At 63.5% G+C, this 54,386-nt stretch carries 57 protein-coding genes and 2 tRNA genes; 40 read left to right on the top strand and 19 right to left on the bottom strand.

Features of this window, described 5'->3' with window-relative positions:
- Positions 1–253 precede the first annotated feature (253 nt).
- From glyA to AB7F49_RS15000, 12 genes are all read left to right on the top strand, one after another.
- Entirely contained in the window at positions 254–1,561 is a 1,308-nt protein-coding gene (gene glyA / locus AB7F49_RS15055) for a serine hydroxymethyltransferase (RefSeq protein WP_428523680.1), read from the top strand.
- An 11-nt stretch (positions 1,562–1,572) separates the two neighbouring features.
- Positions 1,573–2,055 carry a transcriptional regulator NrdR gene (gene nrdR / locus AB7F49_RS15050; protein WP_428523678.1) on the top strand — a complete coding sequence of 161 codons (483 nt, stop codon included), beginning with the start codon at positions 1,573–1,575 and terminating at the stop codon, positions 2,053–2,055.
- 62 nt (positions 2,056–2,117) lie between these two features.
- On the top strand, positions 2,118–2,414 hold the full coding sequence (locus tag AB7F49_RS15045; RefSeq protein WP_428523676.1) for a nucleotidyltransferase family protein: 297 nt from the start codon (positions 2,118–2,120) through the stop codon (positions 2,412–2,414).
- Positions 2,414–2,755: a HepT-like ribonuclease domain-containing protein gene (locus tag AB7F49_RS15040; RefSeq protein WP_428523674.1), complete on the top strand. Its 342-nt coding sequence runs from the start codon at positions 2,414–2,416 to the stop codon at positions 2,753–2,755. Before AB7F49_RS15045 ends, AB7F49_RS15040 begins: the two co-directional genes overlap by 1 nt.
- The gene (gene ribD, locus AB7F49_RS15035) at positions 2,752–3,855 is read left to right on the top strand and encodes a bifunctional diaminohydroxyphosphoribosylaminopyrimidine deaminase/5-amino-6-(5-phosphoribosylamino)uracil reductase RibD (RefSeq protein ID WP_428523673.1); all 1,104 of its coding nucleotides are present in this window, start codon (positions 2,752–2,754) and stop codon (positions 3,853–3,855) included. Before AB7F49_RS15040 ends, ribD begins: the two co-directional genes overlap by 4 nt.
- A gap of 162 nt (positions 3,856–4,017) precedes the next feature.
- Positions 4,018–4,623, top strand: a complete 606-nt coding sequence (locus AB7F49_RS15030) for a riboflavin synthase (RefSeq protein WP_428523671.1) — start codon at positions 4,018–4,020, stop codon at positions 4,621–4,623.
- A 70-nt stretch (positions 4,624–4,693) separates the two neighbouring features.
- On the top strand, positions 4,694–5,209 hold the full coding sequence (gene ribH / locus AB7F49_RS15025) for a 6,7-dimethyl-8-ribityllumazine synthase (RefSeq protein ID WP_428523669.1): 516 nt from the start codon (positions 4,694–4,696) through the stop codon (positions 5,207–5,209).
- Complete coding sequence (nusB, locus tag AB7F49_RS15020) at positions 5,206–5,703, top strand: transcription antitermination factor NusB (protein WP_428523667.1); 498 nt, start codon at positions 5,206–5,208, stop codon at positions 5,701–5,703. Before ribH ends, nusB begins: the two co-directional genes overlap by 4 nt.
- A gap of 95 nt (positions 5,704–5,798) precedes the next feature.
- Positions 5,799–6,788 carry a thiamine-phosphate kinase gene (gene thiL / locus AB7F49_RS15015; protein ID WP_428523665.1) on the top strand — a complete coding sequence of 330 codons (990 nt, stop codon included), beginning with the start codon at positions 5,799–5,801 and terminating at the stop codon, positions 6,786–6,788.
- Positions 6,789–6,820: 32 nt separating this feature from the next.
- Positions 6,821–8,056 carry an alpha-hydroxy acid oxidase gene (locus AB7F49_RS15010; protein WP_428523663.1) on the top strand — a complete coding sequence of 412 codons (1,236 nt, stop codon included), beginning with the start codon at positions 6,821–6,823 and terminating at the stop codon, positions 8,054–8,056.
- Between the two features lie 70 nt (positions 8,057–8,126).
- Positions 8,127–9,344: an MFS transporter gene (locus AB7F49_RS15005; protein WP_428523661.1), complete on the top strand. Its 1,218-nt coding sequence runs from the start codon at positions 8,127–8,129 to the stop codon at positions 9,342–9,344.
- A 510-nt stretch (positions 9,345–9,854) separates the two neighbouring features.
- The gene (locus AB7F49_RS15000) at positions 9,855–11,981 is read left to right on the top strand and encodes a sodium-translocating pyrophosphatase (RefSeq protein WP_428523659.1); all 2,127 of its coding nucleotides are present in this window, start codon (positions 9,855–9,857) and stop codon (positions 11,979–11,981) included.
- 153 nt (positions 11,982–12,134) lie between these two features.
- Here AB7F49_RS15000 and AB7F49_RS14995 read toward each other — a convergent pair whose 3' ends face one another.
- Positions 12,135–12,608, bottom strand: a complete 474-nt coding sequence (locus AB7F49_RS14995) for an outer membrane protein assembly factor BamE (RefSeq protein WP_428523657.1) — start codon at positions 12,606–12,608, stop codon at positions 12,135–12,137.
- A 103-nt stretch (positions 12,609–12,711) separates the two neighbouring features.
- Here AB7F49_RS14995 and AB7F49_RS14990 point away from each other — a divergent pair, with 103 nt between their 5' ends.
- The 6 genes from AB7F49_RS14990 to AB7F49_RS14965 all read left to right on the top strand — a co-directional run bounded on the left by AB7F49_RS14990 (position 12,712) and on the right by AB7F49_RS14965 (position 16,981).
- Complete coding sequence (locus AB7F49_RS14990; protein WP_428523655.1) at positions 12,712–13,236, top strand: ubiquinol-cytochrome C chaperone family protein; 525 nt, start codon at positions 12,712–12,714, stop codon at positions 13,234–13,236.
- Between the two features lie 8 nt (positions 13,237–13,244).
- Positions 13,245–13,799: a YceD family protein gene (locus tag AB7F49_RS14985; RefSeq protein WP_428523653.1), complete on the top strand. Its 555-nt coding sequence runs from the start codon at positions 13,245–13,247 to the stop codon at positions 13,797–13,799.
- A gap of 92 nt (positions 13,800–13,891) precedes the next feature.
- Positions 13,892–14,950, top strand: coding sequence for a phosphate acyltransferase PlsX (gene plsX, locus AB7F49_RS14980; protein ID WP_428523651.1), 1,059 nt, complete (start codon positions 13,892–13,894; stop codon positions 14,948–14,950).
- The gene (locus tag AB7F49_RS14975) at positions 14,944–15,921 is read left to right on the top strand and encodes a beta-ketoacyl-ACP synthase III (protein WP_428523704.1); all 978 of its coding nucleotides are present in this window, start codon (positions 14,944–14,946) and stop codon (positions 15,919–15,921) included. The genes plsX and AB7F49_RS14975 overlap by 7 nt, the downstream gene beginning before the upstream one ends.
- 162 nt (positions 15,922–16,083) lie before the next feature.
- Positions 16,084–16,413 (top strand): integration host factor subunit alpha, encoded by a 330-nt coding sequence (locus tag AB7F49_RS14970; RefSeq protein WP_428523649.1) that lies wholly within the window; start codon positions 16,084–16,086, stop codon positions 16,411–16,413.
- Positions 16,414–16,483: 70 nt separating this feature from the next.
- A complete protein-coding gene (locus AB7F49_RS14965; RefSeq protein WP_428523647.1) occupies positions 16,484–16,981 on the top strand; it encodes a MerR family transcriptional regulator in 498 nt (165 codons plus the stop codon).
- Positions 16,982–17,151: 170 nt separating this feature from the next.
- On the opposite strand, the gene AB7F49_RS14960 is transcribed toward AB7F49_RS14965, so the two are convergent.
- Both AB7F49_RS14960 and AB7F49_RS14955 read right to left on the bottom strand, forming a co-directional pair.
- The gene (locus tag AB7F49_RS14960; protein WP_428523645.1) at positions 17,152–18,105 is read right to left on the bottom strand and encodes a cupin-like domain-containing protein; all 954 of its coding nucleotides are present in this window, start codon (positions 18,103–18,105) and stop codon (positions 17,152–17,154) included.
- Positions 18,102–19,163 (bottom strand): GNAT family N-acetyltransferase, encoded by a 1,062-nt coding sequence (locus AB7F49_RS14955; protein WP_428523643.1) that lies wholly within the window; start codon positions 19,161–19,163, stop codon positions 18,102–18,104. Before AB7F49_RS14955 ends, AB7F49_RS14960 begins: the two co-directional genes overlap by 4 nt.
- A 462-nt stretch (positions 19,164–19,625) precedes the next feature.
- Here AB7F49_RS14955 and AB7F49_RS14950 point away from each other — a divergent pair, with 462 nt between their 5' ends.
- A complete protein-coding gene (locus AB7F49_RS14950; protein ID WP_428523641.1) occupies positions 19,626–19,820 on the top strand; it encodes a hypothetical protein in 195 nt (64 codons plus the stop codon).
- Between the two features lie 23 nt (positions 19,821–19,843).
- Here the strand turns inward: AB7F49_RS14950 and AB7F49_RS14945 are convergent, their stop codons facing one another.
- Positions 19,844–20,377 (bottom strand): VOC family protein, encoded by a 534-nt coding sequence (locus tag AB7F49_RS14945; RefSeq protein ID WP_428523639.1) that lies wholly within the window; start codon positions 20,375–20,377, stop codon positions 19,844–19,846.
- A gap of 221 nt (positions 20,378–20,598) precedes the next feature.
- Between AB7F49_RS14945 and AB7F49_RS14940 the strand changes: the two genes are divergently transcribed.
- Positions 20,599–21,006 (top strand): hypothetical protein, encoded by a 408-nt coding sequence (locus AB7F49_RS14940; protein WP_428523637.1) that lies wholly within the window; start codon positions 20,599–20,601, stop codon positions 21,004–21,006.
- A 7-nt stretch (positions 21,007–21,013) separates the two neighbouring features.
- Here the strand turns inward: AB7F49_RS14940 and AB7F49_RS14935 are convergent, their stop codons facing one another.
- Positions 21,014–21,802 carry a DUF2189 domain-containing protein gene (locus tag AB7F49_RS14935; RefSeq protein ID WP_428523635.1) on the bottom strand — a complete coding sequence of 263 codons (789 nt, stop codon included), beginning with the start codon at positions 21,800–21,802 and terminating at the stop codon, positions 21,014–21,016.
- A 106-nt stretch (positions 21,803–21,908) separates the two neighbouring features.
- On the opposite strand from AB7F49_RS14935, the gene AB7F49_RS14930 reads away from it, so the two are divergent.
- Positions 21,909–22,223, top strand: a complete 315-nt coding sequence (locus AB7F49_RS14930; protein ID WP_428523633.1) for a c-type cytochrome — start codon at positions 21,909–21,911, stop codon at positions 22,221–22,223.
- 68 nt (positions 22,224–22,291) lie between these two features.
- Here AB7F49_RS14930 and AB7F49_RS14925 read toward each other — a convergent pair.
- The 3 genes from AB7F49_RS14925 to AB7F49_RS14915 form a co-directional block, all read right to left on the bottom strand.
- Positions 22,292–22,369, bottom strand: a tRNA-Pro gene (locus tag AB7F49_RS14925).
- Between the two features lie 79 nt (positions 22,370–22,448).
- Positions 22,449–22,727 (bottom strand): hypothetical protein, encoded by a 279-nt coding sequence (locus AB7F49_RS14920; RefSeq protein WP_428523631.1) that lies wholly within the window; start codon positions 22,725–22,727, stop codon positions 22,449–22,451.
- 118 nt (positions 22,728–22,845) lie between these two features.
- A complete protein-coding gene (locus AB7F49_RS14915) occupies positions 22,846–24,207 on the bottom strand; it encodes a hypothetical protein (protein WP_428523629.1) in 1,362 nt (453 codons plus the stop codon).
- Between the two features lie 140 nt (positions 24,208–24,347).
- Between AB7F49_RS14915 and AB7F49_RS14910 the strand changes: the two genes are divergently transcribed.
- Positions 24,348–25,133: a methyltransferase domain-containing protein gene (locus tag AB7F49_RS14910; protein ID WP_428523627.1), complete on the top strand. Its 786-nt coding sequence runs from the start codon at positions 24,348–24,350 to the stop codon at positions 25,131–25,133.
- 42 nt (positions 25,134–25,175) lie between these two features.
- Here AB7F49_RS14910 and AB7F49_RS14905 read toward each other — a convergent pair whose 3' ends face one another.
- The 3 genes from AB7F49_RS14905 to AB7F49_RS14895 all read right to left on the bottom strand — a co-directional run bounded on the left by AB7F49_RS14905 (position 25,176) and on the right by AB7F49_RS14895 (position 29,214).
- Positions 25,176–26,453 carry an O-antigen ligase family protein gene (locus AB7F49_RS14905; RefSeq protein ID WP_428523625.1) on the bottom strand — a complete coding sequence of 426 codons (1,278 nt, stop codon included), beginning with the start codon at positions 26,451–26,453 and terminating at the stop codon, positions 25,176–25,178.
- Positions 26,450–27,997 carry an undecaprenyl-phosphate glucose phosphotransferase gene (locus tag AB7F49_RS14900; RefSeq protein WP_428523623.1) on the bottom strand — a complete coding sequence of 516 codons (1,548 nt, stop codon included), beginning with the start codon at positions 27,995–27,997 and terminating at the stop codon, positions 26,450–26,452. The genes AB7F49_RS14905 and AB7F49_RS14900 overlap by 4 nt, the downstream gene beginning before the upstream one ends.
- Positions 27,998–28,098: 101 nt before the next feature.
- Positions 28,099–29,214 carry a glycosyltransferase family 4 protein gene (locus tag AB7F49_RS14895; RefSeq protein ID WP_428523621.1) on the bottom strand — a complete coding sequence of 372 codons (1,116 nt, stop codon included), beginning with the start codon at positions 29,212–29,214 and terminating at the stop codon, positions 28,099–28,101.
- 157 nt (positions 29,215–29,371) lie between these two features.
- Here AB7F49_RS14895 and AB7F49_RS14890 point away from each other — a divergent pair, with 157 nt between their 5' ends.
- The gene (locus tag AB7F49_RS14890; RefSeq protein ID WP_428523619.1) at positions 29,372–31,657 is read left to right on the top strand and encodes a GumC family protein; all 2,286 of its coding nucleotides are present in this window, start codon (positions 29,372–29,374) and stop codon (positions 31,655–31,657) included.
- A gap of 17 nt (positions 31,658–31,674) precedes the next feature.
- On the opposite strand, the gene AB7F49_RS14885 is transcribed toward AB7F49_RS14890, so the two are convergent.
- Positions 31,675–32,892 carry a GNAT family N-acetyltransferase gene (locus tag AB7F49_RS14885; protein WP_428523617.1) on the bottom strand — a complete coding sequence of 406 codons (1,218 nt, stop codon included), beginning with the start codon at positions 32,890–32,892 and terminating at the stop codon, positions 31,675–31,677.
- Between the two features lie 93 nt (positions 32,893–32,985).
- Between AB7F49_RS14885 and AB7F49_RS14880 the strand changes: the two genes are divergently transcribed.
- A complete protein-coding gene (locus tag AB7F49_RS14880; protein ID WP_428523615.1) occupies positions 32,986–34,047 on the top strand; it encodes a polysaccharide deacetylase family protein in 1,062 nt (353 codons plus the stop codon).
- A gap of 118 nt (positions 34,048–34,165) precedes the next feature.
- Positions 34,166–34,411, top strand: a complete 246-nt coding sequence (locus AB7F49_RS14875; RefSeq protein ID WP_428523613.1) for a hypothetical protein — start codon at positions 34,166–34,168, stop codon at positions 34,409–34,411.
- A gap of 89 nt (positions 34,412–34,500) precedes the next feature.
- On the opposite strand, the gene AB7F49_RS14870 is transcribed toward AB7F49_RS14875, so the two are convergent.
- Positions 34,501–34,713 carry a DUF2842 domain-containing protein gene (locus tag AB7F49_RS14870; RefSeq protein WP_428523611.1) on the bottom strand — a complete coding sequence of 71 codons (213 nt, stop codon included), beginning with the start codon at positions 34,711–34,713 and terminating at the stop codon, positions 34,501–34,503.
- Between the two features lie 70 nt (positions 34,714–34,783).
- On the opposite strand from AB7F49_RS14870, the gene AB7F49_RS14865 reads away from it, so the two are divergent.
- Positions 34,784–35,863, top strand: a complete 1,080-nt coding sequence (locus AB7F49_RS14865) for a COX15/CtaA family protein (RefSeq protein WP_428523702.1) — start codon at positions 34,784–34,786, stop codon at positions 35,861–35,863.
- A gap of 9 nt (positions 35,864–35,872) precedes the next feature.
- On the opposite strand, the gene AB7F49_RS14860 is transcribed toward AB7F49_RS14865, so the two are convergent.
- The 4 genes from AB7F49_RS14860 to AB7F49_RS14845 form a co-directional block, all read right to left on the bottom strand.
- The gene (locus AB7F49_RS14860; protein ID WP_428523609.1) at positions 35,873–37,153 is read right to left on the bottom strand and encodes an O-acetylhomoserine aminocarboxypropyltransferase; all 1,281 of its coding nucleotides are present in this window, start codon (positions 37,151–37,153) and stop codon (positions 35,873–35,875) included.
- Positions 37,154–37,299: 146 nt separating this feature from the next.
- The gene (locus AB7F49_RS14855; protein ID WP_428523607.1) at positions 37,300–37,881 is read right to left on the bottom strand and encodes a CoA-binding protein; all 582 of its coding nucleotides are present in this window, start codon (positions 37,879–37,881) and stop codon (positions 37,300–37,302) included.
- Positions 37,882–37,898: 17 nt separating this feature from the next.
- Complete coding sequence (locus AB7F49_RS14850) at positions 37,899–38,120, bottom strand: hypothetical protein (protein WP_428523605.1); 222 nt, start codon at positions 38,118–38,120, stop codon at positions 37,899–37,901.
- Positions 38,120–38,935 carry an enoyl-CoA hydratase gene (locus AB7F49_RS14845; protein ID WP_428523603.1) on the bottom strand — a complete coding sequence of 272 codons (816 nt, stop codon included), beginning with the start codon at positions 38,933–38,935 and terminating at the stop codon, positions 38,120–38,122. Before AB7F49_RS14845 ends, AB7F49_RS14850 begins: the two co-directional genes overlap by 1 nt.
- Before the next feature lie 69 nt (positions 38,936–39,004).
- Here AB7F49_RS14845 and AB7F49_RS14840 point away from each other — a divergent pair, with 69 nt between their 5' ends.
- The 9 genes from AB7F49_RS14840 (at position 39,005) to AB7F49_RS14800 (ending at position 47,114) form a co-directional block, all read left to right on the top strand.
- Positions 39,005–39,442: a PaaI family thioesterase gene (locus AB7F49_RS14840; RefSeq protein WP_428523601.1), complete on the top strand. Its 438-nt coding sequence runs from the start codon at positions 39,005–39,007 to the stop codon at positions 39,440–39,442.
- A 128-nt stretch (positions 39,443–39,570) separates the two neighbouring features.
- Positions 39,571–40,032 carry a 50S ribosomal protein L13 gene (gene rplM / locus AB7F49_RS14835; protein WP_428523599.1) on the top strand — a complete coding sequence of 154 codons (462 nt, stop codon included), beginning with the start codon at positions 39,571–39,573 and terminating at the stop codon, positions 40,030–40,032.
- A gap of 2 nt (positions 40,033–40,034) precedes the next feature.
- The gene (gene rpsI, locus AB7F49_RS14830; protein ID WP_428523597.1) at positions 40,035–40,517 is read left to right on the top strand and encodes a 30S ribosomal protein S9; all 483 of its coding nucleotides are present in this window, start codon (positions 40,035–40,037) and stop codon (positions 40,515–40,517) included.
- A gap of 263 nt (positions 40,518–40,780) precedes the next feature.
- Positions 40,781–42,028, top strand: a complete 1,248-nt coding sequence (locus AB7F49_RS14825; protein WP_428523595.1) for a diguanylate cyclase — start codon at positions 40,781–40,783, stop codon at positions 42,026–42,028.
- Positions 42,029–42,445: 417 nt separating this feature from the next.
- Complete coding sequence (locus AB7F49_RS14820) at positions 42,446–43,750, top strand: SLC13 family permease (protein ID WP_428523592.1); 1,305 nt, start codon at positions 42,446–42,448, stop codon at positions 43,748–43,750.
- A gap of 126 nt (positions 43,751–43,876) precedes the next feature.
- Positions 43,877–44,074: a glycerate kinase gene (locus AB7F49_RS14815; protein WP_428523590.1), complete on the top strand. Its 198-nt coding sequence runs from the start codon at positions 43,877–43,879 to the stop codon at positions 44,072–44,074.
- Between the two features lie 26 nt (positions 44,075–44,100).
- On the top strand, positions 44,101–45,099 hold the full coding sequence (locus AB7F49_RS14810; RefSeq protein ID WP_428523588.1) for a glycerate kinase family protein: 999 nt from the start codon (positions 44,101–44,103) through the stop codon (positions 45,097–45,099).
- A gap of 36 nt (positions 45,100–45,135) precedes the next feature.
- Positions 45,136–46,116: a Bug family tripartite tricarboxylate transporter substrate binding protein gene (locus AB7F49_RS14805; RefSeq protein ID WP_428523586.1), complete on the top strand. Its 981-nt coding sequence runs from the start codon at positions 45,136–45,138 to the stop codon at positions 46,114–46,116.
- A gap of 23 nt (positions 46,117–46,139) precedes the next feature.
- Positions 46,140–47,114, top strand: a complete 975-nt coding sequence (locus AB7F49_RS14800) for a Bug family tripartite tricarboxylate transporter substrate binding protein (RefSeq protein WP_428523584.1) — start codon at positions 46,140–46,142, stop codon at positions 47,112–47,114.
- A gap of 97 nt (positions 47,115–47,211) precedes the next feature.
- On the opposite strand, the gene glnA is transcribed toward AB7F49_RS14800, so the two are convergent.
- Positions 47,212–48,621, bottom strand: a complete 1,410-nt coding sequence (gene glnA, locus AB7F49_RS14795; protein WP_428523582.1) for a type I glutamate--ammonia ligase — start codon at positions 48,619–48,621, stop codon at positions 47,212–47,214.
- Positions 48,622–48,666: 45 nt separating this feature from the next.
- On the bottom strand, positions 48,667–49,005 hold the full coding sequence (locus AB7F49_RS14790) for a P-II family nitrogen regulator (RefSeq protein WP_428523580.1): 339 nt from the start codon (positions 49,003–49,005) through the stop codon (positions 48,667–48,669).
- Positions 49,006–49,254: 249 nt separating this feature from the next.
- Here AB7F49_RS14790 and AB7F49_RS14785 point away from each other — a divergent pair, with 249 nt between their 5' ends.
- The 5 genes from AB7F49_RS14785 to clpX all read left to right on the top strand — a co-directional run.
- A complete protein-coding gene (locus AB7F49_RS14785) occupies positions 49,255–50,751 on the top strand; it encodes an NAD(P)H-hydrate dehydratase (RefSeq protein WP_428523578.1) in 1,497 nt (498 codons plus the stop codon).
- 130 nt (positions 50,752–50,881) lie between these two features.
- Positions 50,882–50,966, top strand: a tRNA-Leu gene (locus tag AB7F49_RS14780).
- A gap of 69 nt (positions 50,967–51,035) precedes the next feature.
- Positions 51,036–52,394 carry a trigger factor gene (gene tig / locus AB7F49_RS14775; RefSeq protein ID WP_428523576.1) on the top strand — a complete coding sequence of 453 codons (1,359 nt, stop codon included), beginning with the start codon at positions 51,036–51,038 and terminating at the stop codon, positions 52,392–52,394.
- Between the two features lie 102 nt (positions 52,395–52,496).
- The gene (gene clpP / locus AB7F49_RS14770; protein WP_428523574.1) at positions 52,497–53,132 is read left to right on the top strand and encodes an ATP-dependent Clp endopeptidase proteolytic subunit ClpP; all 636 of its coding nucleotides are present in this window, start codon (positions 52,497–52,499) and stop codon (positions 53,130–53,132) included.
- 367 nt (positions 53,133–53,499) lie between these two features.
- The coding region (gene clpX / locus AB7F49_RS14765) for an ATP-dependent Clp protease ATP-binding subunit ClpX (RefSeq protein ID WP_428523572.1) at positions 53,500–54,386 on the top strand (887 nt) is incomplete at its 3' end.

The following is a 54,386-nucleotide window of genomic DNA, read 5'->3' as shown; positions in this document are numbered from 1 at the left end:
ACGACCGGCGCAACCAGCTGCGAATTTACAAAACTGAAAGGTGTTTTGGAGGACATCTGCAACCAGATCACGTCAGTGCCATGGTGACTGCCCGCTAGCGGACGCTGATCGCCGGAAATCAAACCCTTTTTTGCCGCAGTCGCGCCGCTGCGAGCCTAGATATTGCGGCTTATCGGCCGAGGAAATCTATCGCTTGGCGCTCCGGGACCGGACATGCTAGTCCGCCGGTTCCGGGGCTTCCAGGAGACACGCCATGTCGGCAACCGACCGATCCGCGGCCGGCGCTGCGCGCAGCGATATGTTCGCCGCAACCCTGAGCGAGAGCGACCCTGAAATCGCCGCGGCTATCGCGAACGAACTCGGCCGCCAGCGTGACGAGATCGAACTGATCGCGTCCGAGAATATCGTCAGCCGCGCCGTGCTCGAGGCGCAGGGTTCGGTGCTGACCAACAAATATGCCGAAGGTTATCCGGGCCGACGCTATTACGGCGGCTGCCAGTTCGTCGATATCGCCGAGCAACTCGCGATCGACCGCATCACCAGGCTGTTCGGCTGCGCGTTTGCCAATGTACAGCCGCATTCCGGCGCTTCGGCCAATGCGGCGGTGTTCTTTGCGCTGATGAATCCCGGCGACACCTTCCTCGGGTTGAACCTCGCCGCGGGCGGGCATCTCACGCACGGCATGAAAATCAATTATTCCGGCAAGTGGTTCAACGCGGTCGCCTACAATGTGCGGCCCGACGATCATCGCATCGACATGGACGAATTGCGCAAGCTGGCGCAGGAGCACAAGCCGAAGGTGATCATCGCGGGCGGCTCGGCCTATCCGCGGATCATCGACTTCAAGGCCTTCCGCGCGATCGCCGACGAGGTTGGCGCCTATCTGTTCGTCGACATGGCGCATTTTGCCGGGCTGGTTGCGGGCGGGGTGCATCCGTCGCCGTTCCCGCATGCCCATGTGGTGACCACCACGACCCACAAGACACTGCGCGGTCCGCGCGGCGGTGTGGTCCTGACCAACGACGAGGAAATCGCCAGGAAGATCAATTCGGCGGTATTCCCGGGCCTGCAGGGCGGTCCCTTGATGCATGTGATTGCGGCCAAAGCGGTTGCGTTCGGAGAGGCTTTGCGGCCATCCTTCAAGGTCTACGCGAAGAACATCGTGGAAAACGCGAAGGCGCTCGCGGAGACGTTGAAGTCAGCCGGTTTCGACATCACCTCGGGCGGTACCGATACCCATCTGATGCTGGTCGACCTGCGGCCCAAGCGCCTGACCGGGAAGGTGTCGGAAGCGGCGCTCGGGCGCGCCCATATCACCTGCAACAAGAACGGCATCCCGTTCGATCCGGAAAAGCCGACGATCACGTCGGGCATCCGGCTGGGTACGCCGGCCGGCACCACACGCGGCTTCGGCGTCTCCGAATTCCAGCAAGTCGGTGCGATGATCGCGGAGGTGCTGGACGTGCTGTCGCAGAAAAAGGCGGACGAGGATTCGCTGGTCGAGGCCGCGGTCCGTGAGAAGGTAAAGGCGCTGGTGCAGCGGTTTCCGATTTACCAATAGGCGAATGCGTCATGCGTTGTCCGAGTTGCGGCAGTCTCGATACCCAGGTGAAGGACTCGCGTCCGACTGAGGATTCGAATGCGATCCGCCGCCGCCGTGTATGCCTGACCTGCCAGTTCCGCTTCACCACGTTCGAGCGCGTGCAGTTGCGCGAGCTTGTGGTGATCAAGCGCAACGGCCGCCGCGTCCCGTTCGACCGCGACAAGCTGATGCGCTCGCTGCAGATCGCGCTGCGCAAGCGCAATGTCGATCCCGAGCGGCTCGAGCAGATGGTGTCGAAAATCGTGCGCGAATTGGAGAGCCTCGGCGAGAACGAGATCACCACCGACACCATCGGCGAGGCGGTGATGGCGCATCTGCGCGAACTGGACGATGTCGCCTATGTGCGCTTCGCCTCGGTCTATCGCAATTTCCGCGAGCCGAAGGATTTCGAGGACGCGCTCGCCGAACTTGCGGGGGAGGATGACGGCAAGGCCGGCGGCGCGAGAAAATAGAGAAAATGTCAGGCTCGCCCAGCCGATTGATGGACGCGCCCAGGCGGTGCTATGAAGCGCGAATGATCCGCAGCGAGGCCATTGCGAGACTGAAAGGGAACGCTGCCGCGCTTCGCGCGCGTGGCGCGACTGCGCTCTGCTTGTTTGGCTCGACTGCCCGCGACGAGACGAATGGTAGCAGCGATATCGATATCTTCATCGACTACGATCGAACGAAGAAGTTCTCGCTTGTCGACCTCGCCGGTCTCAAGAATTTCCTGGAAGACCAACTCACGACAAAGGTGGACGTGATGACGCGGGATAGTCTCCATCCCCGCCATCGCGACAGAATTGAGAAGTCCGCGATTCGCGTGTTCTGATGGAGCGTGCAGCCGGGCCTGCAATTGACGACATTCTCGATGCAATCGCGGGTATCGAGCAGGCGACTGCAGGCAAGACGTTGGAACAATTTGGATCGGATTGGCTGCTCCGCCGCGGCGGGGAGCGCGGCATCGAGATCATTTCGGAGGCCAGCCGGCGCATTCCGGCCGAGCTGAAAAGCACCGGACCGGAAATTCCGTGGCGTGACATTGAGACGATCGGAAACATCCTGCGTCACGAATATCACTCCGTCTCAAGTCCAATCATATGGGATGTCGTCCAGGCCGACCTTCCGTCATTGAGAACTGCAATCGAAGCGATGTCCAAGGATCGTTCGTGAGCGTCGAAGGCGACGACCTGCGCTTCCTGCGGCTTGCGCTCACGCTCGGGCGGCGCGGGCTCGGCAATACCTGGCCCAATCCGGCGGTCGGCGCGGTGGTGGTGAAGGACGGTATCGTGCTCGGTCGCGGCTGGACCCAACCCGGCGGTCGGCCGCATGCGGAGACCGAAGCGCTCCGGCGCGCGGGCCAAGAGGCGCGCGGCGCTACCCTCTATGTCACGCTGGAGCCCTGTTCGCATCATGGCAAGACTCCGCCTTGCACCGACGCGATCGTTGCGGCCGGCATTGCGCGGGTGGTCTCCGCGCTGATCGATCCCAATCCCAGGGTGGCGGGCGAGGGCTATGCAAGGCTGGAGGCGGCCGGGATTGCTGTCACGGAAGGGCTGTGTGCGGACGCTGCCCGGCGCGACCATGCCGGCCACATTCACCGTATTCTCGACGGCCGCCCGCATGTGATGCTGAAGCTCGCGATATCGGCCGACGGCAAGGCCGCGCCTGCAGATGGCAAGCCGGTGTCGATCACGGGCGAGGAGACGCGCGCGCAGGTGCATCGGATGCGCGCGATGAGTGATGCGATCCTGGTCGGAATCGGCACCGTGCTGGCCGACGATCCCGCGCTGACATGCCGGCTGCCCGGAATGCTGCGAGTGTCGCCGGTCCGGGTGGTACTTGATCCGGCGCTGCGATTGCCGGTGCAGTCCCGGCTTGTGTCGGGCGCGCGGGACATTCCGGTCTGGGTCTTCAGTGCAGAGGATGCATCGGAAGACAGGGAGCGGTTGCTGGGCGAGAAGGGCGTGATCGTCACGCGTGTCACGGCGGGCGAGCGCGGGCTCGACCTCAACGCGATATTGCGCGCACTGGCGGAGCGCGGGATCACCCGGCTGATGGTGGAGGGTGGGCCGAAAGTCGCCTCGTCGTTTCTGCGGGCCGATCTGGTGGATGAAGCGGTGTTGCTGCACGGACCGGTCCCGATCGGGCCGGGCGGCGTGGAGGCGCTTGACTGGCATGCGCGCGAGGCACTAACGGCATCCCGGGGCTTGCCGTTGATTGACACCGAAATCATCGGTGCCGACAGGCTCGACCGATACGAGCGGCGCTAGTGTGGTGGTTCGGAAATCCGCTTTCATTCTTGCAGCACGCTCTTCAAGCGGAATTCCGAACCAAACCACACTAGAATCAAAGGTTTGCTGGTGTCCTTCGAATCCGAAGTCCGCTCACGAGCAAGCCGCAGCATGAAGCGGAGTTCGGATTCGGGACACTAGATGTTTACCGGCATTGTCACCGATATCGGCGAAATCAGCCGCGTGGAGGAGCGGGCGGATGGCCTGCGCCGCATCGTCATTGCCTGCAGCTACGACCGTGCCTCGATCGATATCGGGGCCTCGATCGCCTGTGCCGGCATTTGCCTCACCGCGGTTGAAACCGGAATGGCGGGCGGCCGCAGCTGGTTCGCGGTCGATGCCGCCGCCGAAACGGTCGGGCTTACCAATGTGCGCCACTGGACGGCAGGCACACGGATCAATCTCGAGCGCTCGCTGAAGATCGGCGACGAACTGGGCGGGCATATCGTGACCGGCCATGTCGACGGGATTGCCCGGGTGATTTCGCGCGAGGACCTGACCGATCAGGTGCGGTTCCGGCTTCGCGCGACGCGACCATTGTCGCGCTTTATCGCCAGGAAGGGTTCGGTCGCGCTCGACGGCGTTTCGCTCACCGTCAATGAGGTCGATGGCGAGGATTTCTCCGTCCTGGTCATCCCGCATACGCTGCAGGTCACGACCCTGAACGAGTGGCAGCCCGAGGCGGCGGTCCATCTCGAAATCGACCTGATGGCACGCTATGCCGCGCGCCTCGCCGAGACCGCCTGACACGAGACCGCCTGACACTTGCGGATGCGGTCTTCCTGTAGTTAGTGGCGCGGCAACGGAGAATGCGAAAATGGCCGGGCCCCGGCAGAACAAGCCCGAGGAGGCGGCAGCGAGCTTGGCGGGCGCGAGTCTCAAGGGCGCGCGCATCCTGGTCGTCGAGGCTCGCTATTATGAGGAGATCGCCGATGCGCTTCTGTCCGGCGTGATCAGCGCACTCCATGATGAAGGCGCCACGCACGATCGCATCACCGTGCCCGGTGCGCTCGAAATCCCGACCGCGCTTGCCATCGCGCTCGATGCCGCGACGGCGAAGCAGCAGCCTTTCGACGGCGCCGTCGCATTGGGCTGCGTGATCCGCGGCGAAACGCTGCATTTCGAGATCGTGTCCGAGCAGTCCGCCCGCGGCGTGATGGACGTCTCGATCGCGCGCAACATGCCGATCGGCAACGGTATCCTCACCGTCGATAACGAGGCACAGGCCTTCGCGCGCGCGCGGGTCACCGAAGGCGACAAGGGCGGCGAGGCGGCGCGTGCGGCGCTGGCTCTGATCCGGATCAAGCGCGCCGCATCGAAACCATCGCGATGACCGGCGCGTCAAAGTCCGAGCGCGTCGACCGCAAGGCGAACCGGCGCGGTGCGGCCAGACTTGCGGCCGTGCAGGCGCTGTACCAGATGGATATCGCCGGCACCGACCTCAACGAGATACTGGCCGAGTTCGAGAGCCATTGGCTCGGCGGCGAGGTGGAAGGCAACAAGTATCTGCCGGCGGATGCCGCGCTGTTCCGCGACATCGTACGCGGCGTGGTCGCCGCTCAGCGCGCGCTCGACCCCGCAATCGATGCCGCGCTTGCCGAAGGCTGGCCGCTGAAGCGGATCGAGGCGCTGCTGCGCGCGGTGCTGCGCGCCGGCTGCTTCGAATTGCAAAGCCGCAAGGACATTCCGGCACGCGTGATCGTGTCGGAATATGTCGACGTGGCGAACGCCTTCGTCGACCGCGACGAGACCGGTATGGTCAACGCGGTGCTCGACATGCTGGCGCGCGGCGCACGCGCGGATGAGTTCGGGCACAAGGAGATGTAACCGCGTCGCACATTCCCAAGACAGCGCGAATCCAGTGTTCCTGGCTCTGGGTCCGCACGTTGCGAGGTCGAACGGAAAACGGAAAACCGGTACGCATGCCATCCGGCGAAGACGATCTGATCGCACGCTATTTCAGGCCGCTTGCCACGGCGCCGGGCGCACTCGCGCTCACGGACGACGCCGCCTTCTACACGCCGCCCGAGGGATGCGATCTCGTGCTGACCACTGATGCGGTGGTGTCGGGTGTCCATTTCCTGCCCGATGATCCGCCGGAGACGGTCGCGCGCAAGGCGCTGCGGGTCAATCTTTCCGATCTTGCCGCCAAGGGTGCACGTCCCGCCGGCTGCCTTCTGACCCTCGCGCTGCCGGACGGGTATGGTGCGGCGTGGCTGTCGGCCTTTGCCTCCGGGCTGCAATCGGATTGCGACCTGTTCGACTGCCCGCTTCACGGCGGCGATACCGTGCGGACGACCGGACCGCTTTGGCTTGGGGTTACCGCGTTCGGCACGTTGCCGCGGGGCACGATGGTGAAGCGCGCCGGCGCGAAGCCCGGCGACCGCATTGTCGTGACCGGGACGATCGGCGACGCCGCGCTCGGGCTTCGGCTCCTGCAGAACCCGGCTCTGGTTGCGCAATGGTCGCTGGGCGAGGATGAAGCGGCGCATCTTATCGGACGCTATCGTGTGCCCCAGCCGCGCATGGCTGTGGCGGACGCGATGCGCGCATTCGCGTCCGCCGCCATGGATGTATCGGATGGATTGTCCGGCGATCTGGCGAAGCTCTGCGCCGTCTCCGGCGTGTCGGCGCGCATCGAGGCCGCCCATGTCCCGCTGTCCGAGGCGGCGGCGACGGCGCTGGATGCGGTGCCGGGACTGATCGAAACCATCGCCACCGGCGGCGATGATTATGAAATCCTCGCCGCGGTTCCATCGGACAAGGTGGCAGCGCTGAAGGAGCATGCCGAAGCGGTCGCCATCGCGGTCACCGAAATCGGTGAGATTGTGGAAGGCCAATCGCCGCCACGGGTGATGAGTCCCAACGGTGCATTGCTGACATTCGCACGCGGTTCGTTCAGCCATTTCTGAATGCGCGCATACTGCGCTTGGGAGACATACCGATGCATGACCGCACCGCAGCCAAGGCTGCGCCCACCGGCTGGGGCGTGTCCGGCCATTCGCGGGAGGCGCAGTTGCGCCGCCGCTTTCCGACCGTCGAGGATTTGCGCAAAGCCGCCGCTCGGCGCGTCCCCTCGCTCGGCTACGAGACCGTCGCGGGCGGGGCGGGAGAGAATCTCGGCGTGGGGCGCAACGCCGGTGCGCTTGACGCGATCGAGATGGTGCCCCGCACCGGAGCCGACAAAGGTCCGGTCGCAACCGATGTGACGCTGTTCGGCCGGCATTATTCCGCGCCACTCGGCATTGCGCCGATGGGTCTGCAGAGCGTGTTCTGGCCGGGCGCCGAGCGGCATCTGGCGCGTGCCGCGCAACGCGCCCGCATTCCATACACGGCCGGCACCGTCAGCGGCATCGCATTGGAGGAGGCCGCGGAACTCGCACCCGATGTGATCTGGTTCCAGCTCTACCGGCTCGCAAAGGACGATCACAGGGTTGGATTCGATCTGGTGCGCCGCGCGCAGGCTGCCGGCGCGCATGTGCTGGTTGTCACCGTCGATACGCCGGGACGGGCGAAGCGGCCTGGCGAATTGCGCAACGGACTGACGCTGCCGTTCCGTCCGACATTGCGCACGATCCTGGAGGCCGCAATCTCGCCGGGCTGGGTGTCGGCGCTGTTGCGCAACGGACAGCCGAGCTTTCCGTGCCTGTCTCCCTATTGCGGCGACAATCCGAGCAAGGCCGACATTGCCTGGTTCGCGCAGCGCGAGGTTGGCGGCGCCTTCACCTTCGAGGAACTCAAGCGCTACCGCGATGCCTGGAAGGGCCCGATGGTGATCAAGGGCGTGATGCATCCCGCCGATGCCGAGAAGGCGGTGTCGATCGGGCTCGACGGGGTGCAGGTTTCAAACCACGGTGGACGGCAACTCGAGGGCGCACCGGCCGCGATCGATATGCTTCCTGCCATCGTCGCTGCGGTCGGCAGCAAGGCAACCGTGTTGTTTGACAGCGGGGTTCGGTCGGGCCTCGATGTGGTCCGCGCGGTGGCGCTTGGCGCCCAGGCGGCGCTCGCGGGCAGGGCGTTCCTCTATGGTGTCGGCGCCATCGGCGCAGACGGGGCGGATTATGTCACCACGATGCTGATCGAGGAGGTCTCGGTTGCGATGCGGCAGCTCGGCGCGCCGGACATGGCGGCGCTGCGCGCCTTGTCGATCCGCCACGCGAGCGCATGGCAGTTCTGACCTGCCCATTTGGCGCTGGTTAATATTCAGACGGCCCGATATGTAGGCGCGCGTTCCGGGGAATTTTGCGATGTCGGTTGCCGCCGAGGGCCACCATCTGATCGACGACGCGCTGGCGCGCCGCAACGCGATCGTGCTCGCGATCGGTCAGGCACTGGCGGGCGCCAACAACACCGTGCTGATTGCGACCGGTTCAATCGCGGGCGCCATGCTTGCGCCGGTCAAGACGCTGGCGACGCTGCCGATCTCGATCTATGTGATCGGCCTGTGGCTCGGCACGCTGCCGGTCGGCGCGCTCGCCCGCCGCTACGGCCGCCGCACCGCGTTTCAGATCGGCACGGTCTTCGGAGTTGCGACCGGGCTGACCTGCTGCGTCGCGGTTCTGTATGGTTCGTTCCCGCTGTTCAATCTCGGCGCCTTCTTCTGCGGGCTCTATGCGGCGGCACATCAGGCCTATCGCTTTGCCGCCGCCGATACGGCAAGCGATGCGTTCCGGCCGAAGGCCATTTCTTGGGTGCTGATCGGCGGCATTTTCGCAGCCATCATCGGGCCGCAGGTGGTGATTGCGACCAAGGACCTCCTGCCGCCCTATCTGTTTGCGGCAACGTATCTCGCACAGGCGGCGATTGCGGTGGTGGCCGGCCTGATGCTGGCATTGCTCAGAATCCCGATGCCGCCGGCGGTCACGAAGGCGAATGCAGGGCGTCCGCTTTCGGAGATCGCGCGGCAACCGAAATTCATCGTCGCCGTGGTCTGCGGCATCGCCAGCTATTCCATGATGAACATGGTGATGACCGCAGCCCCGCTCGCCATGATCGAGTGCAATCACAGCGTCGCCGATGCCGCGCTCGGCCTGCAATGGCATGTGCTGGGCATGTATGTGCCGAGCTTTTTCACCGGCTCGCTGATTGCCCGCTTCGGACCGGCGCGCGTGATCGCCGCAGGCTTCGTCATGCTGCTCGCGAGCGCGGGGGTCAGCATCGCCGGGATCACGCTCTGGCATTTCTGGGTCGGGCTGACGCTGCTCGGGGTCGGGTGGAATTTCGCCTTCATCGGAGCGACCACGCTGGTAACCGAGACGCATCGGCCGCAGGAGCGCAACCGCGTGCAGAGCTTCAACGATTTTCTGGTGTTCGGGTCGATGGCGATCGGCTCGTTCGGATCCGGCAAGGTGCTGGCGACCTATGGCTGGGCCGCGGTGAACGAGATCGTGTTTCCGGTCGTGCTGTCGGCGGCGATCCTGCTCGGCTGGCTGTCGCTGCAACAGCGCCGCAATCCGGCCGCCTGACAACGCTGCAATTTCCGCGGATTTGCGGGAGGCTTGGTCCGGGGGGCATGGTTCTTCCCCGCTGCCGGGTCAATGTCACAAAGACATGCCCATGCGCCGGTTCGCCCGCACCATCACCGTTCTTACCTCACCGCCCTGGGCGGCCAGTCGTTCGCCTGCAACCCGCGGCCGCATCTGACCGATCCAAGGTTGACCACCGGGACCACAAAGCAAATCCGGCTCACTCACCCTGATCCGGGCGGTGTAAACGGTATCCGGCCGGCCCCGCCACGGCAGACGCCGAACAGCCGGGGTGGCGGCTTCGGGCCCGGCCGTCGCGGCAAACGACCGAAAGGACCCCGGAAAACCCTCAAAAATCGTGGCGGGCCCTGCTGTTTGACCGGTTGCTTTGCAGATTCGTTTTTGGCAATGTCCGCGCGATTTTGAGGCCGGGCGGAGGCGATTCCGCGCGCCCGTTCTCAAGCAGCGAGCCGGCCTCGCCCGGCTCCTTCCACATCATCGGGGACTTCAATGACAGCTTTGTGGGTGATCATCGCCTGCGGTTTGCTTGCCGTGGTTTACGGCGCCTGGGCCACCATGTCGGTCATGAAAGCCGACGCCGGCTCGGCCAAGATGCAGGAGATCGCCGCCGCGGTCCGTGAGGGCGCGCAGGCCTATCTGAAACGCCAATACACCACCATCGGCATCGTCGGTGTCGTCATCTTCGTGATCGTCGGACTGTTGCTGGGCTGGCTGGTCGCCATCGGCTTTGCGGTCGGCGCGATCCTGTCGGGCGCCGCCGGCTTCATCGGCATGAACGTTTCGGTACGCGCCAACGTGCGCACTGCGCAGGCGGCGGTGAAGTCGCTCGCGGGCGGGCTCGAAATCGCATTCAAGGCCGGCGCCATTACCGGCATGCTGGTGGCGGGCCTCGCGCTTCTTGGCGTCGCGGTCTACTACATGATCCTGACCGTGCATCTCGGCCTTGCCCCGAACAGCCGCACCGTGGTGGACGCGCTGGTGGCGCTCGGCTTCGGTGCGTCTCTGATATCGATCTTCGCCCGACTCGGAGGCGGCATCTTCACCAAGGGCGCGGATGTCGGCGGCGACCTGGTCGGCAAGGTCGAGGCCGGAATCCCGGAGGACGATCCGCGCAATCCGGCGACCATTGCGGACAATGTGGGCGACAATGTCGGCGACTGCGCCGGCATGGCGGCCGACCTGTTCGAGACCTACGCGGTGACCGCGGTCGCGACCATGGTGCTTGCCGCGATCTTCTTTGCCGGCCAGCCGGCCCTGTCCAGCCTGATGATCTATCCGCTCGCGATCGGCGCGGTCTGCATCATCACCTCGATCGCCGGCACCTTCTTCGTGAAGCTCGGCGCCAACCAGTCGATCATGGGCGCGCTTTACAAGGGCCTGATCGCAACCGGCGTGCTGTCGCTCGTGGGCATCGCGATCGTCACGCACCTGATGATCGGGTTCAACGTCGTTTACAAGACGGGCGGGGGCGTGACTTTCACCGGCATGACGCTGTTCATGTGCGGCATCGTCGGTCTTGCGGTCACCGGCCTGATCATCTGGATCACCGAATACTACACCGGCACCAACTTCCGTCCGGTGAAGTCGATCGCCGAAGCCTCGGTGACCGGCCACGGCACCAACGTGATCCAGGGTCTTGCCATCTCGATGGAAGCGACCGCGCTTCCCGCGATCGTCATCATCGCCGGCATCCTGATCACCTATGGGCTTGCAGGCCTGTTCGGGATCGCGATCGCGACCACCACCATGCTGGCTCTTGCCGGCATGATCGTCGCGCTCGATGCCTTCGGGCCGGTCACCGACAATGCCGGCGGCATTGCGGAAATGGCCGGCCTGCCGAAGGAGGTCCGCAAGTCGACCGACGCGCTCGACGCGGTCGGCAACACCACCAAGGCGGTCACCAAGGGTTACGCGATCGGCTCGGCCGGTCTCGGCGCCCTGGTGCTGTTCGCGGCCTATAACGAGGACCTGAAATACTTCATTGCCTCGAAGACTCCGTATTTCGTCGGGGTCAATCCGGACTTCTCGCTGAACAATCCGTATGTCGTGGTCGGCCTGCTGTTCGGGGGGCTGCTGCCGTATCTGTTCGGCGCGATGGGCATGACCGCGGTCGGCCGCGCGGCCTCTTCCATCGTGGAAGAGGTGCGCCGGCAGTTCCGCGAGAACCCGGGTATCATGAAGGGCACCAGCAAGCCCGATTACGGCCGTGCCGTCGACCTGCTGACGAAGGCTGCGATCAAGGAGATGATCATCCCGTCGCTGCTGCCGGTGCTGTCGCCGATCTTCGTCTATTTCGCGATCTACTTCATCGCGGGCGGCGGAGCCGCCGGCAAGTCGGCCGGCTTCTCGGCGGTCGGCGCCATGCTGCTCGGCGTGATCGTGACCGGACTGTTCGTCGCGATCTCGATGACCTCTGGCGGCGGTGCCTGGGACAACGCCAAGAAGTACATCGAGGACGGTCATTTCGGCGGCAAGGGTTCGGAAGCCCACAAGGCCGCGGTGACCGGCGACACGGTCGGCGATCCGTACAAGGATACGGCCGGCCCGGCGGTCAACCCGATGATCAAGATCACGAACATCGTGGCGCTGCTGCTGCTCGCAATCCTTGCGCATTGAAGCTGAAGTCAGAGCCAGGACCGACGGGAGCCCCGCCATCGCGCGGGGCTCTCTCTTTTTGTGAACGCATTTTTGTCCGGGAACGCGGTTCGCCTCCGACGCGGCGGCCGTCTGAGTATCCGGATCGCTTGATGTGCGCGCGCTGGCTGCGCCTCAGTTTTCCATGCCGACGATCTTGAAGATGTAGGTCAGGTACGACATCTCGTTGCCGCCGGTCGGCGTGGTGCGGCTGACGAAATCGAACACCTTGCCGTCCTTGATGCCGTAATCGGCAAGCCGTGCCACACGGCGTTCCTTGTCGAAATAGACCGCGATCACGCGCTGATCGACCACCTTCTGCGGCATGAACGCCGCGGCCTTCTCGGCGCGCTGCGAAATATAATAGAAGACCTCGCCGCTGACGGTGGCGACGGTCGAGGGCGTGCCGAGCACGATCAGCACCTGCTCCTGGCTCGACCCCAGCGGAATCTGCTCCAGCGCTCCATCCGGCACCACATAGCCGCGCTGGAACGTCTGTTCGGTCACCACACAGCCGGACACCGCAAGCGCGCAGGCCAGCGCAAAGGCGACCGCGCCGCCACGCCGGCGAGCGGGAGAAGAGCCCAAAATGCGGCTTTCGGACGTCATGCCGGTCGATCAGCCCCCGATTGCCTTGCCATTGCAACCCATTGCACCATGGGCGCTCTGGCGATACCTGCCGGCCGGCCCTAAAACAGGACCGATGCTAAACATGTTCCGCCGGACTCCCCAAGCCTCCACCATCGAGGCCCTCTATGGCGCCATCGTGGCGCAGGCGCGCGCGCCTGTCTTCTACCGCGATTACGGGGTCGCGGATACGGTTAACGGCCGGCTGGATCTCCTGATGCTGCATCTGGCGCTGGTCTTCGAGCGGCTTGCGCGCGCCGACGAGCCCTCCCGGGCCGCGGGGCAGGCAGCCTTCGATCGATTCTGCCGCGACGTGGACGACCATCTGCGGGAGCAGGGGGTCAGCGATCTCAAGGTTCCCAAGGACATGCGGCGCCTTGGCGAAGCTTTTTTTGGACGGTACCGAGCCTATATTTCCGCCCTGAAGGCCTCGGACCGCGAGGCGTTGCGGGGAGCGCTCCGCCGCAATGTATTCGCGGATCAGGACCGGGAGGCGATCGATTCGCTCGCGGATTATGTCGAGGCGGCAGCGCAGGCACTGGAGCGCCAGCCCGCCACGGCGGTTGCAGGCGGCCGGCTTGACTGGCCGGATCCTGCCGGACTGCGTTGAGGAAGACGATGACCGATCGCGATCAGTCCTGGAGCCGGCGCATCGCGCTTGCAGAGGTGCCTGAACAGGGACTTCACGTCGTCATCGAGGCCGATGCGGGAGTGCGCGCTGCGCTGATGCGGACCGCGAATCTGCGCGATCTGCCGCGGCTGGAAGCAAGCTTCGATTTGCGCCGTCGCGGAGTGAACGGGCTTCAGGTAACCGGCGAAGTTGTTGCGACTGTCGGTCAGAATTGCGTAGTAACCCTCGAACCGGTCGAGCAGAATCTGCATGAGGCGATCGATGTGACATTCGCTCCGGGGCCAGCCGAAACGCTCGGGAACGAAGAAGGGGCGGCCTCGTTCGGGATGACCGATGCCGAACCGCCTGAACCCCTGCCCGACGGCATTGTGGACCTTGGAGCAATTGCCACCGAATATTTCCTGCTCGGCATCGACCCCTATCCGCGCAAGGCGGGCGCTGTCTTCGAGTCCGGCGCACCTCACGAGCCTGCGGACAGCCCTTTCTCCGCGCTTGAGGCGCTGCGAGACCCGGCAAAAAAGCCCCCGTCCGGAAGGAAATAGGCCGGGTGGTTGTATCCGCCGCGCCAATGGCTATGGTCCGCGCCTGTTCTTGCCGCCTTCCTGTGTTCCCGGGGCTCCGCTAAGGTCGGCTCATGCCAGCAAAGGTCCGCATCGCGCTCGATGCCATGGGGGGCGACCATGGCCCCGCTGTGGTTATTCCCGGCGCCGCGCTCGCGCAGGGGCGTCATCCCGATACTGAGTTCCTGTTTTTCGGCATGGCGAACGAGATCGAGGCGGTGCTGTCGGCACATCCGCGCCTGAAGGCAGTATCGCGCGTGATCCATACCGATGTTGCGGTGAAGATGGAGGACAAGCCCAGCCAGGCCCTGCGGCAGGGCCGCTGGAAGTCATCGATGTGGCTTGCCATCGACGCGGTCAAGAAGGGCGAGGCCGATGTCGCGGTGTCGGCCGGCAATACCGGCGCGCTGATGGCGATGGCGAAAATCCATCTGCGGACCATGGCCGGAATCGAACGCCCGGCGATCGCCGCGATCTGGCCCACGCTCCGCGGCGAATCGGTGGTGCTCGATCTCGGGGCCAATATCGGTGCGGACACCCAGCAGCTGATCGACATGGCGGTGATGGGCAGCGCGATGGCTCGCATTCTGCTCGATATCGACCGGCCGACCGTCGGTCTCTTGAATATCGGCGTCGAGGAAGTGAAGGGACTGGATGAAGTGCGCGAAGCCGGGCAGCTCTTGCGGGAGCGAAACCTCCCACACATCAACTATTCCGGATTCGTCGAGGGCGACGATATCGGCAAGGGCACCGTCGACGTGGTGGTGACCGAAGGCTTTGCAGGTAATATCGCACTCAAGGCGGCGGAGGGAACGGCGCGACAGATCGCCGGTTATCTGAAGGCCGCAATGAAGGAGACGCTCTGGACGAGGATCGGCTACCTGTTCGCGCGCGGCGCGTTCCGCAAGCTGGCTGCCAAGATCGATCCGGCCAGGGCCAATGGCGGCGTGTTCGTGGGATTGAACGGGATCGTAATCAAGAGCCATGGCGGCGCCGATGCGGGCGGGTTTTCCGCGGCGGTCGATATCGGCTACGAGATGGTGCGCAACGACCTGAAGGCGAAGATTGAGCAGGCGCTGGTTCCGGAAGCGCGGGTGGCGGCTGAAGCGCCGGTGGCCGGAGCCGCATCGTGACATTGCGCTCCGTGATCGTGGGGGCCGGCAGCTATCTGCCGGAACGCACCCTCACCAATGCCGAACTCGCCACCATGGTCGACACCACCGACGACTGGATCGTCCAGCGGACCGGCATCCGCGAAAGGCATATCGCGGCGGATGGCGAACTCACGTCCGACCTCGGCATCAAGGCGGCGCGGGCCGCGCTCGCGGACGCGGGCCTGGCGCCGCACGACATCGACCTGATCGTCTGCGCGACCTCGACCCCGGACAACACGTTCCCCGCCACCGCCGTTTCCATTCAGTCCGGACTTGGCATCACCGCGGGCTTTGCCTTCGACCTGCAGGCGGTATGCTCCGGCTTCGTCTACGGTCTCGGCACCGTCGATGGCCTGCTGCGAACCGGGCTGGCGAAGCGTGCGCTGCTGATCGGCGCCGAGACTTTCTCCCGCATCCTGGACTGGACCGATCGCACCACCTGCGTGCTGTTCGGCGACGGGGCGGGGGCCGTGGTGATCGAGGCGCAGGAACAGCCCGGCGCAATGACGGACCGCGGCATTCTCACCACGCATCTGCGGTCGGATGGCCGCCACAAGATGAAGCTCTATGTCGATGGCGGCCCGTCCTCGACGCAGACGGTCGGACATCTGCGAATGGAGGGCAAGGAGGTGTTCAAGCACGCGGTCTCTATGATCACCGATGTGATCAAGGATGCGTTCAGGGCCACCGGCTATACCGCGCGGGACCTCGACTGGTTCGTCCCGCATCAGGCCAATCGACGCATTATCGACGGTTCGGTCATCAAGCTCGGGCTCGACCCGGCCAAGGTCATCATCACCGTCGACAAGCATGGCAACACCTCGGCGGCCTCGATTCCTCTCGCATTGTGCGCGGGCATCGCCGACGGCCGGATCAAAAAGGGCGACCTGGTGATGTTCGAGGCGATGGGCGGCGGCTTTACCTGGGGCGCATCTCTGGTGCGGATGTAATTTCGTACCGGCCGGAGGCACTGCGCCACAACACCGGTTTCCGCAAGTGGCTGCCGGGTCACTTAATGACGCAGTTGAACGGCTTTCTTCGGTTGACCATGGAAAAGTAAGTCCATATCGTCTTGTAAAATAACAAGGATCGCCGGGTAGGGGCTACGGGCGATGGCGGCGAAAACGGTAACACGCGCGGACCTGTGCGAGGCGGTCTACCAGAAGGTAGGACTGTCGCGGACGGAGTCTGCCACGCTGGTCGAGCAGGTGCTCAAGGAGATTACCGATTGCCTGGAGCGCGGCGAGACCGTGAAGCTGTCGTCCTTCGGTTCTTTCGTCGTGCGAAAGAAGGGCCAGCGGGTCGGCCGCAATCCGAAGACCGGGAAGGAAGTGCCGATTTCGCCGCGTCGCGTGATGGTCTTCAAGCCATCGGCCATCCTCAAGCAGAAGATCAACGGTGACGCCGGTCCGGACGTCGCCGACGACACCGACATGCATTGATCGGGTCACTCCGAAAGGGCGGACCGGTTCCGAACATTTTTTCGCATCGCACAGCAATCGGGGGAATTCGTTGGACAAGGCGCCCGACGCATTTCGAACCATCAGTGAAGTTGCCGACGATCTGAGCGTGCCGCAGCATGTGCTGCGCTTTTGGGAGACGCGCTTCAGCCAGATCAAGCCGATGAAGCGCGCAGGCGGCCGCCGCTACTACCGGCCGGATGATGTCGACCTGCTGCGCGGCATTCATCATCTGCTGTATGGCGAGGGCTATACGATCCGCGGCGTGCAGCGAATCCTGCGCGACCAGGGACTGAAATTCGTTCAGGGTGTCTGGCAACCGGGCGCCGAGCAGCCCTCGCATGGTCCGGTCGAGGACGAGGACGGCGTCCATCCCGAGGAGATGATCGAGGAAATGCCGGCGGCAGCCGAACCTCGTCCGCAGGCTACGCCGGCGGCGATTCGCGCTCAGATGTCGCGCGAGGATCTGCGCCGGCTTCAGGCCGCCTTGTTCGAACTGAGTGAGTGCCGCCGCCTGCTCGATTACGCGATGCAGGGGCGGGTCGAGTAGCCCCTCGCGAGATGCAAGGCGCGGCCAGTCCGCACGGCACCATCGTTGGAATGCCCTACGGCGGACAGGCCCGGAGCTTGACCGCGCCTGACCATCAGTCGCACCGGACCGCGATCCGGTTCACGTATTGGTGACACGTTTTTCACTGCGGGACGCGAACGGAGACAGCGTTACGACGCCTTCGCGTCTCTCGGCTTTTGCGGCTCGCGGTAATAATAATTCGCGTCGCGTCCCTTCACGAGGCGACGGATGGCCCGCCGCATTCCCTCGTTGCGGCGAAGCGGCTCAACCGCGGCGGATGCCGCGCGGAACACCGCAACCTTCGCGGTGTCCAGCGCGGGATTCATGCCCGGCGGGTTTTGCGGCATGCCGACGCTGCGCAGCATCGAATTGACCGCGAAGATGTCGTTGCGGCGCCGGACCTCGTCGGATTTCCAGGTCAGCGACAGCGATATCGAATAGCGGTCGGCGGTGCGCACCCAGTGCGGCCATTGATAGGGCACGAATACCCCGTCGCCGGGCTGCAGCCTGTAGGTGGTGCATTTGGCGTCGAATTTCGCCTCATAGGGCAGATTGCGATGCCGGATCGCGCTCGATTCGAGGGCCTCTTCGGAGGCGATCGAACGGTCGCGATTGTCATAGACGTGGAAGAACTTGTCGCCGTGAACCTGAAAGAAGAAGTTTTCATCGGCATCGGCATGGAACGGCGTCGTCGAGTTGGCCGACGAGACGAAGATGAAGCCCCGGATATCCTCGAATCCGGCCGCCTTGAGGCTGTGATGGCCGCGCATGCGCGCCACTTCCATCAAGGCGTCCTCGATCAGCACCCGATAGGCCTCGTCCTGCTCGACCGATTTCAGCACCATCCAGGCGCCTGCGGACTCGATGTTGTGTACGATGGCCTCAGGCTCAAGGTCGAGAGTCGGCGTGGTCTCGGGGCGCTGGCTGATGGCAGCCTTGCCGGAATTGTATTCGATCCGGTCGCGCGGCAATTCGCGCACCAGTTCGGCGAGCTTGGGCAGCGTCAGCAGCGGGTTGCCGGCAAAGCGGTGCCGCAGCCCAAACGGCATGTGCGGAAACGCGTGCGTGAGCGCGGCGGTGTCGGTCGGCTCGAAAAACTTCATGGCAGTCTCTCCCTGATACGCCGGAGGGTCTTTACGAAATTGATGGCGCGATAACGGGCGGACAGCAGCGCCTGGATCACCGTGGCGGCCGGATCGCGCGGCGACAATGCGATCAAGACATCGGCGATCGTGATGCGTTCGCGCCAGACATGGTCGATCATCGGGTGTTCGCCGTCGGCCGACGAATCCGCGAATGCGACCGCCGGATCGGCACACAGATGCCTGGTGAGATCGAGGGTGAGTTGCACGCCCGGCGAGGTACGCGCTTCGTTTTCATCCATTGCGATCTTGAAGAAAAATGCGCGTCCGCGGTCGCGCAGGATCAGGCCTGCTGCGAGGGTTTCGCCGTTGCGGCACAGACTGACCACCTCGAATTGTCCGCGGGCGGCCAGTGCCGGTGCTGCCTGCCGGATGAAAGCGGCATCGCCCGGGTGCTGGATGAGCGCGGTTCCGCAATGGCCTTTCCAGCCCCGGGCTTCGAGCGCCAGGAAGGCCTCGAGCGCAGGACCGATCCGGTCGGGCGCAGACGCAGTCTCGAACATGACCGCACCGTTATCCTCCAGCCGGTTGCGCTGGCGGCGCAATTCCTTCAGCTTCTTGATACTGAGGGCCGCACGGAGCGTGGCTTCCGCGTCCGCTTGAGCATCAAGCCCGGCGCGGCGATAGCTGCGCATGACCCGTCCGCTCAGTCCGCGCTGCGCGAGTGCGGCCGCAATGGCGGCATAGGCGGGTCCGGACGTCGCGACCGATTGCAGAAGCAGGGCGCGCGCGCCGGCGGCTCTTGCGGCGTCGATCAGGGCACCCGCGGCATGTTCCGCATTGTCGCGATCGAGCAGCGGCACCGAGAATGGTGCGTAGGCGTTCCAGGAGACGAGCAGGGGGACGGGAAGGGACAAAGCCTGCCTCGCCCAGCGAACCGGCATCAATCCCGTCAGGCGCTCGGGCGTGCTGCGATCGCGCGCGATCAACGCAAGCGCTCCGCCGCGCCCCCGCGCATGCTCTGCGACCGCGAGCGCCCAGAGTGGCAGGTAGCAGGCATTCGGCTCGACAGCCTGCATTGCCAGCCTCTCCCAGGCCGGAACCGGCACCGAACCGAGTGGGGTCAGAACGCGGGTCGCAGATGCCGCGGGAGCCGATGCGGCAAGGCGAGGCCGCGCGTTCGCCCGTGCCGCCAGCGGAGGCGCGGATGTGGTGACCTGATCCACAGAGGCCGGAGCACGCATGAAACGCAACGCCATGGCTGAACGCGATGCCCCGGAGATAGGCCGGAAGCGTGACCGATGGCTTTATCCAGACGCGTGCCGGCGGGCTTTAGTGGGGCACGGTTAACGAAGCCGTGCCGCACTCTTCGAAAGTGCGCCCGCGGGTGTGGCCTTCCGGCCGCAAACCTTTTGCTAACGCCAATTACGGCCGAAATTCCTCGCATTCACCGCAAATTTGCCCGGACCCGGCGGGAATGAACCGCCCGTCGCCTCCGCGCGACCAAAGGCCAACGGGCTTTTGGAAAGGGAAATGCCGCCATGCCGCTCACCACGTTCCAGGTTTCGCAACTGAAGAAGCTCATGACCGGCGAACTGCCGCTCAAGGTCTTCTGCGATACCATCGAGGGCGAGAAGCTGTGCTGGAGCGGGCTGGTCGGCATTCGCGCCGATGCGCTGCGTTCGACCGTGGCCCTGACCGAACGCGGCCGGGCCGTGATCGCCAACCTCGACTGACCCGCCGGGACGGGCTGAACCGCTCAGGCGAATTCCTGCTGATGAACCCAGGCCGCCTGTCGTGGCGGCTGCTTGGTGCGATCCCATTCATCGAGCATCGCAGGCGCGATCTTTTTCAGTTCGTCGAGCTGGCCCGGCTTCGCGGTCATGTAGGTGACCTCGACCCGGTTGCCGCTCGGATCGAAGAAATAGATCGACTGGAAGACGGCGTGGTCGGTCGGGCCGACGACCGTGCATCCGAGCGCCTCGGCATTTGCCTTGGCTTCCAGCATGGACTCGCGATCCTTCACTCGGAACGCGATGTGCTGCACCCAGTCCGGCGTATTCGGATCGCGGCCCATCGGCGGTGATTTCGGCAGTTCGAAAAAGGCGAGGACGTTGCCGTTCCCGGCATCCAGAAACACATGCATGTAGGGGTCGGGCGCCTTGGTCGAGGGCGCGCGGTCTTCGGCCATCGCCATCAGGAAATCCATGCCGAGCACCGTCTGGTAGAAGGCGACGGTCTCCTTGGCATTCCTGCAGCGATAGGCGACGTGATGAATCTGTTCGACCTTCATGGCGGACTCCTCGGCGTGTGAACGCATTCGAGCGTCGCTTGCGCGCGAGGGCGTTGATCCAGGTCAAAAGGCGGAAGCTGGTAAGATCATGCGCCGGTGCGATCAGAGACCATCACCTGACCGCAGTTTTGACCTCGATCCCTCACGACCGGACCACACTTCGATGGTTCCTCTGGGGCGAAGTTCCCCAGACCGTCAATCCTCAGGAAGAGGAGTCCGGAATGAAACGCCTGCTGATCCTGACTGCGACAATCCTCGTTTGCGCGAGCCTTTTTGCATCGGCGTCGATCGCTCGGACGATTCAATGCGCAGCCGAAGTGCCCGCCGCACCGAAGGGGCATTGGTATTATCGCCTCATCGAGGGGCGCAAATGCTGGTATCAAGGCAAGCCCATGATGCCGAAATCCGCGTTGCAATGGCCGAAGTCAAATGTTGCCGAAGCGGAAGCGACACAACCGGTCGATGAAGTGGAGGCCAAGCAGGCCACCACAGACGGCCGGGGCGGCGGCGGACAGCCCGCACCGGAGCCTGCTGCCGCGCATACACGCAAGCCGGAGGTCTGGCCGACCCCGGTCGTGGATGACGGCTCTTTCGAATCCCGATGGCGTGGCTTGCAGTCGGGGAGCTGATTTCCGCTCAGCCGGCGCAGGACGATGCAGGCACGATGATGCGGCGGTAGAGATGCCAGCTCGCATGGCCGAGCACCGGCAGCACCACGATCAGCCCCAGGAAGAGCGGCAGCGCAGACACCACGAGCAGCACCACGATCAGCCCCGCCCAAGCGATCAGCGGCCAGGGGCTTCGCACCACCGCCCGCACGCTTGTGATCATCGCGGTGACGCAATCGACGTCGCGGTCGAGCAGCAGCGGGAACGAGACCACCGTCAGCGAGAACAGCACCAGCGCAAGGATTGCGCCGACCGCGTTGCCGACCAGGAGGAAAATCAGGCCCTCGTTGGTGCCGAGCACCACGGCGACGAACTGCGAGAGCGATGTGAAGGACGCGTTCAGGCCGAAAAACAGCGCCATCAGGAACCGCGCCTGGTACATCCACATGATGAAGACGAACAGCGTTACGAACGCCATCCAGCCGATTTCGCTGCGACTGGTCATTGCATGCCAGATGTCGCCAAACGAGGCCGCTTCGCCGGTCTCGCGCTTGCGGCTGATTTCGTAGAATCCGGTTGCGACAAACGGCCCAATCAGCGCGAAGCCGGCGGCGAGCGGATAGGCGAGGTAGCTCATGCCGAGCGTCGTGACGCTGAGCACGATCGCAACGCCTGCCACGCAATAGATCGCGCCGAGCGCGATCCCGTATAGGGGCTCTGCCTGAAAATCCCGCAGCCCAGCGATCAGGGCTTCGGCGACATCGCCAAAGGACACCGGCCGTACCACCGGGTCGGTCTTGCCGGAGATGGTCGTCATTCATCTTCCCCGTATTGACCGTAAGATGGCCGGGGCGCTGAATCGTTGATCCGTATCAAGGCAACGCGGCCTTGCATGCGGTCATCTGTTTGCGGAGGATTCAGCGATGCGGCGGGCCATGGTTCTCGCACTGGCTATGCTGGCGGCCGTTACGGCCGCGGCGCAACCCGTCGGCGATCCGGCGGCGGGGCGACGGCTCGCAGAGGCATGGTGCGCCGAGTGCCACGCTACCGGAATCAAGACGGTTCAGGGCATGAAGCGCGCGCCGGACTTCGTCGAGATTGCAGGGCGGCCGTCGACCACCGCGCTTTCGCTCAACGTGTTCCTGCGCTCCAGCCACGACAACATGCCGAACTTTATCCTGAAGCGCGGCGAGGCCGATGACATCGTGGCTTATATCCTGACGCTGAAGGAGCGGTGAGTACCAGCGCAGGCCGCAGGCGGGAGGCTTTTTCGCCGGGCTTCGTGAAGGATCGCTGGACGGAAAAATGGTCGGAGCGGCGGGATTCGAACCCACGACCCCTAGTCCCCCAGACTAGTGCGCTAACCGGGCTGCGCCACGCTCCGACGCGGTTTGTCTAGGGATTCCCGGCTTTTCGCGCAAGGCTCAAATTGCCGAACGGGAAGCCGCGCCTCCAGCGCCACCCTAGGCCGGAAGCTCCAGGATCGTGTTGGCGCTTGCCTGGGTATCATAAATCGCGACCTGGACCTGGGCGAACTTCTTCTTGATGATCAGGCCCTGGGCCTGGGCCGCCTCGAACGTGGCATGGGTCGACTTGGTCTGCCGGTCGACCTGAAGGCGATATCGGCCGGCTTCCGGGCGTCGCTTTTGCGATTGCGGCTCGAACACCACGTCGGCCTGGTCAGCCTCCGCTGTGGCAGCGGCGGGTTCCTTGGATTTCAGTGAAAGCGGACTTTTGGCCATTCGGGCTCCCTTGATTGAACCGATGTGGAGATGGGGCAGCGTGTTGCCGATGGGCTTGATCCGTGTCCGCCTCAGGCCAGAGCGGTGCGGCCGGTATGGATGATGAAACGGACGCGGATCAGGTCTTCTTGCGCAGCGGGCCGCGCAGGGCGAGCGTCAGATAGCACAGCGCGCTTGCAACATAAACTGCGGTGAAGGCCTTGATGAACCCGGTCAGGTCGGCACCGGCGACGATGGCGATGCCCGCCACAAGCGTCGCGGCGAGGCTGACCAGCACGCTGACGCGCGCTATCACCCGGAAATATCCGGTATGGATCAGCAGGAAATTGGACACGGTCTGGATCAGGTTCGCGATCAGCAGGATGATCATCAGGTTCGAGATGGCCTGCGGCATCACCGCGGATTCGCCGAGCAGCAGGCGGAACATCGGCTCCGAGAAGAAGGCGAGGGCAATGCAGATGCCGATCCCGGGAAGGCTCGCGAGCGCGGCCGCCATCCCGGTAGAAAGCAGCAGGCTCTTGCGGTCGCCTTCGCTATAGGCGCGGGTCTGGCGCGGCAGCGCCACGTCGCTTGCGGCGGAATAGAGCACGGTCGCGCCGCGCACCACCTTGAACAGCGTGTCGAGAATGATGGTCGGCGCGCCGAGGCCATAGGCCATCGGCACGATCGCATAGGCGAAATTGTAGAGATAGAATTCGTTCACCGCGTAGGTGCCACCCGACACCACTTCCTTCCTGTTGTGGCGGAAGAACGATCGCAGATGCCCGGGAAAGCCTGCCACGGTCGCCTGCAGCGCGCCGTTGCGGGACAGCCGCGCGATCATGACCGCGAACAGTGCGGCCCAGATCAGGTTGGCGATGACAAGAAACGCCATCAGCGACAGGCCGGCGAGGGTCGCGAGCATGAAGCCGACATGCAGCGTGCGGCGCGTCACCTCCATCGACTCGAAGAAGATGAAATCGTCGACCGCGAGGCTGATGTTGCGCAGGGTGAACCATACCAGCGTGATCGCCGTGAACAGGAAGAACAGTGCCAGTTCGAGGCTCGCATAGGCGCCGGCGCCGAACATCAGCGCGCCCGCGAAGCAGCCGATCGTGCCCGCGATGCCGAGCAGGAAATACAGGATCACGATGGCGGTAGCATGCTGCACGATGGCGGCACCGGCCTCGGCACCCGCCAGCAGCCAGGTGCGCAGGCGCACGAAGATGATCTTGACCAGCCCGATGTCGCACAGCCACAGCGCGATGCCGAGCGTGCCGACCAGAATGAAGACCGAGAAGCGCTCGGGATCGAGGATCCGCGCGAACACGAAGGTCTGCACCAGACCGCCGATCAGTCCGCCGCCGGCCGTGGTGGCGCGCAGCAGCAGATAGGGGATCGACAGGAAACGGTTCCCGGCTTCGCTGCCGGCGCGGGAACCCGCCGGCGGCGACGGATCGGGCCGGCCGTTGATCACGGTATCGGACGTGGCAGCTGACATTTTCGATGGCCGATCCGGGGAGCGGCCATGCCGGAATTCGGATGACGCGCGTAAGACATCCTAAACGCCTCAGGTTTAAGGAACCCTCAAGCGTGGACGGTCACCCGGCCGCGATCAGTGCCCGCGCAAGGAGAGGCACCATGCTCGACAAGACCGCGGGCGATATCCTGAACGATCTCGGCGGCGACACGCTGGCCGAAGCGTTCCGCGAACTCGGCATCGGCAACGATCGCGACTGGGCCTGGGACAATTATGAGAATGTGGTGCGCGGCCTCGCCCGCATCCTTCATGCGCACCGGCTCCTCGAAATCGGTGGCGGGCGAGATCCGCTGTTCAAGGCCGATGAACTGAGCTCACTCGGCATCGAGATGACGATCAACGACATATCGCAGACCGAACTGGACGTTCTGCCGTCCGGCTATCACACGGCCTGCTTCGACGTGGCCGGCGATATCTCGGCGGTCGCTCATCTGCGTGGCCATTTCGATCTCGCCTTTTCGCGCATGGTGTTCGAGCATGTCGCGGACGGGCGGCGAGCATGGGCCAATCTGTATGAGATGCTGGCGCCGGGAGGCGTGGCGCTTGCTTTCATTCCGACGCTCTATGCGCTGCCTTTCGTGATCAACCGGCTGCTGCCGGATGACGTGGCGGCCCGGATCGTCAAGCTGATCTATCCGAACCGTACCGACGATGCCGATCCGGTATTTCCCGCGCGCTATAGCTGGACATACGCAAGCGAACGCAAGATGAAGCCGATGCTCGAAGGGATCGGCTTCCGCGAATCCGTGATTCTGCCATTTTACGGCCACGGCTATTTCGACCGGTTCCCGGTGGTGCGCGACGTTCACGCGCGCTTCACGGCGCTGGCGCGCCGGCATGACTGGCGTGCGGTCGCAAGCTACGCCTATATCGCTGCGCGGAAATGACCGTTCATGCGCGGCCTTGACCGCGCATCCGTCCGAAAAAATTCATCCTGGAACAGGCGCCGCCTTCGCGCGCCGCCTGTGATTCATCGTTGCGATCGAAAAGCCCCAGACCAGCCCAAGCAGCAGATAATAGTGCCGCCAGTGGTCGGTATCGATCACCAGCCCCTCGAGCGAGACACCGGTATAGGTCGCCATCACCGCGATGAAGTAAGGCTGCCAGGGCGTCGTCACGAACACCGTGCGAAAGCCGATCGCGAGCGTGATGATGACGAGGGCGAGATAGGACACGCCGCCAAGCCAGCCATACGACGCAAAGGCGTTGAGATAGACCTGGTGCGGATCGTTGGTATATCGCTCGCGGAATTGCAAGGGCCCGAAGCCGTTGGGACGCTCCAGCAGTTCGCCCACGCTTTTGCGCTGATTGCCGAAGCGCCCGCTTTCGCCGGTGTCGTAATATTGATTGAGCGAGGCGCGCTCCTTGAACACCGTTCCGACATTGCCGACGGCGAGAAGGCCGATCAGCAGGCCTGCTACCGCGAGGCTGGTCATCACCGAGAATGCGACGAGGCGCGCGCGAAACCAGCCGCTCGGGGTGGTCACGAACAGCAACGCCATCATCATCGCCGCCGAGAACACGAAATGCGCCCAGGCCGCGCGCGAGAAACTGAGGAAAAGTCCCGCCGCCATGATCAAGAAAGCGGCCAGCGCAAGGATGCGGATGCCGCGGGAAAGGAAGGATTGCAGCAGGAACAGCATCGGCAGGATCAGGAAGGGCCCGTAGACATTCGGGTCCTTGAAGGTACCGCGGGCGCGCCCATAGAGCGTCAGAATGTCGATGGCCTGGAAATAGCCGACGATGCCGGCCAGCGCCGCGCAGACCCCGGCCAGAATATAGGCGCGCCGCATGATTTCAGCCCGCCGCGCGCTGTCGCTCGAAAATATCATTGCGAAGATGATGGCGGTGAATGCCATGTAGAACGAGATCAGGATGAAGCGCCGTGACGGCTCGTCGCCGATCACCGGAATGAGCGAAAAGGCGCCGCCGAGATTGTACATCAGCAGAAGGAATATGAGCGGCAGCAACTTGCGGTCGAGCGTGACCCCTGCAAGCAGGCAGGTGAAGGCCAGCAGCGCGGTCAGCACCTCGTAGGGCGAAGGCTCGATGAAGACCAGGAAGCTGCCGAAAATCGTCAGAAACAGCACGCCGTGCAGCAGCGTGATGGCGATCGCCGGCACGCGGCGTGATGCCCGAGGCGATGCGGCACGCGCGGCGTGCGTGCGTGGGGCTGCTGCAGTGCCGGCCTGGTCGAGCGTGATCAATACGCGTTCTCGGTCTTCAGCAGCGCGATCGGCGTCATCGCCACGATGTAGAGGTCGAACAGCACCGACCAGTTCTCGATATAGTAGAGGTCGTATTCGACGCGCTTCTGGATCTTTTCCTGGGTATCGGTCTCACCGCGCCAGCCGTTGATCTGCGCCCAGCCGGTAACGCCCGGCTTGACGCGATGGCGCGCGAAATAGCCGTCAACCGCCTCGTCATAGAGGCGGGCCTCGGCCTTGGCGTTGACCGCATGAGGGCGGGGGCCGACCAGCGAGAGGTTGCCCCTGAACACCACGTTGAACAATTGCGGCAGTTCGTCGAGGCTCGCCTTGCGGATGAAGCGCCCGACGCGGGTGACGCGGGGGTCGTTGCGGGTCACGAGCTTGCTGGCCGTGGCATCGCATTGTTCGACATGCATCGAACGGAACTTGTAGACCTCGATCAGGTCGTTGTTGAAGCCGTAGCGCTTCTGCTTGAACAGCACCGGACCGCGGCTGTCGAGCTTGATGGCAATCGCGATCAGCGCCATCAGCGGCAGTGTCGCGAGCAGGATCAGGCCGCCGACGATCTTGTCGAACAGCCATTTCATTACGACGTCCCAGTCGGCGATCGGACGATCGAAGACATCGAGGACCGGCACGGCGCCGATATAGGAATACGAGCGCGGTCGGAATCGCAGCTTGTTGGAATGCGCCGAGAGGCGGATGTCGACCGGCAATACCCAGAGCTTCTTGAGCATCGCCAGGATGCGATTTTCCGCGCTGATCGGCAGCGAGAAGATCACGAGATCGACGCGGGTTCGGCGGGCGAATTCGACGAAATCGTCGACCGTACCGAGCTTGGTGAAACCCGCGCAATGGGCAGGAGAGCGTTCGTCGTTGCGGTCGTCGAAAACGCCGACGACCCGGACATCGCTGTCTTCCTGACCTTTGAGAGCCTGGACCAGCGCTTCGCCCGGCGACCCGCCGCCGACGATGATGGTGCGGCGCGTAAGGCGGCCATCGCGCATCCAGCGGCGCACCAGCACGTACAGCATCGCGCGCGAGCCGAGCAGGGCCAGCAGGCCGGCTGCCCAAAAACCGACGAGCCAGACCCGTGAGAAGGCGAGGTCAAGCTTGAAGAAGAACGAGACCGCGATCGCGAGCAGGAACACCAGCGACCATGCCGACATCATGCGCGCAATCTGACTGCGCGGACGGCGGAACGCGTGGACGTGGTAGATGTCGACGGCCTGAAACGCCACCACGGACAGCACCGAGATGCCGGCGATGGCGAAGATGTAGGGCCAGCGGAAACCTTCCGTCGGAAACACATAGGCGTAGTAGACGAGGGTTCCGACAAAAGCGATGAGCGCACTTTCGACGGCGCGCACGAAACCGGCCACCACGATCGGCGAATAGGCCGATCGGGTGGCGACCGCGGCCGCGGCGAGCGCTGCCGGTGACAATTGGCGCCGCGTGCGCGCCATGCGCTCCGCTCCACTGGTCACAGTGGAGGCAGCCACAGACGCGCCCAGCATCTTGCGAGCGTCGAGATCGAACATAACGCCGTCCCTCGGTCCGTCGCGCTTCAGCGCCGCGCGCGGACCTTGTTTTGATGGGACAGGTCTTATCGGAAAAGATTCAACAAAAGCTTATGCGCATTTTAGCTTTTGCGTGCCGCGAGCGCGACACGATAGGCCTCCAATCCGCCCTCGACCATGTCGTCGAGGGAGAAGGTGGTCCGGATGCGCTCGCGCAGCAAGCCGGCGGTCGCCGCTATCCTTTCCGGATCGTTAACGGCGTGGTGCAGCGCGCGTTCGAATGCATCGCAGTCATCGGGGCGGACCAGACGGTCGGCGAGCGGGCCGAACATGTCGGGAATGCCCCCGACCCTCGTTGCGATCAGCGGTTTGCCGGCGGCGGCAGCCTCCATCACGATATAGGGAAAGGATTCGGCGCGCGACGGCACGGCCATGATGCGGCCGAGCGCGAACGCCTGGCGGGCCGGCATCGGAGGCAGGAAGCGGACGGCGCCGGCCAGGCCCGCTTGCTCGGCCTGCCGTCCCAGATCGTCGCGCGCGGTGCCGGCTCCGACGATGGTTGCGGTGAGCGAAAGTCCGCGTTCCCGCAATTTGGTCATCGCTCCGAGCAGGATGTCGACACCCTTGAGCGTGCGCAATTCGCCGATATAGAGCAGGTCGGTTGCATCCGGATACGGCGCGACCGCTGCGAATTCTTCGGCGCCGACTCCATTTGGAACGATTCGCGCGGTTGCCGAGGGTTCGCCGACCTTGGCACGGTAAAGCCGCTCGATAAATGCGCTCTCGAACAGGAAAAGATCGGTTCGGCGGTTCAGCAGTTTTTCCAGCGTCAGATAGAAGCGCCCCATCGCGGTGCCGGGTTCAAACAGCAGGCTGCCGCCATGAGGGGTGAAAACGCGAAGCGGTCCGCCCGCTGCAACCGCAAGCCTGGTATAGGCGGCACCCTTGGCGCCGTGGCCGTGCACGATATCGGGAGCGGCCTGCGCCACAGCGCGTGCGACATGCCGTGTTGCGGCGAGATCACCGATTCCGATATGGCGGGCCATGGGGATTCGCGACAGGCCGAGCGGCAAGTGCTCCGAAAGCCCGTCCAGTACCTTTTCCGCATGCTCGCCGCCGGTCAGGCTGTCGCATACCAGCCCCACGTCGTGACCGCGTGCGGATTGTCCGCGCACCACGTCAGCGACATGACGAAACAGCCCGCCGACAGGCGAGCGCAGCACGTGAACAATGCGCAATGGTCTTGCTGGTCCGCTCATCGCCTGAACACGCCACAGATTTGTTAAGACGCATTAACCTCCGCTAGAGCAAGATTCTTCGCTCACGCCAACAAGCTTGCGCTTATTCGCCGCATCGTTGCGAGGATTAACGTGACAATAACCATAATGAGCGGAAATGGCTCTGTTCGTTGTGGCGGAGTCGGTGATGCAAGCGGTCGAGACGCATGATGCTGGTGTTTCCAGCCCGGAGACGGAAAACGAACTCGATCTGCGAGCGCTTGGCGTCGCGCTGTGGCGCAAGAAGTGGCTGATCCTGATCCCCACGCTCCTCGTGGCGGTTGCCACCCTGATGGCGGTCAACGCGATTACGCCGAAATACAGATCCGAAGCCAAACTGATTGTCGAGGGGCGCGAGAATGTGTTTCTGCGCCCGGAGGCGGAGAAATCGATCGACCGCGCCGCAGCCGATCAGGAGGCGATCGCTACGCAGGTGCAGGTGATCCAGTCGCGCGACATCGCGCGCCAGGTAATCCGTGAATTGAAGCTGGGCGAACGTCCCGAATTCGATCCGGCGCTCAGCGGCGGATCGCGGCTTGGTGCCTTCCTGTCGGCGATCGGATTCGGCCGCGATCAACTGAAGATGACCCAGGAAGAGCGGGTCATGGAAGTGTATTTCGAGCGGTTGACCGTATCGGCGGTCGAACGCTCGCGTGTCATCACGGTCGAATTCCTGAGCGAAGATCCCGAGCTTGCCGCCAAGGTCGTCAACGCCATCGTCGACGCCTATATGAAGACGCAGCAGCAGGCCAAGGTCGATCAGACGCGCAGCGCCAGCGCCTACCTCGCCAACGAGATCAATCTCTTGCGAAAGACCGTGCGCGAGGCCGATGCCAAGGTCGAGGATTTCCGCGCCAAGTCCAATCTCTATCTCGGCACCAACGATCGCAGTCTCAACACGCAGGAACTCGGTGAGCTGACCACGCAGCTCGCCAACGCACGTTCGCAGAGGGCCGATCTCGACGCGCGGTCGAAGGCGATCCGCGATATGCTGAAGAGCGGCAAGCAGGTTGAATCCGCCGACATCGTCAACTCCGATCTGCTGAAGCGGCTGGTGGAGCAACGCGTGCTCCTGCGTGCACAACTCGCGGAACAGGCATCGACGCTGCTCGAACGCCATCCGCGCATCCAGGAGCTGAACGCGCAGATCAACGCACTTGACGCGCAGATGCGCGGCGAGTTGGAACGGCTTGTCACTTCGATCGAAAACGATGCGCGAATTGCGTCTGGCCGCATCGAGCAGACCAATGATGCGATCGACCGGATCAAGAAGCAGATCAGCGGCTCCTCGCCGCAGGACGTGCAGTTGCGCGCGCTCGAGCGCGAGGCAAAGTCGCAGCGGGACCTGCTGGAATCCTATCTGGGCCGTTATCGCGAGGCCGCGGCCCGCGAGAATATCGATGCGGCACCGGCGGAAGTGCGGGTGATTTCCCGCGCTACCGTCTCCAACGTGCCGGCCTATCCGAAAAAGTTGCCGATCCTGCTGGTGACCACGCTTGCGACCCTGTTTCTGGCCGCCGCCTTCGTGCTCTCGGCTGAGATCATGCGCCAGGGCGTACCCACCCGGTTGCGACCGGCGCCGGCGGCTCCGGCCGAACCGGTGTCACCCGAAAATCCGGTGCCGGCGCCGTCGAAGACGAGGCGCTCGCTGTTCGCAATGTTCAGGGGCAAGAGGGGGCAGGAGGCTCCGGCTGCGCCTTCCGAGCCGAGCTTCGAATCCGCGGCCGAGCCCGCAATCACGGCAGAAGCCATTGCCGCAGACAGGGATGGATCGGAAAGTCCCGAGCCGGCAATGGCGGCCGATCCGGTCGCGAATCCCATCGAGACACTGGCCGAAACGCTGGCGTCGATTGGCGAATCCGGACGGCGGATCGCGGTGATCGGTGCCGCGCGCAATTCCGGAACGACCTATACGGCGCTGGCGCTGGCGCGCGACCTTGCCGCGCGAGGCAGAAAGGTGGTGCTGGCGGATCTCGCGCTGAATGCGCCCAATCTGTCGATCATGGCGGTCGACCCGACCGCTCCGGGCTTTGCCGAACTCGCGCGCGGTACCGCGTCCTTTGCCGATATCGTCACGCGCGACAAATTCTCCCGCGTTCACATCGTTCCGGCCGGGCGAGTCCGGGGCGACGCGCAGGCCATTCTGGCATCGCCGCGCCTGGCGGTGACACTGGAAGCGCTGGCGCGCGCCTATGACCACCTTGTCATCGACGCCGGTGCGATGACCGAGTGCCCGATGACGCTGTTCGCGCGGATCGCGCCGCGCGCGGTTCTGGTGGCTGCGGATCCGGCCGCGCCGTCGACCGAAACCGTCCGCCGGCTGCTGGTGACCGCGGGATTCGTCGATGTGATGGCGGTGCGAGGCGGCGCGGAGCCGGATGCCGCTGCCTCGGTTGCGGCATAGCCACGACGCGCGGGCCGTCAGGGCTTCGCCGATCGACGGTTCGAGAACAGTCGCTTGCGTGCGCTGCTGTAGGCGTCCCACAATTTCGGATTGCTTTTGACCGCTCCCTTGAGCGACTGCACCGCCCGGCTGGCGAGCGAAAGCACCCGTCCGCGCATGGTCAGTCCGATGAAGCTGTCGAACGGCCGCTCGGCAATGTCGCACAGCGTGGATTTGTATTCGGCGGCACCGATGCCGAGATTGAGCGTCTCAAAACCGCGCCGCGCACAGTCGTCGATCAGCTTCAGAAGCAGCGTGATCCCGGGACTCATGCGGGCATGTTCGCCGAGGGTGTAGGAGTTGAACATGGTGGAGAAACAGTGACGATCGTGGATTCCGGCAAACAATGCGAGTATTTCGGTCTCGCATTCGAGTGAATGAATTTCGATCAGCGGTTCGCCCCTGGTGAGACCCTCGCGGCTGGCCGCACGAAGAAATGTCTCCATGCCGGGCTCGTCGAATGCATTGCCGATGCCGCGCGCGGCCAGTCGGGCCGCCTTCTGCTTGAGGAATTCGGAGATGCAGCGCTCGACCTGTTCGGAGGACGTCGCGCGCACGTAGCGATATCCGGGCAGGGCGGAGAGATGGCGCTCCTTGCGTCTGAGCTTGCGCCGCGAATCTGCATTGAAGCGCCGCGCGAGGATGTCGTCGCCGCTGCCATGCAGGGTCACGCTGTAGCTCTGGTCCGGCGCGTCCTGGTGAGGCAGCAGCAGCAGCGGATTCGGCAAGCCCAGCAATGCCCTTGGCTGATTGTGGAGGGCCAGCGCATCGATACCGCCCGCCATGCGCCGCAGGATCGCCTCCAGCTCTGGAAGCGACATGGCTTGCGCCACGTCCCTGCGCCACAGGACGGAACCGGAATTGGCGTGACGGCCGAGAAAGAAACTCGCCACCCTGCAGCCGCCGACCGTCCGGCGGACCAAAGGCCAGAGGAAAAGCGGGTCGCCCACCGCGTTCCGGCCGATCACCACGAAGGGCTCGAAGCCGGCCGGCCGGCCGACATGACGGAACCACAGGGCGCACAGGTCGAAATCCTGATAGGCGGTCCCGAATCCGTCCTGCGCCAGCAGGCTCCGCCAGGCAGGCTCCGCCGCTTCCATCGTCAGCGCGACTTCGACGGCGCCCAGTTTCCCGTCCGTCGCGACCGGCGCCGGCAGGGGGGACGCATGTTCGGTCCTCGCCAGGGCGAAATTCATGCAGGCGCTCCTTGAAAATCGCACCGTGGCAAAGGATTCTCAACAAAGCGTTGGCAGGATCGCGCCTCTTTCAGTGAAAGGCGGCAGTTCGCAGTGAGTGGGCTCAAGAAAACCATCATCCGCGCCGGGCTCGAGACGCTGTATTTCAGCGGCGCCCATGTCGCGCTGCGGCCCTTTTTCCAGGGGGTGGGGGCCATCCTGACCCTTCACCATGTGCGGCCGTCCAGGGCCGGCAGCTATCAGCCCAACCGCCTGCTCGAGGTCTCGCCCGGTTTTTTTGCCGCCGTGGTGCGGCGGCTGAAGCGGTCCGGGCTGGATATCGTGTCGCTCGACGAAATGTACCGCCGGCTGACCCAGCGCGACTTCAAGCGGCGCTTTGTCTGTCTCACCTTCGACGACGGCTATCGCGATAATCTGCAATGGGCCTATCCGATCCTGAAGAAGCACGACGTCCCGTTCGCGCTGTACGTGCCCACGAGCTTCCCGGACCGCATCGGCGAAATCTGGTGGGTGGCGCTTGAGCGGGTCATCGCCAACCACGATCGCATCGGACTCTATATCGACGGCCGGGAACGGCGCTTCGATTGCACGCGCGCCGACGAGAAGAGAAATATCTACGAGCAGCTCTATTGGTGGCTGCGCAGCCTGGAAACCGAGGACGAATTGCGGGCGGTGATCCGGGATCTCGCGGCCCGCTACGGAATCGACATGAAGGCGCTGTGCGACGAGTTATGCATGAGCTGGGAGGATATCGCCGAGCTTTCCCGCGACCCGCTCGTCACCATCGGTGCGCATACCGTCAATCATTTCATGCTGAAAAAGACCAGCGACCGCGTGGCCCGCGCGGAGATGGAGATGAGCCGCGCCGTGATTGCGTCCGCGATCGGGGTGCGGCCCGAGCATTTCGCCTATCCGGTCGGCGACCCGAGCTCCGCCGGTCCGCGTGAATTTGAGATTGCGTCCGATCTTGGATTCAAGACCGCCGTCACCACCCGGCCGGGCGTGCTGTTCCGCGAGCACCGCAATCACCTGACGGCGCTGCCGCGCATTTCGCTCAACGGGGAATACCAGCAATTGCGTTACCTGCGCGTGCTCATGTCGGGTACCGCCACCGCGATGTGGAACGGTTTCCGCCGCCCCAAGGCGGCAGCCTAATTCGCCCGGCGCGCCACCGGTTTATCTCGCGCCCGCCCCGGAACGCCCACCAGGCGGCAACGTTGGCCCTTCACGGATGGCAAGCCAGGCCGATCCAGCCATGCAAGGGAGGTTTCCGATGATCCGCAAGATCGCGCTGATTGGCGCGGCGAGTCTTTTCAGCGTTTCAATGGCACTCGCGCAGTCCAGCGCGCCGAGTTCCACGGCCGGTGGCGCCCAGGGCACTTCCAAATCGGGGGTGACGGACAAGACGCCGAAGGCACCAAAGGGTACGACCGGCGCGTCGTCGAAGGAACGCAGCAGTGCTCCCGCCTCCACCGCGGGTGGCGCTACGGGTACGTCGAAAAGCGGCAAGGAACGATAGGCAGTTCGAAGAAGACCAGAAGAACAGGCCCCGATTGAACGGGGCCTGTTTGGCTTACCAGATATTCGGTGGCGCGAGGCAGAGCGCGATCAACTCGTCCGTGTTCCGCCTTCCATCCACTTGATCAGCGGCATGGCCGGTAGGACCCAGCCGATCCCGGCGACCACATAGAAAATCCAGGCCGCGACCGCGTTGGGGCTGGAAAAGGCGAATTGCGCGAACGCCATCGCCAGCAGCGCCCATACCACCACCAGCAGCAGCAGCAGGACGGCGCCGATCAGCTTTCGGGTACGGATGGACATGCGGCTTGGGCGGTTGTCGGAATACGAGGCTGCTGACTATATGCTCGGCAACGCCCCGGCAAGAATGGACATGGCTCCCGGCACCGAACATCAGCGGCACCTGCCTGCCATCAGGACATGGCTCCTGATCGTGGCTGCGCTCGTGGTCGCGACCCTGATTGTCGGCGGTGCGACGCGGCTCACCGAATCCGGCCTCTCGATCGTCGAATGGAAGCCGGTCACCGGCGTGCTGCCGCCTTTGACCGAAGCCCAATGGACCGCCGAATTCGAGAAATACCGGCAGATACCGCAATACCGCGAGATCAACCGCGGCATGTCGCTTTCGGAATTCAAGACCATTTTCTGGTGGGAATGGGCTCACCGGTTGCTCGGTCGCGTGATTGGCGCGGTGTTTCTGATCCCGTTCCTGTTCTTCCTGTGGCGCGGCTGGATCGGCCGGGAATTGCGCTGGCCGCTCGCCGGACTGTTTGCCCTTGGCGCCATTCAGGGCGCTGTGGGCTGGTGGATGGTGTCATCCGGGCTGACCGAGCGGGTGAGCGTGTCGCAATACCGGCTCGCCTTCCACATGATGCTTGCCTGCGTGATCTATGCCGCCATTGTCTGGATCGTCGCGCGCATGAAGCCGGCCGACGGGGTTGCGGTGCCGGTACGCCTGCGCGCAAGCGCCGTCGTCCTGCTCGTGCTGGTGCTGCTGCAAATCTATCTCGGCGCGCTGGTCGCCGGTCTCGATGCGGGGCTCACCTACAACACCTGGCCGCAGATCGATGGCGCACTGATCCCCTCGGCTGAACGGCTGTGGTTCGAGACGCCGCTATGGCGCAATTTCTTCGAGAATGCGCTGACGGTGCAGTTCAATCACCGCATGCTGGCGTATCTCATTTTGCTGTGGGCGCTGTGGCATTCCTTCGACACCGGCCGCAGCACCAGGGACCGGACGGTTCGTGCCTATGCGACACTCCTGGTGCTGCTGATGGTGATGCAGGCGATGATCGGGATCGCCACGCTGCTCTATGCGGTGCCGATTGCGCTCGCACTGCTGCATCAGGCGATGGCGATCCTGTTGCTGACGGTCGCGGTGCTGCAGACGGCGGCTCTGGTCTCGCGGCAGCCGATCGCGCACGGCGAGGCCGCACGCCACCAGCCGGTCTGACCGCGGCTATTACGCCGTCAGCGCCTGTTCCAGATCGGCGATGATGTCTTCCTTGTCCTCCAATCCGATCGAGAGCCGCACCACGTCGGTGCCGGCGCCGGCCTGCGCCTTCTGCGCATCGGAAAGCTGCCGGTGCGTGGTAGATGCTGGATGTATGATGAGTGAGCGGGTGTCGCCGATATTGGCGAGATGCGAGAACAGCTTCACGTTGGAAACGAGCTTGATCCCGGCGTCATAGCCGCCTTTCAGGCCGAACGTGAACACCGCCCCGGCGCCCTTCGGGCAATACCGCTGCGCCAGCGCGTGGTAGCGGTCGCCGGGCAGGCCCGGATAGCTGACCCAGGCAACTTCGGGACGCTTCGACAGCCACTCCGACACCGCCTTCGCATTGTCCGAGTGACGCTGCATGCGCAGCGGCAGCGTCTCGACCCCGGTCAGGATCAGAAACGCGTTGAACGGCGATAGAGCGGGGCCGAGATCGCGCAGGCCGAGCACCCTGCAGGCAATCGCGAAAGCGAAATTGCCGAAGGTCTCGTGCAGCACGATGCCCTGATATTCCGGCCGCGGCTCCGACAGCATCGGATAGCGGCCCTCGCGTGACCAGTTGAAGGTGCCGGCATCCACGATCATGCCGCCGATCGAGTTGCCATGACCGCCGAGAAACTTGGTGAGCGAATGCACGATGACGTCGGCGCCGTAATCGATCGGCTTGCACAGATAGGGCGTGGCCAGCGTGTTGTCGACGATCAGGGGCACGCCGGCCTTGCGCGCGACATTCGCCACCGCTTCGATGTCGGTGATGACGCCGCCGGGATTGGCGATCGATTCGATGAAGATGGCTTTCGTCTTCGGTGTGATCGCACGTTCGAACGTGGACATGTCGTCCGGGTCGGCCCAGTTCACGTTCCAGCCGAAGCTCTTGAAGGCATGGTTGAACTGGTTGATCGAGCCGCCATAGAGTTTTCGTGACGCCACGAATTCCTCGCCCGGCATCATCATCGCCTGCATCACCAGAACCTGTGCGGCGTGGCCGGAGGCGGTCGCAAGGCCCGCGGTGCCGCCTTCAAGCGCGGCGATCCGCTCCTCCAGCACCGCGCAAGTCGGGTTGCCGATGCGGGTGTAGATATTGCCGAAAGCCTGAAGCCCGAACAGCGATGCGGCGTGGTCGACATCGTCGAACACATACGACGTGGTCTGGTAGATGGGTGTTGCACGGGCGCCGGTGGTGGGATCGGGTTGGGCACCGGCATGGATCGACAGCGTGGCAAAACCGGGCGTGCGTTCGGGCATGGCTTGTCTCCGCGTGCGCAAAGGGTTCCGTCCCTGTAGCGGAGGGCAGGATAGCGTCAAGGTCCGGCTGTTGCGCCCGGTATTTCAGTCAAGCAATTCCGGATTTCGGTTAAGTGGAAGCACCAACCGCGCCACAACGAAGCAGGTCAGGACTTATCGTCGCGCTTCGCCCGCAAGGTTGCCCCGGTGGTCCCGCCGGCCAATGTTTCGCGCTGCAACGACATGCGCTGGATACCCTTGCCGAGCAGCGGTGCGCGCCTGGCCGAAAGCGTGCGCGAGTTCACGCCCATCCAGGAAATCTCCGACGACAGCCGGCCATATTCGATCTTGGGGCAGCGATCCATGACCACGTTCAGGCCGGCATCTTCGGCAATCCCGGCAGCCGCGTCGTTGCGCACGCCGAGCTGCATCCAGATCACGGCCGGCTTCGGATCCAGCGCCAGCGCCTCCCGGACGACATCGGCTGCTGCGTCCGAGTTGCGGAAGATGTCGACCATGTCGACCGGCTCGGGGATGTCCGCCAGCATTGCATAGACCTTCTGGCCGAGCAGTTCGCCGCCGGCCTGCCCGGGATTGACCGGGATCATGCGATAACCGCGCTCCAGCAGGTATTTGAAGACGAAGTAGCTCGGCCGGCTGGTCTTGGGCGACACGCCCACCACCGCGATGGTCTTCACCGTGTTGAGGATGCCGCGGATATATGCGTCGCCGTAGCTGTCGTGATTCATCGGGCGACGCAACGGTGCTAGCGGCGGAGCATCGCGACCGGGCCGATCGCGATGATCCCGGCCGTGATTGACAGCGCCGCGGTATCGAGGATCTGCCCGAGGCATATGGTGCCGCACTGGTGGAGCATGAGACCGAGCAGGGCGGCCGAGACCGTCACGCCCCAGGCGGAACCCGCGGCAACGCCACGCAGAATGGTTGCGCGGTCGAATTTCAGCTGCGGCAAAGTGAGCGCGGTCATCATCGGTCCTCCCATGCGGGATTGCGCTTGTCGATGAAGGCGCAGATGCCTTCACGGGCGTCGCGTGTCATCATGTTTTCCGTCATCACGTCGGCTGCATAGGCATAGGCTTCGGCCAGGCTCATTTCCGCCTGCCGGTAGAAGGCCTCCTTGCCGATCTTCACCGTGGCTTTCGACTTCGACGCAACGATACCCGCAAGCGTGAACGCCGCTTCGCGTTCGAAACCGTGCGGCGCCACCTTGTTAACCAGTCCGAGCCGCAGCGCTTCGTCCGCCGTCACCGCTTCTCCGGTCAGCAGCATATGCATCGCATTCTTGCGCGGGATATTGCGGGTCAGCGCCACCATCGGAGTCGAGCAGAACAGCCCGATATCGACGCCCGGTGTTGCGAAACGGGCCTGCACCGATGCGACCGCGAGATCGCAGGTGGCGACCAGTTGACATCCCGCGGCGGTCGCTACCCCGGAGACGCACGCGATCACCGGCTGGGGCAGGGCGACGATCGCCTGCATCATAGTGCTGCAGGATGTCATGACCTGGCGGAAATAGGCCTTGCCGCCGTCCGGATCGGAGCGGCGCGCGGTCAGTTGCTTGAGATCGTGGCCGGCACAGAAAGCCGGACCATTGGCGGCCACGACCACCGCGCGGATCGCCGCATCTCGGCCGATCGCATCAAGGGCGGCATGGAGTGCCGCGATCAGCTCCTCGGACAACGCGTTTCGGGCGGCGGAATTGTTGAGTGTCAGAAGCGCGATGCCGTCGCGATCCTCGCGCAGCAGAATCGTCGCGCCGTCCGGCCTGGCGTGCACATTCATCGCTGGACCCTTTGCCTTGCGCCACAGCCATTGTATCCGATCCGGTCTCGGCATGCGAAGGGCGGATCAATGGCAGAACCGGTCATGACGGTAGCGGACCTGGAACGGTTCCTGACCCGGGAATTCCCGCAGGCCTTTCATCCGGACAGCGGACTCTCCATCGAAACGGTGGAGCATGGCCGGGCGCGGGTCCGGCTTGCCTACAGCGAGAGGTTCATCCGGCCCGGCGGCACCATTTCCGGACCCACCATGATGATGCTGGCGGATTTCGCGCTTTATCTTGCGGTTCTGTCCGCGATCGGGCCGGTGGCGCTCGCCGTCACCATCAACTTCAACATCAATTTCCTGCGCCGGCCGGAGCAGCGCGACCTGATCGCCGACGCGTCAATGCTGAAACTTGGCAAGCGGCTCGCGGTGATGGAGGTCACCCTCTGTTCCGACGGCAGCGACGACCCAATAGCGCACGTCACCTCGACCTATTCGATCCCCCCGAATTCCAACACTTAAATAAGGGTATTATAAAACCTATTTTATAAGTATATGATTATTCGACGATATTATCTTCTTTCGGGCGTTGACGGGATTCCGCGGATGGCCTAGAAGCCCGGCCAACTCAAACCTCCCGGACCATGGCCATGAAAACCTTTTCGGCGAAGCCCGCCGACGTTGAGAAAAAGTGGGTCGTGATCGACGCCACCGGCCTCGTGGTCGGGCGGCTCGCCTCGATCATCGCGCTGCGCCTTCGCGGCAAGCACAAAGCGAGCTTCACCCCGCATGTCGACGACGGCGACAATGTGATCGTCGTCAATGCGGAGAAGGTCGTCTTTACCGGCCGCAAGCGCGACCAGAAAATGTATTACCACCATACCGGTTACATCGGCGGCATCAAGGAGCGCTCGGCAAAGTCGATCTTCGAAGGCCGGTTCCCGGAGCGTATCGTCGAGAAGGCGGTGGAGCGGATGCTTCCGCGCGGCCCGCTGGGCCGCAAGCAACTCGGCAACCTGCGCGTCTATCCCGGTACCGAGCATCCGCACGAAGCCCAGAAGCCCGAGGCGCTCGATGTCGGCGCCCTGAACCGCAAGAACAAGGCAGCCTGATCATGGCCGAATCCGTCTCTTCTCTCGAAGGTCTCTCGGCGCTGAAGACGCAAGGCGCTGCGGCCGAACAGCCCAAGCATGTCCAGAAGCTCGACGCGCAAGGCCGCGCCTATGCGACCGGCAAGCGCAAGAATGCCGTGGCCCGCGTCTGGATCAAGCCGGGCTCCGGCAAGATCGTCGTCAATACCAAGCCGGTCGAGCAGTTCTTCGCCCGCCCGGTATTGCGCATGGTGATCCAGCAGCCGATCGTCGCCGCCAATCGCACCGGTCAGTATGACGTCATCTGCACGGTGTCGGGTGGCGGGCTGTCCGGTCAGGCTGGCGCCGTACGTCATGGCATCTCCAAGGCGCTGACCTATTTCGAGCCCGACCTGCGTCCGCCGCTGAAGCGGGGCGGCTTCCTGACTCGCGACTCGCGCGTGGTCGAGCGCAAGAAATACGGGCGCGCCAAAGCCCGCCGTTCGTTCCAGTTTTCGAAACGCTAGGCGCCTCGATCGGCAGGAGCGCGACGCGCTCCTGCCGATCAGGCGGTTCGAACAGCGAGCATCAGAAAAAAGCGCGAAAATCCGAACTCAACTCGCGACAAAACAGGGGCCAATTGGCCCCTTTTTTATCGGCGTTTTTAGGGAAAATACGCGGGCTCCGCGAAAGCCTGCGACAACATCCGATCGCGTATTCACGTGACGGAAAGTTGAGACGTCCGAAGCCGACGTCTCCTCGAGAATTTCGCAGAATGCGGGAAGGTTGCATGCCGCTTGACATTCCGACGCTGTATCTGGTTTCCACCTGCATCACGGCCTTGCTCGGAATTTTCCTTCTCGTTCTGTGGCTGCAGGATCGTTCGGTGCGGGCGCTTGGCTATTGGGCGTCGGCCTATCTGATCGGCGGATTCGCCGTCGCGGTGTGGATCGTGAGTCCGGACCTTCTGCCGGCGGCCGGCGCCGACCTTGCCAGCGCCCTGCTTTTCACCTGCTGCGGCCTGATCTGGAGCGGAGCGCGCAAGTTCCACGGAGGCGAAGCGTCGGTTGGCGGCGCGGTCGCGGGTGCGCTGGTATGGCTGGTCGCGACCCGCATGCCGGAACTGATGCAATGGGATAATTCGCGGGTGATCATTTCGTCGTTGATCATCACCGTCTACGCGGTTCTGACTGCGATCGAGTTGCGGCGCGACCGCAGAAACCCACGCGGCGGGAAGGCGTCTCAGGCGCGCGCATTGCTGATACCGGTGATGCACGGTGTGATCTTTCTGTCGCCGATCTTTACCACCACGCTGTTCGCCAGCGCAGCGCCGATCGCGGTCAACGGATTTTTCCCGCTATTCGCGTTGCTGACGCTTCTTTATGTCGTCGGTACAGCGTTTATCGTGGTGGTGATGGCGAAGGAACATTCCGCACTGATTCACAAGACCGCGGCGATGTCCGATCATTTGACCGGTCTGTTCAACCGGCGCGGCTTCTTCGAGGCCGCAGAGAAGCTGGTGCTGGCGCAGCGCAAGCTTGGGCAGCCTGTCACCGTCATGATGTTCGATCTCGATCACTTCAAGTCGATCAACGACCGCTTCGGGCACGAGGTCGGCGACGAGGCGTTGCAGGCATTCGCCGCCACCGCGAGTACCAGCATGCGCCTGCACGACGTTGTGGGGCGGCTTGGCGGCGAGGAATTCGCCGCCATTCTTCCGGGCGGAACTGAAACCGCGCTGATGGTTGCAGAGCGCGTGCGCTCGGCTTTCGAAATGCGCGGCGTGGAGATATCCGGCCATGCCATGAACGCAACCGTCAGCGTCGGGATATCCGAATCGCTCGCCGATGTCGCGCATGTCCAGACCATGCTCGCGCGTGCGGATCGGGCGCTCTATGCGGCCAAGAAAAACGGCCGCAATCGCATCTGTACCGAGAAGGATGTCCGCGACGCCGCGCCTGCCGCACCGTCGCCGGAGGTGTTCGGCACGACCGAGGATGCCATGGCGGCAAACATCGCGGACGCCGTCCCGGCGTGAGCTGACGGCAAGACAATCTTTACCATGCGGGGCCTAGTCTTGGCGCATGGCATATGCACCATCCGCTTGCGCGCTGCAGTTGCTCGTGCGCGACGCCGAGTGCGCAGGCGTCGCAATGGGTTGCCAATATTTCAGTTCGGCTGAATACGAAGCGGCGCTGATTGCCGAGCGTCGTCGCGCGGGAATGTACGGCAAGCCCCGATGGGTCCGGACGCGGCGTTGGGTTGCCTGCGCGGCCGCAGGGGCCGCCGCTCTGATCGCATTTCCTCTGTTCTGGTAGCCGCGCACCCTCGGCGGCCTGCTGCGCCGGCACGAATGCGACGATTGGCGCCTCTCGCATGACAAGGTGTCGCATATCGAAACCATCCAGAATTCCGGCAATTGGTGAGCGTTCTGTTGCGGTCGGATTTGCGCGGAGTGCATGAGAGATCGACCTTCGCCACGCTTCCCGCTGCGATCGCGCTTGCCGCCTGCGTGTCGGCGATCATCCCCGGTGACTATTCTGCCAGGCTGACACTGGTGGTCTTCGTGGCGACCGTGATCGCCTGGACGATGACTTCGTTCGATCGCACGGCGGTTGCGCTGGTGGCCGCGCTGTGCCTCGTCATTGGTGGTGCGGACACACCGCAAAACTTTTACAGTTCGCTCGGCAATCCGCTGATCTGGCTCCTGGTCGGCGCGTTCGTGATTGCGCGCGCCCTGACGGAAATTCGCCTCGCGGAGCGCCTGGCATCGACCGTGCTGAAATCGGCGCGCAGTGTTTCCGGGCTCTTTTACGCGCTGACGCTGGTCATTTCGGCGACGGCGTTCGTCATTCCGTCGACGACGGGGCGTGCGGCCCTGCTGCTGCCGGTCTTCCTGACGCTGGCCGCATCGATCGGCAACCCGCAGGTGTCGCGCGCCCTGTCGGTCCATATACCCACGGTCATTCTGCTGTCGGCCGGCGGTTCGCTGATCGGCGCGGGCGCCAACCTTGTCGCAGTCGACATGATCCGCGAGATCGGCCGCGAACCCGGAGCGGCGCGCGAGCCGATGAGTTTCCTCGAATGGATGATCCTGGGATTGCCGTTCGCGCTCGCAAGCAGCCTGATGTCGACATTCGTGATCCTGCGCCTGTTTCTCGATCGCGAGCAGCGGACCATGCCGGTTACGGCGCTGGAGCGTCCGGCACCGTCGCCATTGAGTGCCCGCGAAAGCCTGGTGTTGGCGCTCGTCGGACTGACGGTCGCCCTTTGGCTGACGCAGTCCTGGCATGGAATCCAGATCACGATCGTCACCATCGCTGCGGCGATCGCGATCACGGCCGCATCCCCCTCCGGCATGCGTCTCAAGGATGCCTTGAAATCGGGTCGACTGGAATCTTCTGCTGTTCATTGCCGGCGCGAGCCTGATCGGCGAGGCGCTGATCGACAACAACGCCGCCGGAGGGTTGCTCCATGCGCTCGCGTCGTTCAACAGCGATGCCGCGACGCATCCGGTTCTCGTTGCCGGTTTTGTAGCGCTGATCGCGCTGCTCGGGCATCTCGTGATCACGTCGCGGACGGCGCGCGCGACCGCGCTCATTCCGTTGCTGGCCCTTCCATTTGCACAGCTCGGCTACAATGGCGCCGCGCTGATCTTTCTCACGGCGATCACGACCGGATACTGCCTCACCCTTACCATCAGCGCGAAGTCGCTGCTGATCTATTCCGAAGCGGCGCGCACCGTCTTCTCGCATGGTGACCTGTTGCGGCTGTCGGCCATTCTGATGCCATTGCATCTGATCCTGGCGATTGTGTTTGCAACGCTGATCTGGCCCCTGCTGGGCCTGCCGCTGCTTGCACCGCAGGCCGATACGGGAGCGCCATGATGCGAGGCCCCGCGACACGACAGCGGCGACCCCTGCGCATCCTGGTCGCACCGTCCGGCTTCAAGGAGGGTCTCGACGTCTCGGATGTCGCAACCGCGATCGCGCGCGGGGTGCGCAGGGCGATACCGGATTGCGAAATCGCGGTCGTCCCGATCTTCGATGGCGGGGAGGGCTTTACCCGCGCGCTGGTCGGCTGAAATCGGGGCGCCTCAGAACGATCCGGGTGACCGGCCCGCTTGGCGACAACGTCGATGCTGCCTTCGGCCTGATCTCGCTGGAAGGGTGCCGGACCGGAATCGTCGAGATTTCGGCCGCAGCCGGATTGCGCCTCATTCCCCGCGGTCGCCGCAACCTGATGATGACGACAAGCCGCGGCGTCGGCGAGTTGATCCGTGCCGTGCTCGACGCCGGCGCCACGCGGGTCCTGGTCGGCTGCGGCGACAGCGGCGTCAACGATGGCGGCATCGGACTGGCGCAGGCGCTGGGGGCTCGCTTTCTCGATCGCCGAAACAAAGACCTGCCGCCTGGCGGCGAGGCGCTGGCGCGGCTGCATCGCATCGACCTGTCGGGCCTCGATCCGCGCATCGGTAACGTCGCGATCGAGGTTTGCCTGAACATTCGCAACATGCTGCTCGGCCGTCACGGTGTTTCGCGGGTATTCGGGCCGCAAAAAGGTGCATCGCCCGCGCAGGTCGTCAGACTCGAAGCCGGCATGAAGCGCTATTCGGATTGTCTCACCGCGTTCACCGGGATCAATGCCGCAGCGCTACCGGGCGGAGGCGCCTCGGGAGGGCTCGGGGCGGCGCTGCATCTCCTGCTGGGGGCGCGTCTTGTGCCGCGCTATGAATTCATCGAGCGCTACATCCCGCTGACGGAGCATATTGACTGGGCGGACCTGATCGTCAGCGCCGAGGGCCGGATCGACCGCCAGACCTGCCGCGGGAAGATTCCGGGCGAGATTGCGCGCCGGGCCATGGGGCAGGGCAAGCCGGTTATCGTGCTGGCGGGCGCGATCGGAGAGGGCGCCGACGAATGCTACGCCGCCGGCATTGCCGCGTTCGCGAGCATTATCGATCAGCCTTATGATCTCGACCAGGCGATCGGCGACACGCGGCGCCTTCTCCAGGCAGGAACCGAAAGCATGATGCGCATGATTGCGGTTGGTGGCTCGCTTTCGACCTCGGTTGCAGCACGCTTGCATCACCGGCGAGCCGATGATTGAGTTTGCCAGGCGCGTGCTCGAAAGCGGATTTTCAAGATGATCATCAGAACTGCGGCAATGTCGCTTGCGGCCTTGGCCCTGCTGGGCAAAGCGGTGGAAGCGCAGGACTGGCCGCAGCGTCCAGTGACCATGGTGGTGTCGGCGGCGGCCGGCGGGCCGATCGATGTGTTCGGCCGGGTCATGGCCGAGCGCATGGGCCAGGTCCTCGGGCAGCAGGTGGTGATCGAGAATGTGCCCGGCGCCGGCGGCATGGTGGGTGGCAATCGCGTCGCGCGTGCGGCGCCGGACGGATACACGGCGATCCTCGGCACCATCGCCACGCATGCGCATTCGCAGACGCTGTATAAAAAGCCGCTCTACAACGCCGTCACCGATTTCACGCCGGTGAACCTGATCGCCGAGATCCCGCTGGTGCTGATCGCGCGCAAGGATCTGCCGGTCAAGTCGCTGGAGGAATTCGTCGCCTATGCCAAGGCCAATCAGGGCAGGATGAATTACGGCTCGGCCGGCGCCGGTTCGGCGACGCATCTGGGCTGCATCCTGCTCAACCAGGCGCTTGGCACCAACATCCAGCACGTCCCGTACAAGGGGACCGGCCCCGCGATGCAGGATCTGCAGGCCGGCCGCATCGACTTCCTGTGCGAGATCATCGTCACCGCGGTGCCGCAGATCGAGGCGGGGACGGTGAAGGCGATCGCGACCCTGTCGCGCGACCGCTCGCCGGTCTTGCCCGATCTGCCGACCGCCTACGAGAAGGGCTTCAGGGATATCCAGGCCTATACCTGGACCGCCCTGCTGTTTCCGAAGGGCACGCCCGCACCGATCGTCGCGAAGATGCATGACGCGGCGCTCAAGACGATGAACGATCCAGACATTCGCCGACAATTGCAGAAGGTCGGCGCGAGCATCGTCTCGTCGGACCGGACATCGCCCGAATATCTCGGCAAATTCATCCAGTCCGAGATCGACAAATGGGCCGGCCCGATCAGGGCAAGCGGGGCCATCGTCGACAAATAGAAATCACAGGGAGGAGACGCAGGATGCATTTTCGAACAATCGCGCCGGCTGCAGCCATGGCATGGGCCCTTGCGATTTCATCTCCGGCTGCGCAGGCGCAATCCTTCCCGACCCAGCCATTGCGCATCGTCGTGCCGCTGGCTCCCGGCGGCCCGATCGACCTTGTCGCACGCGCGATGGCGGAGAACCTTTCTGCATCCCTGAAGCAGCCCGTGGTGGTCGAGAACAAGCCCGGTGCGGCGGGCAATATCGGCGCAGAGGCGGTCGCAAAGTCCGCACCCGACGGCCATACGCTGCTGTCAGCGCTCGGTACGACCCTGACCGTCAATCCGCATGTCTATGCGAAGATGCCGGTCGACATGCTGAAGGATCTGAAACCGGTGCTGAACATGGCATCGACCAGTCAGATGCTGGTGGTTCATCCGTCGGTGCCGGTCAATTCGCTGGCGGAGTTCATCGCGCTGGCGAAGAAGGAACCGATGAGCTACGCGCATGCCGGGCATGGAAGTCCCGGTCATCTTGCGATGGAATATTTTCGCCTCAAGGCCGGTCTGCCCGAGATGACTCCGGTGCCGTATCGCGGCAACGCCCCGCTGGTCACCGATCTCATCAGTGGTCAGGTAAAGGTCGGGTTCGTGGCGACCGCCGGCGTGATACAGCATGTGCGTGGCGGCCGTCTGAAGGGCTTCGCGGTGTCCTCGAAGGAGCGCTCGAAGCTCGCACCCGATGTCCCGACCATTGCGGAATCCGGCTATCCGGACTTCAACTTCCTGACCTATTTCATCCTTCTTGCGCCGTCCGGCGTTCCGGATGCGGTTTTGGCCACGCTTGAAAGCGAAGCCCGCAAGGCACTCGTGACCGACAAGATACGTGACAGGTTCGCCAATCAGGACGTGGCCATCATCGGCGGCGGCGCCAAGGACACTGCAGCCCTGATCAAATCCGAATACGATCTCTGGGCGGATGTCGCAAAGGCCGCGAAGATGAAAATCGATTAGTTCGTACGCGTGGCTGCACTTAAAGCGACGAAAAAAGGGCGCCCGGCGGGGCGCCCTTTCAGTTGCATCGTTCGCACGATGTCGGGAGGAACAACGCTCACGCAGAATAGTACATCTCGAATTCCACCGGATGGGGGGTGTGCTCGAAGCGGATCACCTCGGTCATCTTCAACTCGATATAGCTGTCGATGAAATCGTCATCGAACACACCGCCCGCCTTCAGGAAGGCCCGGTCCTTGTCGAGGCTTTCGAGTGCCTCGCGCAAGGAGCCGCATACGGTCGGGATTTCCTTCAGCTCCGCCGGCGGCAGGTCGTAGAGATCCTTGTCCATCGGCTGGCCCGGATTGAGCTTGTTCTTGATGCCGTCGAGGCCGGCCATCAACAGCGCGGCGAAGCCGAGATACGGATTTGCGAGCGGGTCGGGGAAGCGTACCTCGACACGCTTGGCCTTTGGGCTCTCCGTGAACGGAATGCGGCAGGATGCCGAGCGGTTGCGTGCCGAATAGGCCAGCAGCACCGGTGCTTCGTAACCCGGGACCAGACGCTTGTAGGAATTCGTGGTCGGGTTGGTGAAGGCATTGATCGCCTTGGCGTGCTTGATCACGCCTGCGATGTAGTTCAGGCACAGTTCGGACAGGCCGGCATATTTGTCGCCGGCGAACATCGGCTTGCCATCCTTCCAGATCGACTGATGGCAATGCATGCCCGAGCCGTTGTCGCCGTAGATCGGCTTCGGCATGAAGGTCGCCGTCTTTCCGTAGATATTTGCGACCTGGTGGATGCAGTATTTGTAGACCTGAAGCTGGTCGGCCATATAGGTCATCGGCGAAAATTTCAGGCCGAGTTCGTGCTGGGCCGACGCCACTTCGTGATGATGCTTCTCGACCTTGGCGCCCATTTTCGCCATCGCCGCCAGCATCTCGCCGCGCATGTCCTGGGCGGAGTCCTGCGGCGGCACCGGGAAATAGCCTTTCTTCGTGCCGATGCGGTGCCCGAGATTGCCGGACTCATAGTCGGTATCCGAGTTGGTCGGCAACTCGATCGAGTCGAGCCTGAAGCCGGTGTTGTACGGCGTGGCCGAAAACTTCACGTCGTCGAAAACGAAGAACTCGGCTTCCGGTCCGAAGAAGATGGTGTCGCCGATCCCCATCGACTTGACCAGCGCTTCGGCCTTCTTGGCCATTCCGCGCGGATCGCGATTGTAGGGCTCGCCGGTGGTCGGCTCGAGCACATCGCAGACGAGAACCAGCGTGGTCTCGGCGAAAAACGGATCGATGCAGGCGGTCGCGGGGTCGGGCATCAGGTTCATGTCGGACTCGTTGATCGCCTTCCAGCCGGCGATGGAAGAGCCATCGAACATCTGCCCTTCGGCGAAGGTGTCCTCCTCGATCATCGAGACATCGAACGTCACATGCTGCCACTTGCCGCGCGGATCGGTGAACCGGAAATCGACGTATTTGACGTCGTTGTCCTTGATCATCTTCATTACGTCTTTGGCGGTCGTCATTGGAACGCGTTCCCTTATTGTACGGGCTGTCAAATTTAAGCGATGTCAGATCGCATCCAATCCGGATTCCCCCGTTCTGATCCGGATTGCGTCCTCGATATTGGAGACAAAGATCTTGCCGTCGCCAATGCGTCCGGTCTGAGCGGCCCTGCGGATCGCGTCGACGGCCTTTTCGAGCATGTCGTCGCCGAGCACGATCTCGATCTTCACCTTGGGGAGAAAATCCACGACATATTCGGCACCGCGGTAAAGTTCGGTGTGCCCTTTCTGGCGCCCAAATCCCTTGGCCTCGGTGACCGTGATACCCTGCAGCCCCACTTCCTGTAACGCCTCCTTCACCTCGTCGAGCTTGAAAGGCTTTATGATCGCCTCGATCTTTTTCATGCGAATCCTCTCCCGGTCCGTCGGTCATAGACTGACCGGCGAAGCCCGCCGATTGTTAGCAGGTCTTATGCCAATCGGTGCGATGGTGAAAAGGGGCGAGCGCCCAAGGCGTTATGACCGATCGCACAATCTGACGGCGGCCTTTCTGGTACGGAACGATTAATAGTTAGGCATAGTGATCAATGCTTATGCAATTTCCTAGACTCGCGCCAGTTTTGATAGAAGATCGCCCGTAAACAAGGCTTGATCGTGCATGAACTGCTGACCAACTCCGAGATGCGAAGAGCCGATGCGCTGGCCGTAGCCTCTGGCATTCCTTCGCTCACGCTGATGGAGAATGCCGGCCGGGCTGTGGCGGATGTGGTGATTTCGGCTTTCGGAGTGGAGCGCGAGGTCACCATCTGTGCCGGCCCCGGCAATAACGGTGGCGATGGGTTCGTGGCGGCACGGGTTCTCTCGGAGCGAGGGTGCCGCGTGCGCCTGACGCTGCTCGGCGCGCGCGAGGGACTTTCGGGCGACGCTGCGGAAATGGCGGAGCGCTATCGCGGCGCGGTCATACCTTGGGCCGGCGAGGGATTTGATCGGCAAGGCGTGCTGGTTGATGCGATATTCGGGTCCGGTCTGGCGCGTCCGGTGGAAGGCAAGGCGGCGGCGCTGATTGGGGCGATCAACCAATCCGGTGCTCCTGTTGTCGCGGTGGACCTCCCGAGCGGGATCAACGGCGATACCGGCTCAGTGCTGGGCGAGGCCGTGCGGGCGGAGTGGACCACGACATTCTTCCGCAAAAAGCCGGCACATCTGCTGCTCCCCGGCCGCTTCCATTGCGGGCGGGTGGTGCTTGCGCAGATAGGAATTCCGGCGTCCGTCCTGGATGACATCCGGCCGTTGCTGTCGGCAAATGATCCGGCGGCCTGGGCCAGAGGGTTTCCGGTTCCGGAGCCGTCCGGGCACAAATATTCGCGTGGACACACGGTTGTGCTGTCGGGAGATCTGCCGAATACCGGAGCGGCGCGCCTGGCGGCGCGGGCCGCGCTCCGCGCCGGTTCGGGGCTTGTGACCATCGCCAGCCCGACGCGCGCGCTGGCTGTGAATGCGGCCGCCAGTCTCTCTGTCATGATCCGGGAAGTCGACGGACCGGAGGCATTTTCGGCACTGCTGACCGATGAAAGGTTCAATGCCGTGGTGATGGGTCCCGGCGGCGGGGTCGGGGCGGACATGCGGGCAAAAGTCCGGGGGGCGGCGTCCGGCAAGCGGGCCCTTGTTCTGGATGCCGACGCACTGACAAGCTTTGTTGAAAACCCGAAAGAGCTCTTTACAATCTTGACGAATCACAGCTTGTCCACAGCGATTCTGACCCCACATGAGGGGGAATTCATCCGTTTATTCAGATCGTTAGATAAAATTCCTTCGGTTAAACAAAAACTTGAGGCTGGGCGCGCTGCTTCACATGAAACAGGGGCTGTCGTGGTACTCAAGGGTGCCGACACCGTCGTGGCTCACCCGGATGGCAGGATCGCGATATCGGATAACGCCCCACCTTACCTGGCAACGGCAGGCGCCGGCGATGTGCTTGCCGGGATGATTGGCGGACTGCGGGCCCAGGGGATGCCGGCTTTTGAGGCGGCCGCGGCCGGGGTCTGGCTGCATGGCGAGGCTGCGAACCTGGCGGGGCCCGGCCTCATTGCGGAAGATCTTCCGGAAGCCCTACCGGCGGTCTATCGGCGACTGTTCGCGTCCTTGCTATAACTCCGATCTTGCTTACAGCGACGAGGCGAGGCCGTCGACGTCAGCGCCGCATTTTTCTCGTGCGCTGCGCAAGCGCCGTGATATAAGCCGCGCCGCTCGGCCCGAACAATGCCGCGCGATGCCCAAACGCGCGGGCGTGGCGGAACTGGTAGACGCGCTGGATTTAGGTTCCAGTGACGCAAGTCGTGGGGGTTCAAATCCCTCCGCCCGCACCAAGCTTGGGCCCATCGAATTCAAAGTCAGCGGCAGCCGTTGGCGCGGCGACGAGGAGTGAGGTCTTTTCCATGCAAGTGACCGAAACCGTAACCGATGGATTGCGGCGCGAATTCCGTGTCGTCATTCCCGCGAGCGAGCTCGACAGCAAGGTCAGCGAAAGGCTCGACGAGCTGAAGGACCGTGTCCGCCTCAACGGCTTTCGGCCGGGCAAAGTCCCGGCCGCGCATCTGCGCCGGATGTATGGACGATCTGCGATGGCCGAGGCCATCGAGGCAGCGATGCGGGACGTCAACGCAAAAATTGTGGCCGACAACAATTTCCGGCTGGCCATGCAACCGAAAGTTACGTTGCCGGAGGATGAGAAGTCGGTCGAGGCCGTGATCGAAGGCAAGACCGACCTTGCATACACGGTTGCCATGGAAATCCTCGCCCCGATCGAGATCGTTGACTTCAAGAGCATCGAACTCAACAAGCTCACCGCCGATGCGACAGACCAGGAAGTCGAAGAGGGGCTTGGCCGGATCGCCCAGCAAAACCTACCCTTTGCCGACAAGGGTGAGGGTGCCAGGGCGGACAAGAACGACCGCGTGACGGTCTCGTTTGTCGGCACCATCGACGGGGTGCCGTTCGAAGGCGGCTCGGCGGATGATGTCGCCGTGCTGATCGGCAGCAATACCTTCATTCCGGGCTTCGAGGAGCAGCTGATCGGGATCGCAGCGGGAGAGAACCGGCAGATCAACGTCACTTTCCCGGAAAACTATCCGGCGGCGCATCTGGCCGGGAAGGCAGCCGTTTTCGATGCCACGGCGAAATCCATCGAAGCGCCGGGTGAGGTCACGATTGACGATGATTTTGCCAAGTCACTCGGGCTGGATTCACTCGACAAGCTGAAGGGCGCCGTGCGCGAGCGGATCCAGCGCGAGCACGATTCCATGTCGAAGCAGCGTGTCAAGCGGGCGCTGTTCGACGCCCTCGACGAGCGCCACAAGTTCGAGCTTCCGCCGGCATTGGTCGAACAGGAATTCGAGAATCTATGGAGTACCGTGACGTCGGAAATGCAGGACCGCGGTCGCACGTTTGCGGACGAGAATACGACCGAGGAAAAGGAACGCGAGGAATATCAGCGGATCGCCGACCGCCGCGTGCGGCTGGGCCTTTTGCTCGACGAGATCGCGCGCAACAATGACATCACGATCACCGAGGACGAGGTGCGACGCGCAATCATGGAGCATGTCCGTCAATATCCCGGCCGGGAAAAAGAACTGCTGGAGATGTTCCGGACGAATCCGGAAGCGATCGCCAGCATTCGCGCGCCGCTGATCGAGAACAAGGTAACCGATTTCATTCTCGCTCTTGCCAAGGTGAATGACCAGAAGGTCTCTCGCGAAGAACTGTACCGCACGGAAGACGACGAGAAGGCGGCCTAGCGAAAACGCGGAAGCGGGTTACTTAAGCGCGGCGGCGCCGACTGTTGACGGCGGCCTGGCGTGCTAAGCATGCGCCGCGATTCGCAGGCGCAGGAGAATGTGATGAGAGACCCGGTCGATACCTACATGAACTATCTGGTCCCGGTGGTTGTCGAGCAGACCAACCGCGGCGAGCGCGCCTATGACATCTATTCGCGACTCCTGAAGGAACGCATCATCTTCATCACCGGTCCCGTCGAGGATGGAATGGCGACGGTCGTGGTGGCGCAGTTGCTGTTTCTGGAAGCGGAGAATCCGAAAAAGGAAATCTCGATGTACATCAACTCGCCGGGCGGGGTGGTGACGTCGGGCATGGCGATCTATGACACCATGCAGTTCATTCGCCCGGCGGTATCAACGCTGTGCATCGGACAGGCGGCGTCGATGGGGTCGCTCCTTCTTGCCGCCGGCGAGAAGGATCTGCGCTTCGCGCTCCCGAACGCGCGCATCATGGTGCACCAGCCATCCGGCGGATTTCAGGGGCAGGCGACCGACATCATGCTGCACGCCCAGGAGATTCTGAATCTCAAGAAGCGGCTCAACGAAATCTACATGAAGCACACCGGTCAACCGCTCAAGAAAATCGAGGATGCGCTTGAGCGCGACTACTTCATGACTTCGGAGGGCGCGAAGGATTTCGGGCTGGTGGACAAAGTGATCGACAGGCGCCACGAGGATCCGCTGGCGAGCAAGACGTGATTGCCATCGCCGCGACCGGGTTTGGTCCGACTTTCCGCGGTTGAGTTAGGGAATGGTTGAGACCGTAGTCCTAGCGTTGGCGCTGACGCCGCTGGCGGGCTGGTTTCAACAGGCCTGTGGCGACGTCTGCGGCCAGCGGGGGTTCCCGAATCACGCAGGATTGGCTCATGATTTTTGAGGCAAGGGACGGTTATCGTTAATGGATTCTTGATTGTCGTGCCGCTAGCATGCTTCGCTAGAGTGTCGCAGAGGGTTCGGAGGGGAGGCGTTTCGGGCAGACTGTGCCCAGGGTGCCACGGTTTGGCCCCCCATCAGGTGTTAGGAATGTGGGCGCCGGTCGCTCACGCGGTTTGATACGGAGACTGGAATGACGAAGGTCGGCGGCAGCGATTCCAAGAACACGCTTTACTGCTCGTTCTGTGGAAAGAGCCAGCACGAAGTTCGCAAACTCATTGCGGGGCCGACGGTCTTTATCTGCGACGAATGCGTCGAGCTGTGCATGGACATCATCCGCGAGGAGAACAAATCCTCGCTGGTGAAGTCGCGCGACGGCATTCCGACGCCGAAGGAAATCCGCAAGGTCCTCGACGATTACGTGATCGGTCAGGATCATGCCAAGAAGGTTCTCTCGGTCGCGGTCCACAATCACTACAAGCGGCTGAACCACCAGACCAAGCACAACGACGTCGAGCTTGCGAAGTCGAACATCCTGCTTATCGGTCCGACCGGTTCAGGCAAGACCTTGCTTGCTCAGACGCTGGCCCGCATCCTCGATGTGCCGTTCACGATGGCGGATGCAACGACGCTGACCGAAGCCGGTTACGTCGGTGAAGACGTCGAGAACATCATTCTGAAGCTTCTGCAATCCGCCGACTACAATGTCGAGCGCGCGCAGCGCGGCATCGTCTATATCGACGAAATCGACAAGATATCGCGCAAGTCTGACAACCCCTCGATCACGCGCGATGTGTCGGGGGAGGGCGTGCAGCAGGCCCTGCTCAAGATCATGGAAGGCACCGTCGCCTCGGTGCCTCCGCAGGGCGGACGCAAGCATCCGCAGCAGGAATTTCTGCAGGTCGACACCACCAATATCCTGTTCGTGTGCGGCGGCGCCTTTGCCGGTCTCGACAAGATCATCTCGTCGCGCGGCCGCTCCACCTCGATCGGCTTCGGCGCCACGGTTCGTGCGCCTGAGGACCGCAAGGCCGGTGAAATCTTCCGCGAGGTCGAGCCTGAAGATCTCCTGAAATATGG

Origin of the sequence: Pseudorhodoplanes sp. (assembly GCF_050250235.1) — a bacterium.
Lineage (GTDB): Bacteria > Pseudomonadota > Alphaproteobacteria > Rhizobiales > Xanthobacteraceae > Pseudorhodoplanes.
The sequence above is the reverse complement of the archived record's forward strand: the minus strand, read 5'-3'. Positions and strand labels throughout refer to the sequence as shown.

What these genes read in the sequence shown, in the direction of transcription:
- AB7F49_RS14805 (WP_428523586.1), top strand. Translation starts at nt 45,136, where the DNA reads ATGATCATCAGAACTGCGGCAATGTCGCTTGCGGCCTTGGCCCTGCTG.
- AB7F49_RS14930 (WP_428523633.1), top strand. Translation starts at nt 21,909, where the DNA reads ATGCGGCGGGCCATGGTTCTCGCACTGGCTATGCTGGCGGCCGTTACG.
- AB7F49_RS14845 (WP_428523603.1), bottom strand. Translation starts at nt 38,935, where the DNA reads ATGAATGTGCACGCCAGGCCGGACGGCGCGACGATTCTGCTGCGCGAG.
- AB7F49_RS14890 (WP_428523619.1), top strand. Translation starts at nt 29,372, where the DNA reads ATGGCTCTGTTCGTTGTGGCGGAGTCGGTGATGCAAGCGGTCGAGACG.
- AB7F49_RS15000 (WP_428523659.1), top strand. Translation starts at nt 9,855, where the DNA reads ATGACAGCTTTGTGGGTGATCATCGCCTGCGGTTTGCTTGCCGTGGTT.
- rplM (WP_428523599.1), top strand. Translation starts at nt 39,571, where the DNA reads ATGAAAACCTTTTCGGCGAAGCCCGCCGACGTTGAGAAAAAGTGGGTC.
- AB7F49_RS14960 (WP_428523645.1), bottom strand. Translation starts at nt 18,105, where the DNA reads ATGAAGTTTTTCGAGCCGACCGACACCGCCGCGCTCACGCACGCGTTT.
- AB7F49_RS14870 (WP_428523611.1), bottom strand. Translation starts at nt 34,713, where the DNA reads ATGTCCATCCGTACCCGAAAGCTGATCGGCGCCGTCCTGCTGCTGCTG.
- AB7F49_RS14915 (WP_428523629.1), bottom strand. Translation starts at nt 24,207, where the DNA reads ATGTCAGCTGCCACGTCCGATACCGTGATCAACGGCCGGCCCGATCCG.
- AB7F49_RS15005 (WP_428523661.1), top strand. Translation starts at nt 8,127, where the DNA reads ATGTCGGTTGCCGCCGAGGGCCACCATCTGATCGACGACGCGCTGGCG.
- AB7F49_RS14940 (WP_428523637.1), top strand. Translation starts at nt 20,599, where the DNA reads ATGAAACGCCTGCTGATCCTGACTGCGACAATCCTCGTTTGCGCGAGC.
- glyA (WP_428523680.1), top strand. Translation starts at nt 254, where the DNA reads ATGTCGGCAACCGACCGATCCGCGGCCGGCGCTGCGCGCAGCGATATG.
- AB7F49_RS14850 (WP_428523605.1), bottom strand. Translation starts at nt 38,120, where the DNA reads ATGACCGCGCTCACTTTGCCGCAGCTGAAATTCGACCGCGCAACCATT.
- AB7F49_RS14860 (WP_428523609.1), bottom strand. Translation starts at nt 37,153, where the DNA reads ATGCCCGAACGCACGCCCGGTTTTGCCACGCTGTCGATCCATGCCGGT.
- AB7F49_RS14955 (WP_428523643.1), bottom strand. Translation starts at nt 19,163, where the DNA reads ATGCAGGCTGTCGAGCCGAATGCCTGCTACCTGCCACTCTGGGCGCTC.
- AB7F49_RS14990 (WP_428523655.1), top strand. Translation starts at nt 12,712, where the DNA reads ATGTTCCGCCGGACTCCCCAAGCCTCCACCATCGAGGCCCTCTATGGC.
- ribH (WP_428523669.1), top strand. Translation starts at nt 4,694, where the DNA reads ATGGCCGGGCCCCGGCAGAACAAGCCCGAGGAGGCGGCAGCGAGCTTG.
- AB7F49_RS14950 (WP_428523641.1), top strand. Translation starts at nt 19,626, where the DNA reads ATGCCGCTCACCACGTTCCAGGTTTCGCAACTGAAGAAGCTCATGACC.
- AB7F49_RS15010 (WP_428523663.1), top strand. Translation starts at nt 6,821, where the DNA reads ATGCATGACCGCACCGCAGCCAAGGCTGCGCCCACCGGCTGGGGCGTG.
- plsX (WP_428523651.1), top strand. Translation starts at nt 13,892, where the DNA reads ATGCCAGCAAAGGTCCGCATCGCGCTCGATGCCATGGGGGGCGACCAT.
- AB7F49_RS15030 (WP_428523671.1), top strand. Translation starts at nt 4,018, where the DNA reads ATGTTTACCGGCATTGTCACCGATATCGGCGAAATCAGCCGCGTGGAG.
- glnA (WP_428523582.1), bottom strand. Translation starts at nt 48,621, where the DNA reads ATGACGACCGCCAAAGACGTAATGAAGATGATCAAGGACAACGACGTC.
- nrdR (WP_428523678.1), top strand. Translation starts at nt 1,573, where the DNA reads ATGCGTTGTCCGAGTTGCGGCAGTCTCGATACCCAGGTGAAGGACTCG.
- AB7F49_RS14825 (WP_428523595.1), top strand. Translation starts at nt 40,781, where the DNA reads ATGCCGCTTGACATTCCGACGCTGTATCTGGTTTCCACCTGCATCACG.
- AB7F49_RS14790 (WP_428523580.1), bottom strand. Translation starts at nt 49,005, where the DNA reads ATGAAAAAGATCGAGGCGATCATAAAGCCTTTCAAGCTCGACGAGGTG.
- AB7F49_RS14920 (WP_428523631.1), bottom strand. Translation starts at nt 22,727, where the DNA reads ATGGCCAAAAGTCCGCTTTCACTGAAATCCAAGGAACCCGCCGCTGCC.
- AB7F49_RS14910 (WP_428523627.1), top strand. Translation starts at nt 24,348, where the DNA reads ATGCTCGACAAGACCGCGGGCGATATCCTGAACGATCTCGGCGGCGAC.
- tig (WP_428523576.1), top strand. Translation starts at nt 51,036, where the DNA reads ATGCAAGTGACCGAAACCGTAACCGATGGATTGCGGCGCGAATTCCGT.
- AB7F49_RS14985 (WP_428523653.1), top strand. Translation starts at nt 13,245, where the DNA reads ATGACCGATCGCGATCAGTCCTGGAGCCGGCGCATCGCGCTTGCAGAG.
- AB7F49_RS14900 (WP_428523623.1), bottom strand. Translation starts at nt 27,997, where the DNA reads ATGTTCGATCTCGACGCTCGCAAGATGCTGGGCGCGTCTGTGGCTGCC.
- AB7F49_RS14885 (WP_428523617.1), bottom strand. Translation starts at nt 32,892, where the DNA reads ATGAATTTCGCCCTGGCGAGGACCGAACATGCGTCCCCCCTGCCGGCG.
- AB7F49_RS14875 (WP_428523613.1), top strand. Translation starts at nt 34,166, where the DNA reads ATGATCCGCAAGATCGCGCTGATTGGCGCGGCGAGTCTTTTCAGCGTT.
- clpP (WP_428523574.1), top strand. Translation starts at nt 52,497, where the DNA reads ATGAGAGACCCGGTCGATACCTACATGAACTATCTGGTCCCGGTGGTT.
- rpsI (WP_428523597.1), top strand. Translation starts at nt 40,035, where the DNA reads ATGGCCGAATCCGTCTCTTCTCTCGAAGGTCTCTCGGCGCTGAAGACG.
- AB7F49_RS14945 (WP_428523639.1), bottom strand. Translation starts at nt 20,377, where the DNA reads ATGAAGGTCGAACAGATTCATCACGTCGCCTATCGCTGCAGGAATGCC.
- AB7F49_RS14855 (WP_428523607.1), bottom strand. Translation starts at nt 37,881, where the DNA reads ATGAATCACGACAGCTACGGCGACGCATATATCCGCGGCATCCTCAAC.
- nusB (WP_428523667.1), top strand. Translation starts at nt 5,206, where the DNA reads ATGACCGGCGCGTCAAAGTCCGAGCGCGTCGACCGCAAGGCGAACCGG.
- AB7F49_RS14935 (WP_428523635.1), bottom strand. Translation starts at nt 21,802, where the DNA reads ATGACGACCATCTCCGGCAAGACCGACCCGGTGGTACGGCCGGTGTCC.
- AB7F49_RS14800 (WP_428523584.1), top strand. Translation starts at nt 46,140, where the DNA reads ATGCATTTTCGAACAATCGCGCCGGCTGCAGCCATGGCATGGGCCCTT.
- AB7F49_RS14840 (WP_428523601.1), top strand. Translation starts at nt 39,005, where the DNA reads ATGGCAGAACCGGTCATGACGGTAGCGGACCTGGAACGGTTCCTGACC.
- AB7F49_RS15045 (WP_428523676.1), top strand. Translation starts at nt 2,118, where the DNA reads ATGATCCGCAGCGAGGCCATTGCGAGACTGAAAGGGAACGCTGCCGCG.
- AB7F49_RS14815 (WP_428523590.1), top strand. Translation starts at nt 43,877, where the DNA reads ATGCGAGGCCCCGCGACACGACAGCGGCGACCCCTGCGCATCCTGGTC.
- AB7F49_RS14865 (WP_428523702.1), top strand. Translation starts at nt 34,784, where the DNA reads ATGGCTCCCGGCACCGAACATCAGCGGCACCTGCCTGCCATCAGGACA.
- AB7F49_RS14995 (WP_428523657.1), bottom strand. Translation starts at nt 12,608, where the DNA reads ATGACGTCCGAAAGCCGCATTTTGGGCTCTTCTCCCGCTCGCCGGCGT.
- AB7F49_RS14970 (WP_428523649.1), top strand. Translation starts at nt 16,084, where the DNA reads ATGGCGGCGAAAACGGTAACACGCGCGGACCTGTGCGAGGCGGTCTAC.
- AB7F49_RS15040 (WP_428523674.1), top strand. Translation starts at nt 2,414, where the DNA reads ATGGAGCGTGCAGCCGGGCCTGCAATTGACGACATTCTCGATGCAATC.
- thiL (WP_428523665.1), top strand. Translation starts at nt 5,799, where the DNA reads ATGCCATCCGGCGAAGACGATCTGATCGCACGCTATTTCAGGCCGCTT.